The 40422-nt window shown below is 36.2% G+C and carries 34 protein-coding genes and 1 pseudogene (1 of these 35 cut by a window edge); 9 read left to right on the plus strand and 26 right to left on the minus strand.

The window, feature by feature from the left end:
• The 11 genes from ACYIAL_RS05705 to gss all read right to left on the minus strand — a co-directional run.
• Nucleotides 1–329, minus strand: partial view of a hypothetical protein gene (locus tag ACYIAL_RS05705; protein WP_174797674.1) — the 5' portion only. The gene continues 154 nt to the left of window position 1, outside the view; the window shows 329 of its 483 coding nt (coding positions 1–329); it begins with the start codon at nucleotides 327–329; its stop codon lies beyond the left edge, outside the window.
• 2 nt (nucleotides 330–331) lie between these two features.
• A complete protein-coding gene (locus ACYIAL_RS05710) occupies nucleotides 332–1021 on the minus strand; it encodes a hypothetical protein (RefSeq protein ID WP_483751179.1) in 690 nt (229 codons plus the stop codon).
• Entirely contained in the window at nucleotides 1021–2604 is a 1584-nt protein-coding gene (locus ACYIAL_RS05715) for an SUMF1/EgtB/PvdO family nonheme iron enzyme (protein WP_483751180.1), read from the minus strand. Before ACYIAL_RS05715 ends, ACYIAL_RS05710 begins: the two co-directional genes overlap by 1 nt.
• A complete protein-coding gene (locus ACYIAL_RS05720) occupies nucleotides 2594–3817 on the minus strand; it encodes an ABC transporter permease (protein ID WP_174797676.1) in 1224 nt (407 codons plus the stop codon). Before ACYIAL_RS05720 ends, ACYIAL_RS05715 begins: the two co-directional genes overlap by 11 nt.
• Nucleotides 3818–3820: 3 nt before the next feature.
• Nucleotides 3821–4537 carry an ABC transporter ATP-binding protein gene (locus ACYIAL_RS05725; RefSeq protein ID WP_483751181.1) on the minus strand — a complete coding sequence of 239 codons (717 nt, stop codon included), beginning with the start codon at nucleotides 4535–4537 and terminating at the stop codon, nucleotides 3821–3823.
• 1 nt (nucleotide 4538) lies between these two features.
• A complete protein-coding gene (locus ACYIAL_RS05730) occupies nucleotides 4539–6494 on the minus strand; it encodes a vWA domain-containing protein (RefSeq protein WP_483751182.1) in 1956 nt (651 codons plus the stop codon).
• 12 nt (nucleotides 6495–6506) lie between these two features.
• Complete coding sequence (locus ACYIAL_RS05735; protein ID WP_483751183.1) at nucleotides 6507–7508, minus strand: hypothetical protein; 1002 nt, start codon at nucleotides 7506–7508, stop codon at nucleotides 6507–6509.
• A gap of 130 nt (nucleotides 7509–7638) precedes the next feature.
• Nucleotides 7639–10311 (minus strand): putative virulence factor, encoded by a 2673-nt coding sequence (locus ACYIAL_RS05740; RefSeq protein WP_174797680.1) that lies wholly within the window; start codon nucleotides 10309–10311, stop codon nucleotides 7639–7641.
• A complete protein-coding gene (locus tag ACYIAL_RS05745; RefSeq protein ID WP_174797681.1) occupies nucleotides 10308–13334 on the minus strand; it encodes a virulence factor SrfB in 3027 nt (1008 codons plus the stop codon). Before ACYIAL_RS05745 ends, ACYIAL_RS05740 begins: the two co-directional genes overlap by 4 nt.
• A 9-nt stretch (nucleotides 13335–13343) precedes the next feature.
• On the minus strand, nucleotides 13344–14903 hold the full coding sequence (locus tag ACYIAL_RS05750) for an SrfA family protein (protein WP_174797682.1): 1560 nt from the start codon (nucleotides 14901–14903) through the stop codon (nucleotides 13344–13346).
• 284 nt (nucleotides 14904–15187) lie between these two features.
• On the minus strand, nucleotides 15188–17062 hold the full coding sequence (gene gss, locus ACYIAL_RS05755; RefSeq protein WP_174797683.1) for a bifunctional glutathionylspermidine amidase/synthase: 1875 nt from the start codon (nucleotides 17060–17062) through the stop codon (nucleotides 15188–15190).
• 193 nt (nucleotides 17063–17255) lie between these two features.
• Here gss and ybeD point away from each other — a divergent pair, with 193 nt between their 5' ends.
• The gene (ybeD, locus tag ACYIAL_RS05760; RefSeq protein WP_174797684.1) at nucleotides 17256–17522 is read left to right on the plus strand and encodes a DUF493 family protein YbeD; all 267 of its coding nucleotides are present in this window, start codon (nucleotides 17256–17258) and stop codon (nucleotides 17520–17522) included.
• A gap of 295 nt (nucleotides 17523–17817) precedes the next feature.
• Here the strand turns inward: ybeD and adk are convergent, their stop codons facing one another.
• The 11 genes from adk to putP all read right to left on the minus strand — a co-directional run bounded on the left by adk (nucleotide 17818) and on the right by putP (nucleotide 28884).
• Nucleotides 17818–18462, minus strand: a complete 645-nt coding sequence (gene adk, locus ACYIAL_RS05765; RefSeq protein ID WP_174797685.1) for an adenylate kinase — start codon at nucleotides 18460–18462, stop codon at nucleotides 17818–17820.
• 38 nt (nucleotides 18463–18500) lie between these two features.
• A complete protein-coding gene (locus ACYIAL_RS05770; protein ID WP_483751184.1) occupies nucleotides 18501–18752 on the minus strand; it encodes a YfgJ family double zinc ribbon protein in 252 nt (83 codons plus the stop codon).
• A 3-nt stretch (nucleotides 18753–18755) separates the two neighbouring features.
• Nucleotides 18756–20225 carry a ribosome biogenesis GTPase Der gene (gene der, locus ACYIAL_RS05775; protein WP_483751185.1) on the minus strand — a complete coding sequence of 490 codons (1470 nt, stop codon included), beginning with the start codon at nucleotides 20223–20225 and terminating at the stop codon, nucleotides 18756–18758.
• A gap of 32 nt (nucleotides 20226–20257) precedes the next feature.
• A complete protein-coding gene (gene bamB / locus ACYIAL_RS05780; RefSeq protein WP_160431631.1) occupies nucleotides 20258–21430 on the minus strand; it encodes an outer membrane protein assembly factor BamB in 1173 nt (390 codons plus the stop codon).
• A gap of 26 nt (nucleotides 21431–21456) precedes the next feature.
• Complete coding sequence (locus ACYIAL_RS05785) at nucleotides 21457–22182, minus strand: YfgM family protein (RefSeq protein WP_483751186.1); 726 nt, start codon at nucleotides 22180–22182, stop codon at nucleotides 21457–21459.
• A 17-nt stretch (nucleotides 22183–22199) separates the two neighbouring features.
• Nucleotides 22200–23477 carry a histidine--tRNA ligase gene (gene hisS, locus ACYIAL_RS05790; RefSeq protein ID WP_483747001.1) on the minus strand — a complete coding sequence of 426 codons (1278 nt, stop codon included), beginning with the start codon at nucleotides 23475–23477 and terminating at the stop codon, nucleotides 22200–22202.
• A 24-nt stretch (nucleotides 23478–23501) separates the two neighbouring features.
• On the minus strand, nucleotides 23502–24611 hold the full coding sequence (ispG, locus tag ACYIAL_RS05795; protein WP_483747002.1) for a flavodoxin-dependent (E)-4-hydroxy-3-methylbut-2-enyl-diphosphate synthase: 1110 nt from the start codon (nucleotides 24609–24611) through the stop codon (nucleotides 23502–23504).
• 85 nt (nucleotides 24612–24696) lie between these two features.
• Complete coding sequence (locus ACYIAL_RS05800) at nucleotides 24697–25137, minus strand: helix-turn-helix domain-containing protein (protein ID WP_483747003.1); 441 nt, start codon at nucleotides 25135–25137, stop codon at nucleotides 24697–24699.
• A 54-nt stretch (nucleotides 25138–25191) separates the two neighbouring features.
• Nucleotides 25192–26064 (minus strand): pyridoxal kinase PdxY, encoded by an 873-nt coding sequence (pdxY, locus tag ACYIAL_RS05805; RefSeq protein ID WP_174797693.1) that lies wholly within the window; start codon nucleotides 26062–26064, stop codon nucleotides 25192–25194.
• A gap of 4 nt (nucleotides 26065–26068) precedes the next feature.
• Complete coding sequence (tyrS, locus tag ACYIAL_RS05810) at nucleotides 26069–27340, minus strand: tyrosine--tRNA ligase (RefSeq protein ID WP_483751187.1); 1272 nt, start codon at nucleotides 27338–27340, stop codon at nucleotides 26069–26071.
• A gap of 50 nt (nucleotides 27341–27390) precedes the next feature.
• Entirely contained in the window at nucleotides 27391–28884 is a 1494-nt protein-coding gene (putP, locus tag ACYIAL_RS05815; protein ID WP_483751192.1) for a sodium/proline symporter PutP, read from the minus strand.
• A gap of 250 nt (nucleotides 28885–29134) precedes the next feature.
• On the opposite strand from putP, the gene nth reads away from it, so the two are divergent.
• Nucleotides 29135–29773, plus strand: coding sequence for an endonuclease III (gene nth, locus ACYIAL_RS05820; protein ID WP_174797696.1), 639 nt, complete (start codon nucleotides 29135–29137; stop codon nucleotides 29771–29773).
• Between the two features lie 6 nt (nucleotides 29774–29779).
• Nucleotides 29780–30322: an endonuclease SmrB gene (gene smrB / locus ACYIAL_RS05825; protein ID WP_483751188.1), complete on the plus strand. Its 543-nt coding sequence runs from the start codon at nucleotides 29780–29782 to the stop codon at nucleotides 30320–30322.
• A 349-nt stretch (nucleotides 30323–30671) separates the two neighbouring features.
• Here smrB and cgtA read toward each other — a convergent pair whose 3' ends face one another.
• The 4 genes from cgtA to rplU all read right to left on the minus strand — a co-directional run bounded on the left by cgtA (nucleotide 30672) and on the right by rplU (nucleotide 33475).
• The gene (cgtA, locus tag ACYIAL_RS05830; protein ID WP_483751189.1) at nucleotides 30672–31838 is read right to left on the minus strand and encodes an Obg family GTPase CgtA; all 1167 of its coding nucleotides are present in this window, start codon (nucleotides 31836–31838) and stop codon (nucleotides 30672–30674) included.
• Nucleotides 31838–32803 (minus strand): DMT family transporter, encoded by a 966-nt coding sequence (locus tag ACYIAL_RS05835; RefSeq protein WP_483751190.1) that lies wholly within the window; start codon nucleotides 32801–32803, stop codon nucleotides 31838–31840. Before ACYIAL_RS05835 ends, cgtA begins: the two co-directional genes overlap by 1 nt.
• An 87-nt stretch (nucleotides 32804–32890) precedes the next feature.
• The gene (rpmA, locus tag ACYIAL_RS05840) at nucleotides 32891–33151 is read right to left on the minus strand and encodes a 50S ribosomal protein L27 (RefSeq protein ID WP_034915250.1); all 261 of its coding nucleotides are present in this window, start codon (nucleotides 33149–33151) and stop codon (nucleotides 32891–32893) included.
• 15 nt (nucleotides 33152–33166) lie between these two features.
• Complete coding sequence (rplU, locus tag ACYIAL_RS05845; protein WP_025314436.1) at nucleotides 33167–33475, minus strand: 50S ribosomal protein L21; 309 nt, start codon at nucleotides 33473–33475, stop codon at nucleotides 33167–33169.
• A gap of 230 nt (nucleotides 33476–33705) precedes the next feature.
• Between rplU and narX the strand changes: the two genes are divergently transcribed.
• The 6 genes and pseudogenes from narX to ACYIAL_RS05875 all read left to right on the plus strand — a co-directional run.
• Nucleotides 33706–35514, plus strand: a complete 1809-nt coding sequence (gene narX, locus ACYIAL_RS05850) for a nitrate/nitrite two-component system sensor histidine kinase NarX (protein ID WP_483751191.1) — start codon at nucleotides 33706–33708, stop codon at nucleotides 35512–35514.
• A 3-nt stretch (nucleotides 35515–35517) separates the two neighbouring features.
• Nucleotides 35518–36171, plus strand: coding sequence for a two-component system response regulator NarL (gene narL, locus ACYIAL_RS05855; RefSeq protein WP_174797701.1), 654 nt, complete (start codon nucleotides 35518–35520; stop codon nucleotides 36169–36171).
• Nucleotides 36172–36430: 259 nt separating this feature from the next.
• Nucleotides 36431–37453 carry a DUF4272 domain-containing protein gene (locus ACYIAL_RS05860; protein ID WP_174797702.1) on the plus strand — a complete coding sequence of 341 codons (1023 nt, stop codon included), beginning with the start codon at nucleotides 36431–36433 and terminating at the stop codon, nucleotides 37451–37453.
• Nucleotides 37454–37935: 482 nt separating this feature from the next.
• Complete coding sequence (locus tag ACYIAL_RS05865; protein ID WP_174797703.1) at nucleotides 37936–38577, plus strand: DUF4123 domain-containing protein; 642 nt, start codon at nucleotides 37936–37938, stop codon at nucleotides 38575–38577.
• 1 nt (nucleotide 38578) lies between these two features.
• On the plus strand, nucleotides 38579–39907 hold the full coding sequence (locus ACYIAL_RS05870) for a hypothetical protein (RefSeq protein WP_174797704.1): 1329 nt from the start codon (nucleotides 38579–38581) through the stop codon (nucleotides 39905–39907).
• A gap of 238 nt (nucleotides 39908–40145) precedes the next feature.
• Nucleotides 40146–40397 (plus strand): annotated as a pseudogene (locus ACYIAL_RS05875) (transposase); the annotation flags it as partial.
• Nucleotides 40398–40422: the final 25 nt, after the last annotated feature.

Raw genomic sequence — 40422 nt, forward strand, 5'->3', positions numbered from 1 at the left:
GCTTTTTGTTTTACTTCATTGGTTAGTTTAGTTAAATCCGTTTTCAACTTTTGCTGCTGTGCCTGTTTTTGTTTAATGCTTAACGAAGTAGCTTTTTTTTGCTTCTCGATAGCGGCATAAATCTCTTTAAACTGCTGATTAGCTCTTACTTCATCTTCTAGAATTTGTTTTTTGTGATCAATTCGAGCCTGATAATTCCCTGAATAATTACAGCTGATTTTATCCATAATTCCAATGTTGGTATTAGTTGGATCGCACTGTTCAGGCGTAGTTGAACAACCGGCTAAAAAAATAAATGGACTGAGTAATAAAAGATATCTTTTTTTCATAATTAGCTAACCTTAACTGCTGAACGTTGTTTAGTAACAAGATTAATTTGATTTTCAAGTACTGCAATTTGTTTATGCAATTGACTGATTTGTTGATCCAGTCTTGATACTCTAACACCTGATTGTCGTTCTTCAGATGATATTGAAACCCAATCATTTTCAACTTTTTTCATGCGTTTTAATTTATCTCTTAAATAGGCAATATTTGCATCAATTTGAGTCAAATCATTTTGTGCTTGTTTTTTATTGATCGTGTCATTTTTTATTTGATTATTTAATACTTTAAGTGTTGCTAAATTCTTATCTAATACCGCTTTAGCTGTTTCGGTCACCGCTTGTACTTCGTAGGTGTTCTTTTGCACGTCTTGAATATAAACATCTAGACGCATCTCGTCATCAGCATATTCAGCTCGCTTACTATCAAGATAATAGTTAGCGCCCATCAATACACCACAACCTACCGCCGCAGAGGCAAGACATACCCCTGTTTTACCGCCAGCTAACATACAGCCAATACCACCTAAACCAGCACCAATAGCACAAGACTGCCACGCTGATTTACTAAAAAATTTGGCCGTATTACTTTTTGTTAATGCAGGATCAACATTTCTAGAACTGACTCCTCCAGAACCTTGACACCCTGTTAAAATAAGCGATATACATAAAGTCAGTGTTAATATAATTTTATTCATCATTTTTTTCCTTTTATCTCATTACACGTTTGTAGCCAAGCTGTTCGCTCGATCTTCCCCGATTCAATATATTGATTAATATGTTTGAAATAGAGTTTTAAATAATCGCTCATATTCGCTTTACCGCTATTTTCTAGAATAAATTGTGTTGATTTAACTTGCTCATTAATCGTATTTTTCTCGTAATTTGACGCCGTATTAACAATCGTATCGGAATAATATTTCAATATAAAGTCCCGAGCACTTTTAGACTCATCAACAACCTGCTTTAAATTATCTAGCTTCACTTTTGAGCACATATTGTCATCGGCCACAGTATCGGTTTCTTTTAGATCACAAACTTCATTGATCATTGTTTTGTATAAATTATCATTATACTCAAACTTGCCGTTCAAATCTGAAACATTAGCACACAAAAATGCACCTAATTGTAATGCTGATTGAATAGAACGATCTCGTTGCTCATCGCGCGCTTGATTGGCGCTACGTAAAAGAGCATTGAGTTGATTTAATTCTTTTTTTGTTTTTTCATCGTCAACTTGTTTAGTAATTTTTTCAAGCTCGCTGACAACATTACCATTTTTTGCGCTGTCCGTTTCACTACCTAATTGACTCCATTCTTTGTCTAGCTCTTTGATTTTGTCGTTCGAATTCATCACTTCAGTTGTATAAACTAAGCGAAATCCAACATCTTTACTTTTATAGGCACTTTTATCATCATAGAAAGGCTTTTCAATACGAAAAGCACTAGTAGTTGAAGATTCGGGCGTTAAATAGCTCCCCCCACGGACAATCATTCCCCCTTGTTGGCCATGGTAGCGATCAAGTTTATTCATTCTAAACGAATCAAACATCATTTCGCTCGCATTACCTAAAATATCATACAGATCTAGCGGATTAGGATCTAACCTACCAATAAGTTGCAATTTACCATTAGCAGACTTGGCACCAGAAAACCATGCATAATTTTCAAGATTTTTGCTCATAGGGAACCGTGATTCACGAAATTCTGATTCTGTCACTTTTGAACCACCACGCGCGGCATATTCCCATTCCGTATTATTGGGTAAACGGACATAGCCATTAGGTAAATTAATTGATTTTATTTTTGACTGGTTTTCAATTAACCAACGATTATATTTATCTGTAAAAGCAATAGCATCAAACCAGCTAATATCCGTGATAGGAAAGGAAAGATTCACTTTAGGAGTTGGGCAAGTATCATTCATGACGGATTGATATTGCAATGTGGTAATCTCATATTTACCTATCAAATAATAGCGCTCTTTACCTGAGTCAGAAAAGCTACCAGCAATATAATTGGGCGTGGCATACTCGGCAAAACCGAGCTCTTTTTGATTGCTTCCTAAAATGACTTTGACATCATCTAGCGGTTTATTGGTAGGGGTAAATACCTTTTTCATCACTAAACTACCGTCACATGGCATCGGTAAAATTACATCATCTTTTGCAGGCTTGGGATTATAAAATTTACTGTCCCAAGGTTCAGCAAAGCTTAATGCCGGTAGTAAGCTAATTGTAGCCAATCCCCAACAAGCTAATCGGGTATAATTATGCTTCACGTAAGCTTTCTGCTGGTTGAATTTGAATAGCACGTCGCCCTCCTATAACCACAATGCCCGTTGAAATAAATAAAGTCATTAAAAATGCAATAACAAGATGATAAAATTGTAATTGACTCACAACGGATTGTGAAAGCAAATTTTTACCTAAAACTAAATTAAAAGCACAATTTCCTACTGCAAACAGCCCACAAGAGATTATAAAAGCGAAACAGCTCAAAATCATTGCTTGGTTAATCAAATAAAGCATAATGCCTTTCGAGCGAAATCCAAGTAATCGCATAAAAGCAATATCTTTACGTTTACGTTCAATATTCGATAAAAATGAACCAGTAAACGATAAAACACACCCCAATACTGCCGTAATGGCAATAACGCTAAAAATAAAATTAAGCACTCGATCAATCGCTTGCATGTTTTCAATTGCATTAGCCTCGGTACGTGTTTCAATATGTTTTTCTCGTAATTTGTATGCTAATGGTGCGACATTATCCAACGAGTCCGCATAAATACGGGCTCGCGCAAACGAAGTATGATTAGGTGGATTTAATTGTCCAGTAGAAGTCACAAAAACATCACTTTGATATCCATCATAATAGTTTTCCATATCAATCAGTAAATCTAAAGAGACAAAAGCCGCTGCACGGCTATAACGATTTTCGGGAATAATGCCAACTACCTCTAATTCAGTCATTCCTTTTTCAAGTTTTCCATCAAGCTGCCTTGTGATCACCATTTTCACACGACTTCCCATCATGACTTTCATTTTTTCGGCTGATAATGAACTTAATAAAATTTGCTTTTTATTATTCGGTAATGGCAAATTTTTTGTTATTGGATCATCTATAGCCGTGGGAATAATTTCGGCATTATTGACGAAATGGCTAGTATCTTTCATTAAATCAGCTTGCGTATTTAATGAACGTGTGAGTGGAATCACAAAAGCTGTTTCAGGTTGCTGTTTTATCCACTTAAACATTTCATCTTTAAGTTGCAAATTCCCCACAATTTTTACTTCTAAATTTTGAGGATCACTGAGTAATTGTTCTCGAAGCTGCGAAACAACCCCGTACTTTAAACTAAATAACAATAACAAGGGGGTAATCACTGATATTACTGAGGCAATAATACAAAATGATACTTTTTTGTCATACCATAAGTCCGCTAACGATAAACGAGTAACAAGTAACCATTTTGATATTGCTTTAGTCATTTTTTACGCCTTATCTTGTAACGGTGAAAATTCTGATGATTGTGCCGAGGTTAACTTAGCCGATAAAGTCAATAATCCTTTGTCAGCTATGCGTTGCCAGTCATGTGTGACAATCATGGCAGCAATGTTATCTTGCTGAGCTTGTTCAATAATTAAATCAAACAATAAATTCGCATTATAGGGATCCAATGCCGAAGTCGGCTCATCGGCAAGTAACAACGCTGGTTTATGAATAATCGAACGAATAAAAGAAGCTCGTTGCCTTTCACCAATTGATAACTGTTTAGGATATTTATTGAGCAAATGTGCGATATTGAGTTTTTGCACTAGATAATCAAACCGGCTATTATCCACTTTTTTTTGTAATAACTTCAACGATAATAAAATGTTGTCACGAATCGTCAAAAATGGCAGTAATCCACCTGTTTGCAGCATAAATCCTAAATGTTGAGCGCGAATATCAGCAAGTTCTTCAATTTTATCTTGCTTGATTAGCTTTGCGATATCAATATCATAATTATCAACAATTAAGTTATAACCATCAATTTGGTCTGGTTTTAAAATCATTCCTACCATTTCAAGTAAAGTACTTTTACCCGAGCCACTATCACCTTGAATAACAACAACTTCCCCCGCTTGGACAGTAAGCGTCGGCAGGCAAACGCTAAAAAAAGACTTACCTGTTGAGCGTGAAATCGATAATCGATTAATATTTAACATGTTACGGCAACATTTCTAATGGTATAGGATAAACATTTTCGCGAGGATCACTACCGTCAGCTAATGAAATCCAACGATCGACATCCGCATTACATTTTTGATAATAGCGAATCTTACTGTTTAAATTACGGATAAATTTTTCTTGTTCAAGCCCACTCATACTTTTCCATGTATCTTGATCAAGTCCAGTGACATCGCTTTTATAAGGGATATTATCTAAATATTCACCCAGCAAACCTAAGTCAGCAATTTTTGTGACGGAATCAGATTTTAATTTACTTGGATCTTGCCCCATTGCAGCCGCAACAGAACGAAGTTGAGAGAACATATCATCGGCAGAAATCAATCCATCATTAGCCGCATTAGCAATTTTGCTAACCACATCGCTCAAATCACTTAGTTGCGATTTTGTTAATAATATACGTGGCTCTGCTGTTGGAATAGTCGGTTTGACAAAATCTTTATCGGCAATCCATGCTTTAAAAACTGACGGAGCTTGAGTGCCTTTAACATCTCCCAAATAAGCCAGTTGCATTGCCTTGCTTAGTAGCAATGCATCTTTTAACATGTCTGAATTATCATCTTTTGCATTGATGGCATTACCAACAGAAGCTTCACCTTTATAAGCAAGTTTAACTTGCTCAGACAATGCTTTTGCTAGCAAATCAACTTTTTGACCAAACTCATTCACATCACCTGCATTCACTGGGTAATAAAGTGATTTATGAATAAAATCGTTATACGTTAAGTCCGAATATTGTTCTGCCGCAATTTGATGATCTTTTGCACCACTTGGCGTTTTTAAATGTAATGCATAAATTGCAACACCTTTATGCTGAGCTTCAAGTCTTAATTGCGCTGCATCCATGCCAGTACTAGAGAGCTTATCATCACCAGGAATCGCACTTGCATCAGTTATCAAAATCATATAACGCGCCCCAAAGCTATTCCAATTAATATCATTTAATGCTTGAGCAACACCCGCATAAGAATCTTCAGCAAAATACGAGGTAGAAACAGAAGCTTGTTTAAGCGAAGAGCTCAATTGTTTAAAGTCATCTTTATCTTTAACTTTATTGGGATCGGCAAAAATTTTGCTCACAAATTCAAGCTTATCGGAAGCCTTTAAACTTGACCTAAATGAAACCAATCCAAACTTAACTTGATTTTGTAAATTTTCTTTTTCAATATGTTGATAAACTCGCGCTACTGCCTCCTTAGTTCTTGAAATATAAGGATCCATAGAAATAGTCGAGTCAATAACAAACACTATGGCGGCTTTAAAAGGGGCTACTTGGTTAGCACTATCATCAGTCGTTGTTGATTTTGTGTTATTTTTTATCAATGATTCTTGTTTACTGGCAGAGGCAACTTCTAACACTCGCTCATAAAACCCTTGCCCATTCATCACTTCTTCACCTTGTAAAATAGGTAATAAATAGAAGTTACTTTTAAAATCAACGAACTCTTTAGGTTCTTGAGCCACCACTTCTAAAGCGGGTTTATTTGCTTTTAATGCGTCACGAATAGGTTTTAATAAAGCTTCAGGCTTGTCTGCATCAATAATCGCCGTTAATGTGGCTTTATCTTTAAAAAAGAGCAAAGGATCACGATCAACTGGATTTGTAAAAACCAATGTCATTTGCATATTCCAAGCAATCGCACATGAATTATTAATCCAACCAATGGTTTTTCCATAAGAATCAGGACCAACACTAAGCCACTCTTGATTATTGTCATTTTTGCGTTCATAAACATAATAACGGGAAAATGCAGGCAAGGATTTGCCTGTAGCATCGGTAATATTGTTTTTTAATTCACACGTTGGGGTACTTAATACTCGTTGGTATAGGGTTGTTTTTCCAGCCTGTTTAAGTGGCTCTGTTGCAAACCCTATCAAAGGCAGGCATGTTAGACCTAGTGTGACAATGAGTTTCGAGATAGCTAGCTTATTCATTCTTGATCCTCACTATTTTTGTAATTCAGTTAAACGATCTTGAACGAACGTATTATTTGCATCGTTAGTCAACGACGTTTCATACCAATAAATAGCCGTTTCTTTATCTGCTTTAAAGCAATTATTTGCTTCATAATATTTTTCGTCATACTCTTTTGCATATAACATCGCAATTTTAGGATTAGTTTGAGCCTGATTTGCATATAACCGCTGAGCAATATTACATTTTTCATTTTTTTTAGCCTCAGTAATGATCTGAATAATGGCATCTGTCTCTGGCTTGGTCTGTAAACATTGTTGAATAAAGGTTAAATCATCAGTAGAGGCGTTGTTCAAATTACATTGACCACTAATTTGCACTGCTGGAGTTGGCGGTGTTGGTTGTGATTGATTTTTGTAAAATAAAAAATACCATGCAGCCATACCAAGTCCAATTAGCACCATACAACCGATAATAATAGTCATAATTAACCCTAGGCGACTTCTCGATTTAACTGGCTCTTCTGGTATGATTTCTGGTTCGATGGATTCGGCAAACGTTTCATTTTCAGCGCCAAGGCTAGATTCTTCAATTAATGGTGTTTGATCTTCAATAATAGAATCACTAACAGGATCCGGCTGCGCTATAGTTTGTTCGTCATTGGGTAGTGCAGCTTGCAAGTTTAATGCTGTTGATGCAAGAACCGAATCAGCAATACTCACAACCCCCCCATCAACATAATTCTCATTTTGCTTATCACGAATTTGTATAAGAAATCGAATCTGGCTTTCTTGTGATAATAAAGAGTCAATCAACCATTCACCAATTTGTCCGGTTAATTGTTCATTATCAACAGACATATTTTCAACGGCGTGCCAATTTTTTTCAGGGCTCCATTGATTTAGACCTAATAAATAATAACCATCTTGATTTCGTTGTATAAGCATATCAATTTCAGAACTACCACTCCATTTTTGAGCTAAAAACTTCGCAATACCGGGTTTATAACCATCTAATTCTATTCTTAATGCCATGATATCCTCTATTTTTATACTCGAATATGTGAGTATTGTTTATCTGAGCTATTAATTGGAAAAGCTCTTTTCGCTCAAAAAGACTTTCCTACTATACTTTGTTATTTATTCAATATGTTGTTATTTAATTTTAATTAATCCGCGATTGCTTAAAAAAAGCAAGAATTTCACCCAATCGGCTATTTTGTTCTTGGCTAATTTCGCGTCCTGCATGATGCCCTACATTTTCTTGCGCAAGCATAGCAAACGCAATAAACCAATCAAATATTGCATACTGAGAATAATTTTTAGTGTTATCGTCCAGTTTTGGTAATAAATGCGATGATTGCACATTAAATTCGCTTAGTGGTGAAGAAAATATTGGTTTCCCCTGATTAACTTTGCTCATTGGTATATCACTTGCTTGCCCTTGAATAAAACCAAGCCAAGCAATAAAGTCTGCCAGTAAAGTATGAATAGTACTGACTTGTCTAGACTCTAGATCATCACGTTTACTACCTGTGTTTTCATTATTCAAAATGCGTTCGCTTAAACTTGCTTCAAGTTTCATTCGATTCGCAGCAGTAATCAATTCTTCTACCATAAAAGAGAGCGATTTTTGATTGATACCGAAAAACTGCAAGATATGCTTATCTAGCACAATATTTCTTAAATGCTCTAACCATGCCGAGAAAACCGTTTTTGCAAACTTAGATTCATTCGATAATATAGCGACTTGTTTGGTGGTTGGTGATGAACTCACATCAGAAAATAGTTCAAAATCAGCAGTTAAACCAAAATCATTAGATAAGTTATCTAACACATTATCATTACCTGCTTGCTGCGTTTCATTTTCTACAGTATTGGAATGATAAAGCGCTCTAATGGTTTGATCTGGCAATTCAAACGCTTTAAGTAGCTCACCTAATAATAGTGCTTTGCTCTGTAACTCTTTAACAACATCAGCAATGATTTGTTTTTTCTTGGCTAGTTCTTCATCATTGTCCGCTTGATACCAAGTATCAAAACGCATATTAATAATATATTCAATTTTTTCATTAAGCTGTTCAACAATTCGTTGCTGTTTGACTTCAGTAATAGCAACTTGTTCTAAGTATTGGCTAATTCGCCCTATACCACCATCATTAAGTTTTAACATGGCATCCCATGCTTCTTCTGGCTGGAACACATACTGTTTGATATCACTATTTTGCACAAATGTATTTCTTAATACATTCATTTTATCTTGATAATTTTCATTATAAGATTGCTCTTGGCAAGTGTTCGGCTCGACATTTAAAAACGGTACATCAAATCCTGGTTTGCGGACAAGAAAGACATTATTAAATTTATGTTCGTTAGACCAGTTACTTAACCAATCGTAACTACCAAAGCGTTCTAAAATAGTTTGCTGAAGTAACCCACCTTTACCCCAGCTATTTTTAAGATTGTCTTCTGATAGAGTTAATGAGGTGCCAATACGTTTATCAAACATGGTGATTGCCCATAATAACCCCGCTTTTTTCGTTGCTCTTTTTTCAGCTGTTTCACCTTGGGTTTTATCGATCCAACGCTCAAGTACTGGACCAACATCATTAACATCAGATTGTTTATCTGACGGCGTGCAAACAACTAGCACGTTCATTTCTTGGCTATCAGTATATTTTTCAAAAAGATAAGCAACTTTACCCCGTAATAAAAGCTGAGCAATAGGGTTGCCTTCTTTCACATCTGAAATCGATATCAAATTTAAACGCCCTCGATATCCAGGAAAATCAAGTAAATCCACATTTTCAAAAGTTGGCACTCTGGTTTTATTGACTAATGGGAAAATTAATTCGGCGGTTAAAAAAGCCAATTGCGCTAAAGATATTGATGTTGGTTCACTATTTAACGGCGTTATAGTAATCGATGAATCTTTGTCGGTATTTAATCGCTCAAGAATATCGACATTCATAATACTGTCAATTTGCGACTTGGTGCCATTATTATCTTTCACTAATACTGAAAGCGGCGCATACACAGTTTCAGCATGGTGTAAACTTGATAATGTGGTGGCTAATTGAGTGTAAATTATCGTCAGTTCAGTAATTCCCCCCCATAAGACAGAAAACAGCTCGCCACGCTCTACTACTGATAAATAAGGAATAAGGTACGTTACTTTTTCCCAATATCCGCCTTTTAATTCTTCAAGTGAGTTACCAAAGTTTTCAGATAAATAATCGTAAAGATCAACAATATCATCCTCGCTAACACCACCGACATAATTAGTTTGTTTCTGATTTTCCAAGCGTTGGATTGTCTGATTTAACGGTGCAAACTCGATTTTATTAGATACTTTTTGCTGATCAAAATCTTTAAAATAAGCATTTATCAAGATTTTGACAATTTCGATCTCTTTAAACAATTTTAACTCTAACGGATAGTTAGGTATGCCACCTTTGGCAATGCGGCTAAAGCGAGTAACAAGCCCCGTCGCCTCTTTGCCACTACCCACGGGATTAACATGGTCAATAAAATCTAACACTTCATTATCGACAACCGTTTCAAGCTTACCATTTTCACCAGCTGCAAGTGCTGAAATTAAATAAGATTTACCTGCCTGTGATAATCCAAAAAAACCAACTGCAACAGATTTCTTTGATACATCTCCCAATCGTTTTGCGCTGTTACGTAACCGCCGCAAATCCAAAATTAAGTTATCCGCTTCGCTATTTAAACGTTTAGATGAATGGCGTGTTTGATTCACCCACTCAATGGCCTTTGCAGATGCTTGATAGACCTGATCCCAAGATTTAGGCAGTTGTTCGTTTAAGTTTTTCATCGTTTTATCATTCCACTATCAAGCCAATATTGCGTACTTATTAACCCCGAGTTAACCATGGTGTTTAAACTTAGTTTAATATCCTGATTTTTATTACAGGCTCGACCATCTGAGGCTTTTACCTCTTTAATATAAAAATTTTCGACCATTTTTTGTTTATTTTTTATGCCTAAAGTTACTTCTAGCACGACGCCTTCAGCGCTTAATCGCTTAGCCACTTCACTGCTTTCAATCGTTAAAATATAGATAGGCGATGCTGGCCAACGGTCAACTTCAAGTTGCCTAAAACCAAGTCTTGTGGTGCCTCGTATTTCAAATGAGAGATTAGGAAAATCATAATCAGGATTATCCAGATCAATATCTTGGTAATAGACATTTTCTTTTTTAATCATATTAAGATTATCTAAAAGTCCAATGTACTTAACGGTTGAATATAAATCTATATTAGAGGATCTAAAATAGAAATTAGGTAATCGTAAATTCTTGCTTAAAAAGCACAGCATCGCCCCCACGGCTGCCGTTGTTTTAGGATCATCAATTCGTTCTTGTTTATGGAAAGGATACCAACCACCAGTATAATAACCATGCAAAGGCAAAATTCGACCTGCAGGCATGGATAAGCGTGATCGGAAATAACTTTGAATCCCCGGTAAACGCGAAGGACGACCAGTTAACAAAAGAACATCACACTGATAACAACTAATAATCTCTGATAACGCATCAAACGTTTTACAAATATTGTAATAATCGCCCCGAATAAACAAATAATGAATACGTTTAAGGTTAATCTCAATACTTAAGTCAAGTACTGAAAAATCAGGATTATTTAATGCGCGCTTAATCGGTTCATTAATAAAATTAAGCACGTTATCGGTCATCATATTGTGTTGTAATAATTCACCGAAAGTAGAACAATAGACATGTTGCTCTGCGTGTAATGGGTCATAAAGTTCATATGCTTTTAATATTTGTAACCCAACTGGTATAAATAGCTGTAAGGTAAGTTGCTGGCGCAATACCGCATCTTGAATTGATAGTTGCTGAGAACCAATCGTTATGGACAAAATAGGATTAGGATCAGTAATTCCAGCTTGTTTCAAACCATTTGTTAAAGCTGTTATAACGGTATCTTGGATAATATCAAGTAAAATATCATCACCCGCCACTTTGAATCCATCACGAAAACGCTGTGTTGGCACAATATAGGCATTACTGCTATTGGCTTGCCCGCTAACGCCGTAGTCTAATTGATAATCGTTAATCACTAAATCGGTTGTACCACCACCAATATCAACCGTTGCAATAGTTAACTTTTGCTTATTGGTTTTATCCGGACGGATCATTGATGCAATAAACTCTTCGCATCGCCCATTATAATTATTTTGTGTTTCGTTAAAAAGATACACAACTTGGCCACAAGTCGCTTCATCCCATTGGATATAAACTTCAGGAATATTTGGCCAAACGCTTTTTAATTGCTCAGGATTATTGAAATCAATATTGTCATCTGAACTATCCCAACCAAGGCTTTTCCAAACCAAACCGATGGCTTGATATACGCAACTTTTAAATATTGCTTGTTCGGGTTTTGGCATGGCTGGCGGAATCGTTAAAATGATTGAACGTAAATTACGTGGTGTTTTCGCATGCTCTAGTTTATTACGCTGAGCGACACTATTCATTTGCATTAATGCATGCATTAATACTTCACATAACATAAACGTCATCAAGGAGCTACGAGAGTATTTTGGGTGGAAAACCGGCATTTTGCGATCATACTCGTCTTGAATATCATTGCTAAGAATATGCAACGCTTCACCATATTCATTAATTAAACTAGAAAAAGGTTCTGCTGTTGCAAATGGTTCATGATCACTTTTTACATAATGAGAGTTAAAACGCCATCCTTGTTCATATTTATCTTGATCCCACAAATAACGTTTTGGGCTTGAAAGTCCCGTTGCGCCTTCATTGCCTTCACGCCGGCTGGCAAGTCGGCTTGCTTCTTGACCAACACGGACAATACTTGGCCAACGAAAAGTATCGCGTCGTCCACTTTGCAAAGAAAAATGTTCCTTGCCAAAAAAAGTTTGGGCAAATTCTACTCGGCTTTCAAACGGTTCGTTATAGATATGCTCAGGTTGTGTTAAATCACGGATTTCAAGCTCATAACGATGATTTAAACTATCTTTATCTTGAGCATGATCTTCAATTAGAATCCCACAAGTGCGTGAATTACCCACATCTAAAATCATATCTACAGGAATTGATTTCACCACATCATCTTTATTGTTTGACACAATTTTAATTGTCGGTAATTGCAATGAATCGGCAAGTAAATGGATGATATTTAGGTAGTGTCCATAATAAGATTTGCTTTTAATTTCTTGATTAAGATCATCTTTATGGATCTTTAACCGCTCAGATTGTGGCGCCAGCTCTTGAAAGAGATCAATTAACCAACTGGTTATCCATTTAAGCTCTAAATACCATGAAACATGATCTGAACGATGCGCTAAACTAAAAACTGCGCCAGTCATCACATCATTTTCGGTTGGAGCAAGGTAAGCCACATCTTGTAAGTTAGCGAATACTTTTGTATCAAAAGCAAACGTAATTCGATGTGTATTGCCATCAGGATCTTCACCTTCAGGAATACTAACAATTCGAACTCGGCTCCAATTATGCGGCCCTTGATCAAAGCGTTCTGGCGGTATTGAACGCAAAACAGGCACAGGTAACCAAATACCATCATATAATTTTAACGACTGATCAACACTAATTTCTTGTGTTGGTTTGACAGCAAATGTTGGATTATCAGGTGTGAAAAATTGACCACTTTCCACATCTTCAATCAACCTGATAAGTGCACCACTTTCTGATGGGTCAATAAAAGCCCCATTAACTTTACTGCGCCATCGATTATCTTTCCAATCGATTTTAAGTGCAAAATCAAGAAACTGAATGCCACTATTCATAATCAGTGTCACTTCTTGACCATAATTGCGTAATTCTGGAAGCATATACAACCTTTATTGTTTTTTCATCGTTATTGGGAATGAAGTCCCATTATTATAAATTCCTTGGCAATTGGCTTTATTATCTTTGCCTGGTGTGCATTGAATTTTGGGTAATTGATATTTGGTGTTATCACTACAAACAGCCTCTGTATTACCTGCTATACCTAAATTAGCATTTTTAATATCAGTGCCAACATTACCCGTACATTTCACACCGTCACTACGCGTTATAGTAACTTCGCCATTACCATCTTTAAAGTTATAACTTAATTGCAATGGTTTACCTGTGGCTTTGTCTTGAATGCCACCATTGACAGACCATTGTCCATCTAAGAATTTTGTGGTTCCTTGCTTGATTGCATCTGCTGGTAAAGCTAAATTATTTGTTTGATCAACTCCAGCGTTAGGATCTGCTTTATTATCTTTATCTAATGGCGAAGAAGTTTGGTCAGCGCTATCTTTGTCTTGTCTATTTTGAACATCTGTATTATCTTTTTTATCGGGATCGATAGGTGTTGATTTTTCATCTTTATCATCTGTTTTACCTATATCAGGCGGAGTCACTTGATCATTTTTATTATCTTGCGCATCTGGATTTGAAGTATTATTCCCCTCATTTGCATTATCTGGTGCTACAGAATGATCAACCGAATCATTTGCTACATCGGCATTAGTCGGGGTATTGGTTGTATTGTCTAAAATGGTACCATTTGGTATAGCATTACCCGTGACACCTAACCGATTATCAACAACCACACCTCTTGGTTCAGTTTTTAATTCTGGTTCTGTCGCTTTTTTATCCTGCTTGTCATCCTTTTCAGGTTGACTAATATTGTTATTATCTAAAGATACATTCGGATTAATCGATATCTCAGGTTTTAACCAACAACCGCGTAGCAAAAACAAGGCTAATAAAAGCAACAATAACGGTAATAATCCCAGCAACCATATCCACCAACGCTTCCACCATGGTTTATTATCAATAGGCGTGGCAGAAGTAACGGCAGCTGCTTGTGCAACTTTTGCTACCGATTCTAAACTATAGAATGGAGAATTGCCTTGAGAGGTGTGCGGATACACAAATCCCCAGAAAGTAATCACCGGTTTACCGTTAACAATATAAACAAATTGATTACTTGGAAAACGTATTGCCATCAAATTAGGTTCGGCACTATCAACATTATTTTTGGGATCATAAATAAGACGGCTAAAAAGCAGTTGATCACCTTCTAAATTAGGATTACTGGCTAGTTGTTTGCCAAAATTCATCACTTTATGTTCAAATTCTTTCAGTAAAGCCAGCGCTGACTGTTGCTCAGATTCACTAGCTGAAGTCCAAGGAACAATATCATATTGCCCATCAGGCTGATTTGAATCAAAAGGAATATACCAATCGATAATATTGCCGTGATCATTGCGTTGTGGAATAGCTAAATAATCAGCATATTGTTTACCTAATTTAACTCTAAACATTTCACGGATTTGAGCTGCAACTAAATAAGCGGCTTTACCATCATGCCCTAGCATTTTAAAGTCTTTGATATCACCGCTTCGAAGTAATGTATTTGCCATATGTTCCTTTCTATTTCTTTCTATTATTTTATTTCTCAGCATTTGTACGCAACAAAAATAAGTTTAACAGAAAACACTATCATTGTAATTGATATCATTATGGATATTATGAATTTTTATTCATATTTTTGATAAGTTCCACTACTAATAAAACGCTTTATATAAACCATACATAAAAATTTATAACCATTTGGTTTATAAAATTTTTCAAGTTAATTATAACTCTGCTAGCCTGTTACAAATTTATACTGAAACGCATACTTTTCTGAAAGTTTTTTACAAAATTATTTTAAAAAATCTTGATCTGTTAATACGCGTAATGGTTGCATATCGCTTTCGCCTTTTATCACTAATGTAGGATCTGAACGTAAACAAGTACCACCATAATGGCCACCAACCGTAAAAGTACATAACTGCAAATACCTTTCATCAACTTTAGGTAAACACCATAACTCTTGATAAATATTTTCTTGTTTAGCAAATTTGCCAAGTGTTTTATCGAGTATTTGCTCTTTACTGTTCACCAATTCAATATTACTGCCCCTTCGCCCTGCAATAGGTTTAATCGCATAACCTTTTTTTATTAAGTTATCGTTGAGTTCAAAAGTCGATTCTAATAAATAACGATGGTTAGGGAATAATGACCACAATACCGGCAAAATCGCCTTATTACTTGGAATAACGGTCCATAAAGGTTCAAAAACAGATACTTCAGGCCGTAAAAGCACATCAATTAATCTTACGGTATTATCAGGATGCCAAGTACGAATCGGCAAACCTGCAACTTGTGCTTCACTTTCTTGTCGAAGCTGTTCTAAAACAGTTTCCCAAGCCCATGTTTTCCAAACACAAGTGACTTGGCGATCTTCATCGTCCACTAACCGTCCACGTTTATCCCATCTCAGTCCACTTAGTCCGCGTAAAATTTTGCTATCTATTCCAGCCAAAGTCATAGCTTTTTGCATAAATAAAGCGTGATAATTTTCTTCACTATCATCATCACGCATAATATGTACAAATGCTTGCGCATCACTATGCTTCCAGCAATTAGCCAAAGCATTAAGTAAACCCTCACTCGGATTTGTTCCTACACTGATTCTTGCTTGTGTCGCCCAGTTTGCTAATATTTTCCCTGCTTCGGTATGACAAGAGGCCGAATCGGCATTATATTCATAGACTTTAAAGCCACGTTCATCCATACAAAAATCTAATCGTCCTGTAATCATTTGATAACGACGCTGTTGCCACGAAAGTCTTAATCTTGGCCATAATATTTCAGGAATATTAAAATTAAGCAATAGATTGTCATCCTTTAATACCTTGTCGGTGGCATGTAAATACATTAAATGTAATTCATTGGTAGCCCGAATTAATTCTTGCTCAGCACTTTCTGAAATAGTGAAATAACGATAATGATCATCATGGCTAATCGCATGACCTGCCGCTAATACATACGCATGTTCTAATGGATCTGATTCATCTAACCATTTTTTATCAAATTGACCTTCGTTTTTAATATGGGCACTATGAATTTGAAGTAAAGGCTGAGGAATTTTAGGTTGAGGTAAACTATACTCTGTCTTATCAGTTTGAATCATCCAACCTAAAATTTTCGTGTCATCGAACGTATCATGTAAATGATAACCTTCACTAGACACTGTCATTTTAAGTTCACGTGTCCATTGCTGTCCAATGGGTAAACGGGTATGTATTACATTTTGTTCAGCAACTCGGACTTTGTCTTCAAATACTTCAGTGATAATAGCTATATGGCCTGTTCTGTCAAATACACCACCATCATCCCATACCAACAAAGAGCCCGCTTCTGGCATTTTTTTACTACCATTAGCAAATGCTTGCAAAGGTAAAATCGCCTCGTTAACAACTTGCCTTAAAAAACGTAGTGAAAAAATTTCGTGCGCCATTCCTACATCAGTAAAAACGATACCGTAATTTAAGAATAAAAAACGCCTTGCAAATTCAACGCATTGCCATTTATATCCCATATACTCATAGCCACAATAGCTACGAAATGATCCATCATTCGGGTATTGATTTCGATCTAATGTTTCATAATCAGAAGAATAAATAGCAACCCCGCCCGGTGCATAACCTAATAATGTGCCAAAAGGTTCTTTATTTTTGGATTTAGATGACATATTGTTTTAGCCTTATTGGTAAATAGTAAAAACGCTTATTTCACTATGTTAGAATTTTCTTATCATAGCTCAAAATATATACTTTAAAAAGCAATGTTTATTATTCGTTACTTGAAGAGTCATAAACAGCCTATATATAGTAATCATTCTTGATACCAATACATTGAACCTATTAACTGAGAAAAATAAGATTATGCAACCAACAAAATTAAATGAATTATTAGAGTTCCCATGTTCTTTTACTTACAAAGTAATGGGCGAAGCCAAACCTGAACTTGTTGACAAAGTGGTATCAGTCATTCAACGTCATGCTCCGGGTGATTATACGCCATCAATCAAACCGAGCAGTAAAGGCAATTATCATTCAGTTTCAATTACTATTAATGCCACGCATATTGATCAGATCGAAAATCTTTATAGAGAATTAGGCGAAATCGATATTGTAAGAATGGTTTTATAATACTTTACTTTTTTGCTAAAAATAGAGCCTTACTGTTATAGATAAGGCTTTTCATAAAAAATAAAATCAACATTCTACCTAAATATTTTTTCCTGAAGTATCTATCCCTGCTAAAACAAAAATGAAATGACTTGAAAAAAATCGAATAAAATTAGTGCGTTTTCTGAAGGTGTTTAGGCGATGTTTATCGTGGCTCAGCTTTTAGTTGATCGCTATATAAGCGGCAATATTAATCTATTTGAAATAAAAAGCGCAAGATAGTTAACACTACCTTGCGCTTTGTATAAATAACCAATTATCCTAAAATTTTAGCTAATTCTTTTGTTACTTCGGCAACAGGCTGCGTCCCATCTACATGGAAATAGTGTGTACGCCCTTCTTTTGCTTCATGCTGATAATAATTGATCAGTGGTTTAGTTAAATCGTGATATTCGACAAGGCGTTTACGCACAATATCTTCACTATCATCTTTACGAGTGGTTAATGGTTCACCTGTCACATCATCCACATTTTCAACTTTCGGTGGATTATGACGAATATGATAAACACGACCTGAAGCAGCATGAATACGGCGCCCACTCATACGATCAATAATGACAGCGTCTGGTACATCGAATTCAAGCACATAATCAACATTAATACCAGCTGCTTTCATAGCATCAGCCTGAGGAACAGTACGAGGAAAGCCATCTAATAAAAAGCCATTAGCACAATCGCTTTGCGCAATACGCTCTTTCACTAATGCAATAACAAGTTCATCAGTAACCAATTTACCTGCATCCATTAATTCTTTTGCTTGCAAACCAAGCGCTGTACCCGCTTTTACTGCTGCACGCAACATATCACCAGTTGAAATTTGGGGAATTCCATATTTTTGCATAATAAATTGTGCTTGGGTTCCCTTTCCTGCTCCTGGTGCGCCTAATAAAATAATTCGCATAAAATAACCTCTTATGGCTTTAATATAGATAATATCTTCTATTCTGGTAAATAATGAAATATCACCTTACTGCTGGAGATTAAACCATCAGTTGGGCAAATATAGTTCACCAACCCGCAGCCCTTAATCATCTGCACTTTTTGCAGACAAGTCGGGCAAATATATTGTTCAAAATAATGTTGCTTGCAATGAAGACAATTAAAATATTGAGGCGAAACAATACTCATTTTATGATGACACTTTGGGCAAAGACCTTCTTGTCCACCATCAACCACCTTCTTTTGAGACATAAATTATTTTCGACCTCTAACATGTTTCATCAATCGACGACGTTTGCGTTGCTGTGATGCGGTTAAACTATTTTTTCTCCCTTCAAATGGGTTTGTTCCTTCTTTAAACTGAATTCGAATTGGTGAACCCATAATTTTTAGCGAGCGTCTAAAATAGTTCATCAAGTAACGCTTATAGGAATCTGGTAAATCTTCAACTTGATTACCATGAATAACGACAATGGGTGGATTATAACCACCTGCGTGCGCATATTTTAATTTAACGCGGCGTCCTCGCACCAAAGGTGGTTGATGATCGTCTTGTGCCATTTGCATAATCTTAGTCAATAAGGCGGTGTTGACACGGCGCGTTGCACAATCATACGCTTCTTGAATGGAGTCAAATAAGTTACCAACACCACTACCATGCAAGGCAGAAATAAAATGTACACGAGCAAAATCAATAAAGTCTAGCCTATCATCTAGTGTTGTTTTCACTTGCTCTTTGATATCTTGTGATAAACCATCCCATTTATTAACAGCTATCACAAGTGAGCGCCCACTATTAATAATAAACCCTAGTAATGATAGGTCTTGATCGGATATACCTTCACGGGCATCTATAACTAAAATGACAACATTAGCATCTTCAATGGCTTGTAACGTTTTAATGACGGAAAATTTTTCAACGGTTTCGGTGACTTTTCCTCGCTTACGAACACCAGCGGTATCAATCAAGATATACTCACGTTCATCACGTGTCATGGGGATATAGATACTGTCACGCGTTGTGCCAGGCATATCATATACAACAACGCGCTCTTCCCCTAAAATTCGATTAGTTAGTGTTGACTTACCCACATTTGGACGCCCCACTATAGCAACTTTTATAGGTTGGTTAATTAATGATTCTGTATCATCAAGATCGGAATCATCATAACATTGAGATAAGTCGTTAGATTGTTCATCGTCATCAAAATCACTTTCTTCGTTATTATCAAACTGAAAAATAGGATCTAATACCGTTTCAATTAACGAGCTTACGCCTCGACCATGGCTAGCTGCAATGGGATGAATTTCGCCCAATCCTAATCCGTAAAAATCAGAAATTGCAGTATCCGCATCAATACCATCAATTTTATTAGCCACTAAAAAAGTGGCTTTTTGACGAGAGCGTAAATGCTTAGCAATAGCATGATCGGCAGGCATCGCACCCGCTCTAGCATCAACCAAGAAAAGAACAATATCAGCTTCTTCTATTGCTTGCAGGGATTGCTCAGCCATAAAACTTTCAACCCCATCTTCAGATCCATCAATACCGCCAGTATCAATCAAGATATATTCATGGCCCTTGATTTCTGCTCGTCCATATTTGCGATCACGAGTTAATCCAGGAAAGTCAGCCACTAAGGCATCTCGGGTTCGCGTTAACCGATTAAATAAAGTCGACTTTCCAACATTTGGACGACCAACAAGTGCTACTACAGGTACCATGTTTATTCTCTAAATTACTTTAATTTTGTGTATTAATTTTTTGTAAAAGCGTAAATATCACCATTTTTAGCTTGAACAATGACTTTATTGTCTACTACTAATGGTTTCGATATTAATCCACTACTGCTCACTTGAGTCTTAGCTGCAAGCTCCCCATTGTCAGCATTTAACCAATAGAGGTAGCCTTCAAAATCACCAAATACCACATAATTTTGATAGATAACAGGATCGGTTAACTGACGATGTGTAAGATTTGGTTGCGTCCAAAGCTCACCACCACCATTCTTGGCAATAGCTTGAACATTGTCATTTTGGTCGACAACAAATAATCGATTAGTATCAACCGCAAAGCTATGAGTAGAACCAAGTCCTTTACGCCAAACAGTTTGACCATTACTCAAATCCAGTGCAACTAAACTGCCATTATAACCAACGGAATAAACTAAATTACCTTCAACTACAGGGGTTGAATCAACATCGTTTAATTTTGCAATTTCAGTAGAGCCTGATGGCTGTGAAATACGTTGCTGCCAAATTAATTGCCCATCATTAATAAAGTAAGCATTTACTCGACCATTATCATCGCCAACAATAGCGGCACCATGAGCGATAGTCGGTGTAGAGTTGCCTCTTAGCGACAGAGCAGGAACGTCGAAAGAAACATCCCACAAATAATCACCAGTATCACGATTAAGACCTTGAAGAATGCCATTTGCAGTATGAATTATCAATTTGTCCTCAGCAGGCACTGGGCGAGCAAGCACTTCACCTTTTACTGTTTTTTCCCACACCACTTTACCACTGTTACGATCTAACGCATACACAACAGCGCGCTCACTACCTACGTAAACATATTTATCATCAGCACTTACACCACCTGAAAACAGTGCTGTTTTGCTGCTAAAAAGCGTGCTTTGCGATAAGTTGACATCCCATATGGTTTTGCCACTTATTAAATCAATTGCTTTAACTTGTCCACTACGACTTGCAACATAAATAGCATTATCATAATTAATCGGACCTAATAATGAATAAATATGAGTATTGCCAGCAGTGCTATTTCGCCATACTTGTTGAATAGGAAATTGATTATTCACTGCTGGTGAAGGTGAAATTTGAACAATCTCTTCTTCCCCACCGAATAAAGAGCATCCAGCAAGTGAAAACATAAAAACACCAGTAAAAAGATATTTTGATAACTTCATTGTATAGCCCCTTATAGCAGGATAAATTAATTTTTACTTTCTTCCGTTGCAGTTTTTTTTGCCTGAGCTTCTTGTTCTGCCTGTTCTTTAACTGCTTGAGCTTCTTGTTCAGCTTGTTGTTTTGCTTTTAAATATTCAGCTTGATTCAACTTCATTTTAATGTTTTCTTCTAAATCTTTGGTTGGATTAGAAGTTAAAGCAACGTTATAAGCACTCACTGCATCAGCATAACGCGTCATTTTAACTAACACATCACCACGAAGATCATTAATTACAGCTCCCCAGCTTTCGCTAGTCACATGGCTTAGCGATGTTAAACTGTCTTGATATTGACCTTGTTGGTACTGTAAACGCGCGATACGAATATTGGTAATTGCTTTGACTGGCTCTGAATCGGTTTTCTTTAATGCATCGACTAATAATGTTTGCGCGCCAGAATAATCTTTTAATACTTCAACATAAAATTTTGCCGCGCGTAAATTAGCAAATACACTATAAATAGTATCGTTGTCTTTAGCAAAAGCGACTAACTCATTAACAGAATCTGGTTTATTATCATCTAATTGAGCTATTAACTGTTCATACTTATCTGACGATTCAATCGCCTTTTCAGCTTTATATGATTGCCAATAGCGCCAGCCGTAAAAGGCCAATAGCCCGATTACAAGAATCGCAACCATAATTTTCCATGTTTTAGCAAAAAAGCCTTTTATATCTTCAAGTTGTTCTTCACTCGATAACTGATGACTCACGTTTTTCTCCTATTACTTTACTTAATCGACAAGCAAGTTTGAACAACTTCTTTTTGTGCAACTTCAACTTGTTCGCCTGTTTGTAAATTTTTAATCATTACTGACTGATTAGCTAATTCATTTTCACCAATAATGACTGCTATTTTAGCACCTAACTTATCGGCTTTGGCAAATTGTTTCTTAAAATTACTACTACCGTAATTTGTCATGATTCGCCAATCCGGTAAGCCATCGCGCAACTGCTCTGCAATACGTTGTGCTGCTGAAATTGTTCTTTCATCACCAGAAGATATCATATACACATCAATCAAATTATCACGATTAAACGATGGATTAACGGCTTGAACTAATAACACTAAACGCTCAACGCCCATTGCAAAACCCACTGCTGGTGTTGGTTGTCCACCTAGTTGGCTTACAAGCCCATCATAACGACCACCACCACAAACGGTACCTTGTGCACCTAAGCTACTTGTTACCCATTCAAAAACAGTTCGATTATAATAATCTAATCCACGAACTAACCTTTGATTAATATTGTATTTTACTCCAGCATTATCCAATAAGCGACATAACCCCTCAAAGTGCTGTTTAGATTCTTCATCTAAATAATCGAACAATTTTGGTGCTTGATTGAGTAGCTCTTGCACAAGTGGATTTTTTGAGTCAAGTACTCTTAATGGATTAGTATACATTCTACGTAAGCAGTCTTCATCCAATTTATCTTTATGTTGTTCAAGAAAAGCAACTAATGCATTTCGATAATTGGCTCTAGCTTCAATCGAACCTATTGAATTTAGCTCAAGAGAGGTATGCTGTTCGATACCCAAAGCTTTCCAGAAACGTGCAGTTAAAAGGATAAGTTCAGCATCAATATTTGGTCCTTCAAGCCCAAAGACTTCAACACCAAATTGATGAAATTGGCGATAGCGCCCTTTTTGCGGTTTTTCATAACGGAAAGCAGGCCCTAGATACCAAAGACGTTGTTCTTGATTGTAAAAAAGACCATGTTCAATGCCAGCACGGACACAACCTGCGGTAATTTCGGGACGTAAAGTAATACTTTCATCATTACGGTCATTGAATGTGTACATCTCTTTTTCAACAATATCGGTCACTTCACCGACTGCTCGCTTAAATAGTGCAGTGTCTTCAACAATGGGCGTTCTAATTTCGTTATAGCCATAACTGTTTAATACACCTTTAACAATGTTTTCAATCTGTTGCCAACTTGCACTATCTGTTGGGAGTAAATCATTCATTCCTCGTATAGATTGGATCTTTCTCTCTGTCATTTATTTATTCGCTATCTAATAAAATTATAATTCAGTTGCTGTAATTCTGTTTTTCAATATTAATGCTTTAGCCCGAATTTTAGCTTCTAATTCATCAATCATTTTTTCATTATCAATACGGCCAATACGCACACCATCTTCATAAAAACCACTTTTGTTATGACCGCCAGCAACTCCCATGGTTGAAGCTAACGCTTCGCCCGGACCGTTAACCACACAACCAATAATTGACACATCCATTGGTGTAATAATATCTTCTAATCGCTGCTCTAATGCATTGACGGTATTAATCACATCAAACTCTTGACGGGAGCAGGTTGGACAAGCAATAAAATTAATACCACGAGACCGTATACGCAGTGATTTTAAGATATCAAATCCAACTTTAACTTCTTCAGTAGGATCGGCAGCTAGGGATACGCGGAGTGTATCGCCAATCCCTTCTGATAGCAATAATCCTAATCCAATGGCCGATTTAATCGCACCACTGCGCACTCCACCCGCCTCAGTTATGCCCAAATGCAATGGCTGCTTAATTTGTTTAGCTAACAAACGATAAGCGTCAACCGCAGTAAACACATCAGATGCTTTTACACTAACTTTAAACTGATCAAAATTAAGCCTGTCAAGTATATCAACATGACGCATCGCTGATTCAACAATCGCTTTTGGAGTAGGTTCACCATATTTTTCTTGAATATCTTTCTCAAGCGATCCCGAATTCACCCCAATACGTATTGGGATGTTTTTATCTTTCGCACAATCGACAACGGCACGAATTCTTGACTCATTGCCTATATTGCCGGGGTTAATTCTTAAACAATCAACGCCATATTCAGCAACTTTTAAAGCAATACGATAATCAAAATGAATATCAGCAATCAGTGGAACTTTAGCTTGTTGTTTAATCAATTTAAACGCTTCGGCCGCATCCATTGTTGGAATAGAAACACGCACAATATCCACTCCAACACGTTCAAGTGCTTGAATTTGAGCTACCGTTTTTTCGACATCAGTAGTACGAGTATTTGTCATCGATTGAACAGTTATTGGGGCTCCGCCACCAATAGGAACATTGCCGACATAAATTCGGGTAGATTCTCGTCTAACGATGGGCGACTCCTGATGACTCATACACACTTAACCATATTACAAAATAACTAGCCCGCAATCTTAACAAGATTTAAGGCAAATGTCTGTATGAGAATAAGAAAATTTGCTAACTATTAACACGGGTAATAGGGGATGGAGAAATATAATGACTTACTTCAATAAGATTATTTTTATCGTCCTTATTAACATAGTATAAAGTTATACCAAGCGCACAAAGAAGAATAAATATACCGATTAAGATAAATGGTGCCTTTCCTTGTTTTTTTGTTATAAAAGTGTGCGGTTGAATTTTTTTTTGTTGTGACTTAGATTGTTTGGTTAATTCATCGATATGAGGTTGATACTGATCAGCTGATAAGCCGACAATTTCTGCATAAGAACGAATATAACCTTTTACAAAAACAAGAGGGGCATGAGGCAACTGATTTTTTTCGATATCGTCAATCACAGTTTTACGAACATGAATTTTATTGGCAACATCATCCTGAGTTAATCCCATTTCTTCTCGTAAATCAGCAAGCATCACTCCTAATGAAATATTGTCCATTATCCCCTCATAAATTTAATACTAAACGCTAGTTAATTTCATTCTCACACAATTTTACAATGAATCAATTTTTTTTGCATTAAACCATTGTGTTGGTTTTTCAATTTCATGTTGAGCTGCAACTAATTGTAATTCATATTCATCTTGTTTTAAGGTTTCAAGCATAACCGCATACACCGCCGAAGTAGTATGTTCTAGGGCTTCAACCAATGATTTTCCAAGTAAAATATTAGCTAAAAATAATCCACTTGTCATATCACCAACACCAACAGGTTGTCTTACGCCAAAATCAACTAATGGGCGATCAATATGCCATGCATCATCTTTAGTCACAAGTAACATTTCAAAGCGATCAATTTTATATCCAGCTCGGCTTAAATGTTTAACTAAAATCGCTTTAGGTCCTTTTTTACATAATTCTCGACAAGCTAGAATAGCTTCTTCAACATTATTGACACGTTGTTTACCATTTAGCTCTTCAAGCTCCAAAATATTTGGTGCCATCATATCTGCCATAGGCAGCGCAGTATTGCATAAAAACTCTGATACACCTGGGGCAACAAAGCAACCTTTTTCAGGATGCCCCATTACAGGATCGCAAAAATAAATAGCATTAGGATTAACCGATTTTACTTTTTTAACAATCTCAATAATAGCATTGCCTTGCTCAGGAGATCCCATATAGCCACTTAATACCGCATCACAACGTTTTAGTTCATCAATTTCATGAATTCCATCAGCAATCTCAGTTAAATGAGATGCTGACATTACCGTTCCAGTCCATTGGCGATATTGAGTATGATTAGAAAATTGTACAGTATTTAAAGGCCAAACATTTACCCCTAATCGACGCATAGGAAATTCAGCAGCACTATTCCCTGCATGACCAAATACAACATGAGACTGAATCGATAAAATATTTTTCATGAAATTAGCTCCAAATTAATAAGCAATAATATTTTTTACCACGACGAAGCAAAGTATAACGATTAAAAAGCTTATCACTATCCGAAAAACGGTAATCCGTTGTTGTATTGCGTTCACCATTAATTGAAATGGCATTAGATTCAATCATCGTTCTTGCTTGACCTCTTGACGGTGCAAACTGCGCATTAACGATTGCTTGCTGTAAATCAACTTCACTTTCAACAACTAACGTTGGCATACCATCTTGGGCTAACTGCTCAAAATCAGCTTCAGACAAATCCGTCAACTTACCAGAAAATAAGCTTTCTGTAATACGTTTTGCAGCAATGAGTCCATCCTCACCATGAACTAGACGAGTAACTTGTTCCGCAAGTACATATTGAGCTCTTGGTGCAACACCACTATTTTTATCTTCTTCTTCCAAAGCGTCAATTTCATTTAACGGCATAAATGTAAAGAATTTTAAGAATCGGTAAACATCCGCATCTGCAGTATTAATCCAGAATTGATAAAATTTATACGGACTTGTCTTTTTAGGATCCAGCCATACTGCACCACTTTCAGTTTTACCAAATTTAGTCCCATCTGATTTAGTAATTAACGGCACAGTCAAACCATAAACCTGTTTTTGATGTAAGCGGCGAGTCAAATCTATACCAGCGGTAATATTTCCCCACTGATCAGATCCACCTATTTGTAAAACAACGTCATGCGATTTATTCAAACAAGCAAAATCATATGACTGTAATAAACTATAAGAAAACTCAGTAAATGAGATCCCTACCTCATCACGATCAATACGTTGCTTAACTGATTCTTTATTAATCATAGCATTAACCGAGAAATACTTACCAACATCACGTAAAAATGTCAGCACATTCATACCACTAAACCAATCGTAGTTATTGGCCACAATTGCCGCATTTTCACCACAATTAAAATCTAAAAATGGTGAAACTTGTTGTTTAATTTTTTCACTCCACTCAACAACTGTCTCTTCAGTATTGAGTTTTCGCTCAACGGCTTTAAAACTTGGATCACCAATTAATCCTGTTGCTCCACCGACTAAAGCTACAGGTTTATGTCCAGCTAATTGAAAGCGCTTTAAACAAAGCAACGGTACCAAATGTCCAAGATGCAAGCTATCGGCTGTTGGATCAAAACCACAATAAAGCGCAATAGGATTTTTTTCAATTTGTTCTACTAGTGCTTTTTCATCGGTAAGCTGCGCAATCAGTCCACGCTCTTGCAGTTGTTTGATCACATTTTTTGTCATATATTCTACCTATTAAGTTTTATTACGTTTATATTCTACTTTAATGAAATTTATACTGTTTTATTATGATAACGTTTATACGCTTGTTTAAAATGATCTTCCACTATTTCATTAGGTTTTTTATCACATAAGCTAAACACGACAATCGCAATTGAAGCAAATAAAAACCCAGGAATGAGAGAGTATAGATTAAACCAATTAAAATTAATCCAAAGCAATACGGTTACAGCACCAATTATCATACCTGCTAATGCGCCATTACGTGTCATACGTGACCAAAATACCGAAAAAACAATAATTGGACCAAACGCTGCACCAAATCCAGCCCAAGCATGGCTAACTAAATCAAGTACGCTATTATTTGGATTAATGGCTAATAAAATCGCAATAACTGAAACTAATAACACCATTATACGCCCAACCCAAACAAGTTCTTTTTGTTTTGCTTTTGGTCTAAAAAAGGCACGGTAGAAATCTTCCGTTATAGCGCTTGAACAGACTAATAGTTGGCAACTTAATGTGCTCATTACCGCAGCTAATATAGCTGCAAGCAATACACCAGCAATCCAAGGATTAAATAATAACTTTGAAAGCTCAATAAAAATGCGTTCATGTTTGCCGTTATTAACCAAATAGACAAATTCTGGATGATTGGAGAAAAAAGCAATACCAAAAAAGCCAACCGTAATGGCTCCAGCTAAGCATAAAATCATCCAAGTCATACTAATTCGACGTGCATTTTTCATCACTTCATGAGAATCAGCAGCCATAAATCTGGCTAAAATATGTGGTTGACCAAAATAACCTAGTCCCCAACCTAACAATGAAATAATGGCGATAAAATCCATGTGAGCAAATAAATTGGTGTAATTAGAATTAAGCGATTGAATATATGCCATTGCATCAGAAAAGCCCCCAGCATTCACCATAACCATAATAGGGGTTAAAATAAGTGCAAACATCATTAAACTTGCTTGAATAGTATCAGTCCAGCTTACAGCTAAAAAGCCACCAATAAAAGTATAAGCAATTGTTGCACCAGCGCCTGCAAGCATTGCCCAACCATAACTTATACCAAATGTACTTTCGAATAATTTTGCGCCAGCAACCACACCGGATGCACAATAAATAGTAAAAAAGATAAGAATAATCACCGCAGAAATAATGCGAAGTAAAGAACTTTTATCATCAAATCGACGAGCAAAATAATCGGGTAATGTTAAAGAATTATGGTTGATTTCGGTAAAAACACGCAACCTTCCAGCAATCAGTAACCAATTGAGATACGCGCCAATTATCAAACCAATGGCAATCCAACTTTGTGATATACCAAACAAGAAAACCGCGCCAGGTAGCCCCATTAATAACCAACCACTCATGTCTGAAGCACCCGCTGAAAGTGCTGTGACAACACTACCAATACGGCGTCCACCTAGAATATAATCACCAAAGTTTTGCGTTGCACGAAACGCAAAAAAACCAATCGCAATCATCCCTAAAATGTACACAGCAAAGGTGACAATCATTGGTAACGACATTTTTATAACAAACCTTGTATTATGAAATTAAAAATAGTGGGCTAGCTTATCACAAAAAGCCCATGCTAAAAAGCAGACGATTTATGTATTTGAGTGAATACAAATTAGATAAGATTGTTATTTGGTAAAATTACAATCTACATATATCATTGATAGCCAAAACTAAAACGTCTATAAAAACTAAATTTAACTTACAGATAAACTGCAAATACAGTATATAATATCAAACAAACTATTTGGGGATATTAATTATTTTGTGAAACAATCAACTCGAATTCAAATTTTAGACAGGCTAAAAGATCATATTAAAGATCCAACCACCGAGCTTATATACCAAACGCCATTTGAATTACTTATTGCTGTTGTTCTATCGGCTCAAGCAACCGATGTAAGTGTCAACAAAGCAACAAAACCGCTTTTTGCTGTAGCCAATACAGCACAGCAAATTTTAGCACTTGGCGTTGATCAATTAAAAAGTTATATTCGTACCATTGGGCTTTACAATAGTAAAGCTGAAAACATTATAAAAACATGCCAAATTTTAGTTGATAAATATCAAGGCGAAGTACCAGAAAATTTTGATTCACTTATTGAGTTACCGGGTGTGGGTCGTAAAACAGCCAATGTTGTGTTAAATACGGCGTTCGGGTGGCCGACCATTGCTGTTGATACGCATATATTTAGAGTAAGTAACCGTACAGGTTTTGCACCAGGTAAAACTGTCGAAGCAGTTGAAGAAAAATTGCTGAAGGTCGTACCGAAAGAATATAAAATAAATTGCCACCATTGGCTAATATTACACGGTCGTTATACCTGCATTGCCAGAAAGCCTAGATGCGGTTCTTGTGTTATAGAAGATTTGTGTGAATTTAAAGAAAAAGTTTACCCAGAGTGAAAATTAATGCCAAATAAATTTAATTTAGACCAAGATGACATAAACTTGTTTCAAAATAGTATTGGTAACACCAAAAAGCTAAAACAAGATACTGTTATTCATAAACCGGTGAAACGATCCAAAAAAATAATGGAAACACAAAAACTACAGCATGAAAAAATGCATGCTGAGTTTTATTTTTCCGATAATTATCAACCTCTATTGCAACAAGATCCTATCAGCTATAGTCGAGAAAATGCCGATCCCTATGAAGTAAAAAAATTACGCCGTGGATTTTATGAGCCAGAGTTTTTTTTAGATTTACATGGACTCACTCAGCAAGAAGCTAAAAAAGAGATTGCAGCGCTTATCGCCGCATGTTTACGTGAAAGAGCCCATTGCGCATGTATCATGTATGGACATGGAAAGAATATCTTAAAAAAACAAACGCCAATGTGGCTTGCACAACACCCTCGCATTATGTGTTTTCACCAAGCACCCAAAGAGTTTGGCGGCAGCGCAGCATTACTCATTTTATTTGACATCAACAATGAATTAGCAAATAACTAGTACTTGAAAATAAAATAGTTATGAATCACCCAAAAATAAAAAAGCCAGCTTAGCGATGCTAGTCTGGCAAACATTGGAAGCAATGTGAGCAATGTCATACTTTTTCAGAAGCTGTTTAGTGCTCTAACAAAGTACATTATAATGATAATGATTCTCATTACTAAAAGCAAGTATTTTTTGGCCTTTCCTAAATTAGACGAAAATAAATACCTGACTCACTTATTTCATAAAACTGTTTTTATATTCAACTCTTTAAAAAATAACAAAAATAAGCAGAAGATTGCCTTTCTGCTTTTATAAAACGATTTTATACAATAGCTAAATTCAGATAAAAAGGCTGTAATAATGACTATTTTTGATAAATAAACTCTACGCCCTCTTCATCACTTTCATCCCAATCATCAAAATCATCGTCATCATCAAAAGCTTCATCCATTGCTTGTTGATGATAATCATCCCACATAAATTCAACTTTTTCGGGTGATGATTCTTCTTGTTCGGTTTCGCGTGGATGGGCATTGATATATTCCATTAATTCCCAGCATAACGCTTTTACGCCTTCTTGATTAATGGCAGAAATAACATAATATTTATCCTGCCAGTCAAGCGCCTTAGCAATTTCAGCCGCACGTTTAGCACTCTCCTCAGCGCCTAATACATCCATTTTATTAAATACTAACCAGCGCGGTTTATTCGCTAATTTTTCGCTGTATTGCTGAACTTCTTGAATAATTACTTTAGCATTTTCTATCGGATCTGATTCATCTACTGGTGCCATATCAATTAAATGAACTAAAACACGACAACGCTCAAGGTGTTTTAAAAAACGAATGCCCAATCCTGCACCAACTGATGCACCCTCTATTAAACCGGGAATATCAGCAACAACAAAACTTTGCTCATTATCCATTCGAACAACACCCAAACTAGGTACTAAAGTCGTAAATGGATAATCGGCAACTTTCGGTTTAGCAGCCGAAACTGCGCGAATAAATGTTGACTTACCAGCATTAGGTAAACCTAACATGCCAACATCAGCAAGCAATAATAGTTCTAATAATACATCACGTTTTTCACCTGGGGTACCATCGGTTTTTTGCCTTGGTGCACGATTCACTGAAGATTTAAAACGCGCATTACCCAAACCGTGAAAGCCACCTTTGGCAACTAACACTTTTTGTTGATGATGCGTTAAATCACCAATAACTTCACCTGTATATTTATCCGTGATACGTGTTCCCACAGGCACTTTAACAGTAATATCTCGACCGCGTTTTCCCGTACAATCAGAACCTTGTCCATTTTGACCTCTTTCTGCGCGATAATTTTTTTCAAACTGGAAATCAACAAGTGTATTTAAATTCTCATCAGCAATAAAAAAGACATCACCACCATCACCACCGTCGCCACCATCAGGGCCACCTTTGGGTATATACTTTTCTCTGCGAAAACCGACACAACCGTTTCCACCATCTCCTGCTTCAACTCGAATTGATGCTTCATCAACAAATTTCATTATTCTTCCCCTTTATTGCGGTTAATTAGCCAGCCTTTTCTTGGATGCCAAAGATAATGCCCAATGGTCGCAAACATTGCGCCCGCAACAACAGACACGGCGCCAATATAACCTAAAATATTTAAATACTGCATAGCAAACTTTTCAGGCCAAATTAATGCAAACAAATCTGAAAAGATCAGTGCAAATAATGGTGTTAAGGTTGTTATAGCACTCACTTGTGCGGCTTGCCACCGTTCCATTGCTATCACTAACGCACCGTAAGCAATAATGGTATTCAAACCACAAAATATGATAGCGAACAGTTGCGTTACATCAGCATTGGCCATTTTACTTGGTGAGGTAAAAGGCAACAAAAATACCGTGCAAATAAGATAGATTAACCAAAGTAATTGTTCTGCACGCAATTTTCGTAATAGCACTTTTTGAGCAAGTGCATAACAAGCCCACGATACCGAAGCCAATAAACCAAGCCAAACACCAATACCATACGCAGACATATTAGAAAAAAGATCGACAATATTTTTATTAAAAAATAGTACAAGCCCAGTGAGTAAAACTAAAATACCAATAATCTGAGTCGGTCTTAGTCGCTCTTTAAAAATAAAAGCACTTGAAATCATAAATATCACAATGCCAGTTTGCCCAACCACCTGCGCTGTTGTGGCAGAAAGATACTGAACAGCACTTGCAAATAATGCAAAATTACCCAACAATCCAAATCCAGCAATCATCAATAAAATAAAACGACGACGTTTTTTAAACATCATTAAATTAGGGAATTGCTTTTTGTAAGCCAGCCAGATAGTAATACCAAGCGCTGAAATAGCCAATCGTGACCAAGCTAATGTTAATGGATCAACAACGACTAGTGCATATTTCATTGCAATTGGCACAATGCCCCACATCACTGCAGTTAACATGGCAAGTGCAAAACCTAATTTAACATTTTGCTGTTTTATCATATCGCCATCAATTTATATGAATTTCAAGAAATGAAAAAAGCCCCACAATAACTGTGAGGCTTCTATAACTTTTGAACCGCTTTTAAATTAGCTATTAGCAACTACACTAACATAACGACGGTTTTTAGGTCCTTTAACTTCAAACTTTACTTGTCCATCAATTAAGGCAAATAGAGTATGGTCACGACCACAACCTACATTAGTACCTGGGTGGAATTGAGTTCCACGTTGACGAACTAAAATATTACCAGCAAGAACTTCTTGACTACCATAACGTTTAACACCTAAACGTTTACTTTGGGAATCACGACCATTACGTGATGAACCACCAGCCTTCTTATGTGCCATTGTTCGATACTCCTATTAAGCGATTGCAGTGATCTTCACATCAGTGAACCACTGACGGTGACCTTGTTGTTTACGATAGTGTTTACGACGGCGGAATTTAACAATTTTCACTTTGTCACCACGACCGTGCTCAACAATTTCTGCTTTAATTGTTGCACCTTCAACAAACGGAGCACCAACTTTGATGTCTTCACCATTTGCTACCATTAAAACTTTATCGAAAACAACTTCTGCACCTGTTTCGACTTCAATTTTTTCCAAGCGAACGACTTGTCCTTCGCTAACTCGGTGTTGTTTACCACCACTTTGGAAAACTGCGTACATACTTAACTCCGCAATAAAAAGCAGACGATTACTTGATTAAACATATATGTCTGCGCGATTAATCTTATAGGGCGTGAATTTTACGCAAAATTTATCCTTGTTGCAAGCGCTGTTTACCAAAAGATCGCAAAAAGTGACAAAAAAAATCAGAGGTATACTCTTTTCAGGCTACAATAATCATAAATTGCTATTTATCTAAAATAAAATTATAAAATAATGTTGAGTTTTTTATGTCGAAAAGAAAAATTGGCTACAGTGCATCAATTATTAATCGTTTAACACTATTAATGTTTTTTTTAGGTACTATTGCTTTAATCGCCTTATCGTTTTCAATTCAGGTAGCTAATGATGCAAAAGGTGGGGCATATATGGTTAATCAATTAGGTTTACTAAGAATGAAAAACTACCAACTGCTTACCATGATTCCTCTCAACAAAAAAGAGTATGACCACTTGAACATTTTTATGGATATATCTTCATCCAAGCAGCATCTCATGCTCTTAAAACGCTACGGCTTAATGAATGAATTTAATCGGTTAGAAACTGATTGGCAAACTCGACTTACAACTAAAATAAAGCAAGCACAAAAAATGGATGATATAAAAAGTGACATTGAAAATTATGTTATTCGTATTAATGATTTAGTACATAAAATTGATCAAAATACCGAGAAAAAGATTCAACATATTTCTCAAATACAACAATTATTTATTGTTATCATTGCTCTATTTCTTATCGCTCAGATCTACTATTTACGTTACTGTCTTCTTGCTCCATGGAAAAAACTAATTGATATGGCCGAAGCTATTTCGAATCACAATTTTAAAGCGCGTTTTGATATTAGAGCCAAAAAGAATGAATTTGATCTATTAGGGCAGGCCTTCAATAAAATGTTAACTCAGATCGAGTCACAATATCTATTGCTAGAACAACAAGTTGCTGAAAAAACTGCTAAATTACAACAAACCAATAAGATCGTTTCCTTTCAATATCAAGCAACCAAGCAACTACATACTTCAGAACCATTATGTGAACGTTTTTTAAAAATATTACGCAAGCTAGAGGAATTAGTCCCACTAACCCAATTTCAACTTCGCTTTTATGAATCAGAAGATCCTAAGCATTATCAACAAATCAGTTATGATAATGAGCAAAAATTACCCTATTGCCAAAATCCCACTTGCAGAGCATGTTTGATCTCATCAAAACCTGATCAAAAAAATGGTTTTCAACGTCATTGGTATCTTCAAGAGAACGACGAAAAATATGGGATATTATTCGCTTTACAGTCAGAAGAGGTCATATTAACCGATGAGCAAGAAAACTTAATTATGGGATTGATTGAGCAAATGACCACTGCAATGAAGCTAGAAAGAAAAATAGAACAACAAAAGCAATATTTATTAATGAAAGAACGCTCAGCAATGGCCAGAGAGCTACATGACTCCATCGCTCAATCGCTATCTTGTTTAAAAATACACCTTAGCTGCTTACAAATGCAGTCAGATTTAACATCTCAAAACAGTATTGATTTATTAGCAACTATGCGCAAAGAGATCAATATCACCTATTCTCAGTTAAGAGAGCTAATTACCTCTTTTCACTTACGCCTTAATCAAACTGGCTTTTATGCAAGCTTAGTAGAATTAATTGAAGAATTTAATCAAAAATTACAACTCAACATTCAGTTTGAATACCATTTACCATTAAATATTATCAATAGTAAATATGCATTTCATTTATTACAGATTATTCGAGAAGGACTTAATAATATATACAAGCATGCTAAAGCCACACATGTCATTGTAAGTTTAAAAATTGATGACAATCAAATTATCTCTATTTGCATAAAAGACAATGGCATTGGCTTACAAAATGATATTAAACAAGAAAATCATTATGGTTTGATCATTATGCGTGATAGAGTTGAAACACTAAATGGTAATTTAACAATAGATAGCCTCCCCAACAAAGGGACACAAATTATGGTAACATTTAAAGCCAATAAAACCATTCCATTTAAGGCAATAAAAGAGTAAAAAATGGAACAAATAAATAGCTCAATACTTCTTATTGATGATCACCCAATGTTAAGAAATGGCGTAAAACAGTTAATCAATACTGTCAACCATTTTGAAATTGTTGGTGAGACTGGCTCTGGAATAGATGGCGTTAAACTAGCAGAAGAGCTTGATCCCGATATTATTCTGCTTGATATCAATATGCAAGATGTTAATGGACTAGAAATATTACGCTATTTACGAAAAAGAAACATCTCTAGCCGTATAATTATATTTACGGTATCAGATGCGAAAGAAGATATTATCACCGCACTAAAAACTGGTGCTGATGGCTATTTATTAAAGGATATGGAGCCCGAAGACTTTTTAACATCACTAAAGGATATTTCGGTTGGCAAGCTCATTATGGATAATGCTATTTCACATATTATCCTCAATTACATGCGTCATAACAAAGAGCCAACCACAAAGCAAATACATGATGTCAGCTTATTAACACCAAGAGAAAATGAAATCTTTAATTTATTAGTCCAAGGATTATCGAACAAACTGATCGCCAAAGAGCTTGGTATCGTAGAAAGCACAGTCAAAGTACATATCAAAAGTATATTCAAAAAACTTAATTTTAAATCCCGAATGGAAATGACCGTATGGTATCTACAAAGTAAGGAATAATCTTATCCACTGAAAAATAAAAATAGATAAATCTTTATGCGTTACCTTTAATAGGGCAAAACGATGTATAACACCAAATCTTCTTGTTCGGCGATTTGGTAAATAACATTATTTATTCAACAAAATAGCAAGCATCACAAAAAATGAAACAGGGCATTGAAAACTAGAAAGGTACGATAACTTATAATAGAATTGCACAAACAAATAGTCGCTATTTATAGCCATAAAACACACAAAATCTGAAATAGGAATGTTTGAAATGCCAATATTGATTAATGCTTATTCTACAGTCACTCATCCACCAGCCATTGATTTCCCTTGTGAACGTTTATATCATCGCGGATTAGATGATTCTGAATTGATGAAACACCTTGATGGTTTTATCGGTTATGTCATGCAAGCGGGAGATGGGCAGATGAATTCACATCGTTATGCTTTGTATCGCCATATCCAACGAGTTAAACATCAATTTGCCTTTGAGATTGAAGAAGATAATTTCAGTGAGTTTACCACTTGGGGCTGGCAGGCAAATGCCATTATATTAATGCCGGATGGAACTATTCGTAATCCTGATGGAGAAGTATTGCAATATCCTGATGGTGATATTGATTTAGATGCAGTTATCCCTTACCCACCAGAAGCATTAAAGCGCAAAACAAAAACTGAGCAGTATTTAGCCAAATTAGGATTGCATACGCCGACACATTTACCACCGGTTATTGCTGAATCCGAAGTAATACTTAGAACACCTGAAGAAGTAGCTAAACGTGCTTTAGCGATAATGTTAACAGGCATTCAAGCCGAAAGCTTTCGAGAAAATGATCCGATTAATCCGATGGAATTTAAAGAGCGTTGCCCAACGGGGTTTGCGGCTTTATCAAATAATGAACGTGACTTTATTTATAGCGGGCAGCCAACAGAGCAAGATGTGATCGATATGTCTTGGAAATACGAAGCACTATTACCTTTACAATGGGCGATCAATTGGCAATCTGAGCTCCCTTTTGCTGATACTATCTGTAATGTTTCATCGTTAGTTGACGAAGGAATGCAACATAGTGAGCAAGACATTTCTACAGTGACCTTAAGACCTGTTAGTGAATTGTTAGATGCCTTAGATTTACACTACCGCTTACATTGGATAACCACAGATTTTCGAATGAAAGATAAGCACCCCCCCGCATCGATTATAAGTGATGTTATTCAAGAGCGCCATTATGCATTAAATTGGTTAACTTGCTTTGAAAATGCGGATTGGGATGATGTCGATACACCGACCTGATATTAGGCATTTGCATAAAGTTGACATCGTATTTGTATTAAATTAATAAATACGATGTCAATATTTTACATATTAACTATTGCAAAACCATTAAATCGCATAAAACGGTTTCGAGTAAAATGCGTAATGAGTTTTGAGCGGTTTCTTTAAATCATGAAGTGTAAAAACTCGACGTTTTTCGAAACATGATAAAAAACAAGAAAAAATAGCATTTAAAAAAATCGCATAGATGATAAAACAACCACACTTTAAATAAACAAATACATTAATTTTTCAGTTTTTTAATACTTTCTAAAGGAATTTAGGTCGATATGGTGGTGCTCGTTGTTAGTCGCATTGTTTTAGTAATTAATCATTATTTCCTTTTATTTGATGGATCAAGTGGTTGTTTTGCATTACCAGTTTTATCATATGATGGTAGGAACGGATTATGTTAGATATTCCACTAGGCTAACTGGCGCACCATCACCGCAACCTCATCTATGCCGCTATATGCGGTGCTCTCTAACGTCAGTGATGCGCAAGCCGTTAAAAACTACTATATTGCCGATGGCTCGCAAACGCCTTATGGCCTTTATACCGGCACCCCTTACGAACACTGGTTTTCAGTGATGCCCATGCTAGTTAGACTTGATGAGCACAGCCCTTTTTTAGATTGGGTAAACAACACCGAATACAAAGACTGGGGTTGGCTGGCACGCTCTCATTTACCCTTCGAGGCCATCTGTGCCCATTTACGTAGCTTAACCCAAGCCATAATGCCAGATGGCGAAGCAGTGTTTTTTCGCTACTGGTATGGCGAATACCTGTCAATTATGCTTGATTACTTTGCCGATAGCTGGCAAGACGTGCTGCCTGCCTTTGCCTTTTATTGGATTAATCACCAATCTCATGTGGTGCAGGTGCCGCAAAAGCTATTAGAACAATTATCTGCAACCAAACCAGAGCTTCTAGTTAACCATATTTTACAATTATTACAAGAAAATTATTTGGATATTTACACCGCCTTTCCTCGTCAAGTATTAGAAACAAAAATAATTCATCTTTTATCGTTACCATCAAAAAAACAAAACGTATTTGATTTTATATTGCAGCAGTTGGTTCAAGAAAAAAAGGAAACTTAACATGGACAATAATAAAAATAAATTTTTCAGTGAGGTTAACAATGCACTCCCGCCATTATACGTAGGCGCGGAAGGAATACCAAATGCACAGGACCAATTTGCCCGCTTATCAATTATTGATTTTCTTGCTGCAAAAGATGAAGACCCTCAATTTTATATTAAAAGAGCCAATATTTTATTAACTGAATTAAAAAATTGTTTATCTACATTTTCAAAGGAAACACAAGACGAATATAAAGCAAGGATGAATCGATGGGGCGCATCGAATGTTATTCCTTATATTGATATTAAAGAAAAATTATTGAGCAATAAACGCTCAACACAAGTTGTTAATATCAATAAGCCCTATTGTGCCAAATGTGCGAATAAAGGAAAAGTCAAAATCAGTTATAATATGGAGGGACTTAACAACGAAAAAGTCATTTTAAGTCAAGTTAAAATTCAATTAATCCCTTATCAAACCAAATATTTTGCTCCCTCTGCTACCATGGTCAATGTACCGCCGGCTAAAATAGAAGAGAATATCCGCCTTTCTGAAGCTGAAAAACAAGAGTATATCATTACACTTGATGAAAACGGTGAAGCAGAGCTGGACTGGTCAGACGAAAAATTTGCTAAATATTCAGAATATCATATCGTGGTGTTGCCCGTCGAAAAAGGCGATGTCAACAATTGGTTACAAGCCTATCAAATGATTATCGATGAGTTGCATCAAAATTTACAAGAAAACTGGAACAATGAAATATTGCCAGAATGGGAATCCTATTCTAAATTAAAGATTGCAGAACAATATAAGTTATTATCTCAATGGTGGAATGTCGGGCTGGTAACGGGGGTTGATGAAGAATTAGAAAAATATAAAAAAGCGTTAGGAAAACTTAAAGAATGGGATTTTCGTGGCTGGCTTGATGAGTCATTAAAAGACCGAGTGATAAGTGATGAATCCACTCTAACCCTATTACAAGACGAAGTTCGGTTTTATATTGCCGCTTATTATGCTCAAAGCTGGATGGCGATGCTGCCTCCTGATTATAAAATGGTATTTTCTGGTAAAGTGTATTCAGCCATGATGATGTCGATAATTGAATGGGTTGCCGAATTCATTGTTGAAGCATTGATTTCTAAAGGTCTTATTGCAGCATTAAGCAAATCAGTTAGCGCTATAAATGGTGGTAGCCGATTTATTAGCTCAATGACCAAAATGAGCGATAGCTTAAAGCAAGGTATGAAAGCAATCAAACCCAATATGGCTATCTTGGGGGGAATGGTATTAATGCAGTTAAGCATATCAAATCAGCAAGTCAACATATTCAATTATCCTCACGTTTGAAGTTATGGATACAAATAGTTGAGAAAAAATTGCCAATATAAAATCAAAATTGCCTCAGCTTGCTAATAAAAAAGGAACTACTCGCAATGCGCCTGTCAGTGCCGACCTGATATCGATGGTAACGGGGGAAAGAGCAACTCACCATTCATGATGGTGAATTTAAAGTGTAACTATCCCCTAAAATAGTACAGCAAAAAAGTAGAAAATTCTCTATGATAAAAGTAAAGGAGATTTAATTATGAAAAAAATGACTGAACATCAAATCGTCGCTATTTTAAAAGAAGCTGAAGCGGGTATTCCCGTTAAAGAACTGTGCCGTAAATATGGCATGGGTAATTCAACTTTCTATAAATGGCGGGAAAAATACGGCGGAATGGAAACTTCGGATATCAAACGCTTAAAGGAGCTGGAGGCCGAAAACCGCAAGCTTAAGCAGATGTTTGCCGAACTGAGCTTAAAATCCCAGCTTCAGGAAGAAATTATAAAAAAGCTTTAGTGCCCACAAAGGCACGTAA

It is taken from the genome of Gilliamella sp. X-57, assembly GCF_057063565.1.

What these genes read in the sequence shown, in the direction of transcription:
- ACYIAL_RS05710 (WP_483751179.1), bottom strand. Translation starts at nt 1,021, where the DNA reads ATGAATAAAATTATATTAACACTGACTTTATGTATATCGCTTATTTTA.
- ACYIAL_RS05720 (WP_174797676.1), bottom strand. Translation starts at nt 3,817, where the DNA reads ATGACTAAAGCAATATCAAAATGGTTACTTGTTACTCGTTTATCGTTA.
- ACYIAL_RS05725 (WP_483751181.1), bottom strand. Translation starts at nt 4,537, where the DNA reads ATGTTAAATATTAATCGATTATCGATTTCACGCTCAACAGGTAAGTCT.
- ACYIAL_RS05730 (WP_483751182.1), bottom strand. Translation starts at nt 6,494, where the DNA reads ATGAATAAGCTAGCTATCTCGAAACTCATTGTCACACTAGGTCTAACA.
- ACYIAL_RS05735 (WP_483751183.1), bottom strand. Translation starts at nt 7,508, where the DNA reads ATGGCATTAAGAATAGAATTAGATGGTTATAAACCCGGTATTGCGAAG.
- ACYIAL_RS05740 (WP_174797680.1), bottom strand. Translation starts at nt 10,311, where the DNA reads ATGAAAAACTTAAACGAACAACTGCCTAAATCTTGGGATCAGGTCTAT.
- ACYIAL_RS05745 (WP_174797681.1), bottom strand. Translation starts at nt 13,334, where the DNA reads ATGCTTCCAGAATTACGCAATTATGGTCAAGAAGTGACACTGATTATG.
- ACYIAL_RS05750 (WP_174797682.1), bottom strand. Translation starts at nt 14,903, where the DNA reads ATGGCAAATACATTACTTCGAAGCGGTGATATCAAAGACTTTAAAATG.
- gss (WP_174797683.1), bottom strand. Translation starts at nt 17,062, where the DNA reads ATGTCATCTAAATCCAAAAATAAAGAACCTTTTGGCACATTATTAGGT.
- ybeD (WP_174797684.1), top strand. Translation starts at nt 17,256, where the DNA reads ATGCAACCAACAAAATTAAATGAATTATTAGAGTTCCCATGTTCTTTT.
- adk (WP_174797685.1), bottom strand. Translation starts at nt 18,462, where the DNA reads ATGCGAATTATTTTATTAGGCGCACCAGGAGCAGGAAAGGGAACCCAA.
- ACYIAL_RS05770 (WP_483751184.1), bottom strand. Translation starts at nt 18,752, where the DNA reads ATGTCTCAAAAGAAGGTGGTTGATGGTGGACAAGAAGGTCTTTGCCCA.
- der (WP_483751185.1), bottom strand. Translation starts at nt 20,225, where the DNA reads ATGGTACCTGTAGTAGCACTTGTTGGTCGTCCAAATGTTGGAAAGTCG.
- bamB (WP_160431631.1), bottom strand. Translation starts at nt 21,430, where the DNA reads ATGAAGTTATCAAAATATCTTTTTACTGGTGTTTTTATGTTTTCACTT.
- hisS (WP_483747001.1), bottom strand. Translation starts at nt 23,477, where the DNA reads ATGACAGAGAGAAAGATCCAATCTATACGAGGAATGAATGATTTACTC.
- ispG (WP_483747002.1), bottom strand. Translation starts at nt 24,611, where the DNA reads ATGAGTCATCAGGAGTCGCCCATCGTTAGACGAGAATCTACCCGAATT.
- ACYIAL_RS05800 (WP_483747003.1), bottom strand. Translation starts at nt 25,137, where the DNA reads ATGGACAATATTTCATTAGGAGTGATGCTTGCTGATTTACGAGAAGAA.
- pdxY (WP_174797693.1), bottom strand. Translation starts at nt 26,064, where the DNA reads ATGAAAAATATTTTATCGATTCAGTCTCATGTTGTATTTGGTCATGCA.
- tyrS (WP_483751187.1), bottom strand. Translation starts at nt 27,340, where the DNA reads ATGACAAAAAATGTGATCAAACAACTGCAAGAGCGTGGACTGATTGCG.
- smrB (WP_483751188.1), top strand. Translation starts at nt 29,780, where the DNA reads ATGCCAAATAAATTTAATTTAGACCAAGATGACATAAACTTGTTTCAA.
- cgtA (WP_483751189.1), bottom strand. Translation starts at nt 31,838, where the DNA reads ATGAAATTTGTTGATGAAGCATCAATTCGAGTTGAAGCAGGAGATGGT.
- ACYIAL_RS05835 (WP_483751190.1), bottom strand. Translation starts at nt 32,803, where the DNA reads ATGATAAAACAGCAAAATGTTAAATTAGGTTTTGCACTTGCCATGTTA.
- rpmA (WP_034915250.1), bottom strand. Translation starts at nt 33,151, where the DNA reads ATGGCACATAAGAAGGCTGGTGGTTCATCACGTAATGGTCGTGATTCC.
- rplU (WP_025314436.1), bottom strand. Translation starts at nt 33,475, where the DNA reads ATGTACGCAGTTTTCCAAAGTGGTGGTAAACAACACCGAGTTAGCGAA.
- narX (WP_483751191.1), top strand. Translation starts at nt 33,706, where the DNA reads ATGTCGAAAAGAAAAATTGGCTACAGTGCATCAATTATTAATCGTTTA.
- narL (WP_174797701.1), top strand. Translation starts at nt 35,518, where the DNA reads ATGGAACAAATAAATAGCTCAATACTTCTTATTGATGATCACCCAATG.
- ACYIAL_RS05860 (WP_174797702.1), top strand. Translation starts at nt 36,431, where the DNA reads ATGCCAATATTGATTAATGCTTATTCTACAGTCACTCATCCACCAGCC.
- ACYIAL_RS05865 (WP_174797703.1), top strand. Translation starts at nt 37,936, where the DNA reads ATGCCGCTATATGCGGTGCTCTCTAACGTCAGTGATGCGCAAGCCGTT.
- ACYIAL_RS05870 (WP_174797704.1), top strand. Translation starts at nt 38,579, where the DNA reads ATGGACAATAATAAAAATAAATTTTTCAGTGAGGTTAACAATGCACTC.